The sequence below is a fragment of the Noviherbaspirillum soli genome (assembly GCF_015352955.1).
In the GTDB taxonomy this organism is placed as follows: domain Bacteria; phylum Pseudomonadota; class Gammaproteobacteria; order Burkholderiales; family Burkholderiaceae_D; genus Noviherbaspirillum_A; species Noviherbaspirillum_A soli.
In genome coordinates this window covers 53,713-111,383 of sequence record NZ_JACYOX010000013.1, presented here as the reverse complement: position 1 = coordinate 111,383, position 57,671 = coordinate 53,713, and the positions used below count along the sequence as shown (strand labels likewise).

The following is a 57,671-nucleotide window of genomic DNA, read 5'->3' as shown; positions in this document are numbered from 1 at the left end:
CGTAGCTATCAAGAGAACTTTCGGCGATCTTAGAGTGCGAGCCATCATAGACGTTTAATAAGCGTTCAATACGGGAGTCAGAAACATTCTCCAACAATAGAAGACATTTTTTTAAATATGCATTGCTACTCGTTCCTTCGCGCGCCAATTTAAGCTGAATCATTGACACCAATACCTGAAATCGATCCACAATCGGGTACGGCTCTGACCAAGTTAACGGAGCCGATATATCTCGGATTTGTGTAATATCGTATGGTAATAAAAGATATCGGAAAAATTCCCCCATCTCGCCCATTTTGACAAGATTTTCGATTTCAATCTCAAGGGTGGAGAGAGAGACGTTTTCTTCGCTTCGGTAGCTGAAGTAGTAAGCAACATATGCAACGAACTCGTTTAGTCCTTCGACCGTGATTGTCTGCTCAAGATAATCTTTTTGTGCCTTTAATCCTGACTGAAGCTGTAGCAATTGAAGTCTATTTGCAATTAGCCAAAGCGATACGCCTAATTTTGATTCAATAGAATCGAGTGCAGTTGCTGCCTGTGAGAAGTTCCCATCTGCAAACGCAATTTCGTAATGTAATTTAAGTTTTACAAATTGCTGAAGTTGCGGCAGAAACACCGAAAGTACGGATGCGGTCCATATAAACTCTTTTTCCGTACTTGTTCGCTGTAAGCGATCCTTTAACTGAAACCGAGAGAAATTTTCAGGAAATGCATTGCCTACTAATAAATTTGCATATATTTTTTGTTTGCTAAGATCCGAAACAATCCGAGGGTAAACTCGAGCGTCAGTTTTGTCCCGAGCAATACTAAGGCCTGCTCTAAGGTTGCGGTGGGAGTGGAGGTAGCGCCGAAACATTTCTTCGGCTTGTCCACGGCCACCACCGTTTGTTTTTCTTTTTCCTTGTGATCTCATCAGTGGTTTATGTTATCGCGTTATTCTAAGCTGGAACAATAGCCTCGTGATCTGCAGCAGTGCACGTGTGAATTGTACTAGTCAACATGAGGGAACAATATTTTTTAATTTTTTTGAAATGTTCAGTCGTAATTTATTGGATACTAAAAGATGCAGATATAAATTTCATGCCGTTATCCATATATATAGAGACAACCGGTAGTATAAGCGTTGAAATTAGTACGTGTGTCAGAAGTTCTGCAAATTATATGTTATCTGAGTGACGCGATACATAAGTAACCGTCCGCTATCAGTCTTTATTTGAAGGGCTAGCGCCTTCCCCGATATGGCACACATCCGATCCCGTCGTTGTTCCTGAACTCTTCCGTATATCGCTTGTCGCTCATAACACCTCCTGTAAGCCAAAGTGTAAGGCTTAAAAGTTTTTACAAAATTAAGGGCGATGCAACGAAGGCGCGCAGCCAAAGACAACTAGGCTAATTATATTTTTTGACTTCACAGGTACATTAAAGGCGGCCTCCAGTGCGAGAGGCGCCTCTTACTATGGAGACTTCTAATCTCTATAGACAGCTAAACAAGTGCCACGTTGACGTGTTCAAAGACGACTTCGGGCTGTACTTCCCGGCCTTTTTTCACAAGCCGTACTACGCCAAAGCGCTCAAGTAAGTGCAGAGAACGTGAGACATTCGATGGCTCTTTTCTCACAGTCTCTGCTAGCAAAGTTATTGTTTTCGGGCGATTGCTCCGAATTACTTCTAGTAGTGCACAATTTTCGTCTGAGAACACGCTAAGTAGGGCCGCACGGGAAGGAAACCAAATTGTAGGTTCATCCTCTTCCCGCTTCCTTTCCCCTAACGCAATAGCCAGAGTCCGTTTACGTTGCTCTTCCACCGAGGCGATACCTATTTTCAGAGTGTTTTTCATTTGCATAAGTCCTTCAAAACTCTATCTACTTCTGTATAGAAGTCACTCACCAACTGAAACGGAGTGTTGAACTGATACAGCACTCCTACGTCTTTCGCATGCCGATGCTGGTGGTCGAACGGGAATTTTTTGCCAGCGTTTTTGAACGATGACCCTGGCGGCGGCACGGCATGCGCATTATCGAAGCCAATAAGGCGCGCGCCACTAGGCGCGTGCAGCGTCAAACTGTATTTGATACCGTGTGGGCGGTCTTCAGTAACCTCCACCAGTTGGACGTCGAATTTGACCCAGTAGCCCTGATCATTCTGGACTTCAATTGTGTCGTTCAGACCGAGCAAGTAATCCAATCCGGTGTCTCGAGTGTTTTTTGAGTTCATATTAAAGCATATCATGCCACGATATGTTTTTCTTGGTCAATATGACAAGCTTCTAGTGCCAGTGAGTTGGTAGATCCGTAGATTCCTAGCTGGGTATAACCTTACCTAGCCATACCATGCGGCTCGTAGTGAAAGACGAAGAATAACGGCCCCGGCACGAGCAGGAGGATGCAGATGTGTAAGCAGCACCCTGCCGATCCGTCCCTTCAATGAGGGCTGTTTTTCTGCAGCCTTTCCAGTAATGACCCTAGACAAACTTTTTTTCGAACTCGAGAGCATGCACGTGGCGTATGGCGGCGCGGTTTGCGTCTACTTTGGCGGAGAGGGCTGGGAGCGTACCCTTGCAAGTGCTTTTGTCTAGCACGTGCACTCCCTAGGCGAGAAAGCCAAACCTACGGGAAACCCCCAGTCTAGGACGACCCGCCAAGTAGTCGATAAAGGAAACCATACCGACATAAAAACGTTGTCTCTATCACATCAAATCCGTCTCCGGAAGCGACTGACAAGTTTTCGCAGCGCCCTCCTTTTATTGCTTATGAGAAAGTGCATGCTTTCAGGCTGCCACTAAAAAACGGACTAAGGCACTGATAGGCCGATGCCAGGACAGAAACACGATGATTAATAGCCATCAGGAACGGGGCAAATGAAGATCCGCCCCGCGAGTTGGGATTGCACGGCATGGCACTGCTGCCACGCAGTGCTTGGTTTCGCGCATCCGAGAAACCATCTTGCCGCGCTTTCCATTAACATTCATGTCATGTTTGCCAATCAAGATAGCGGAGACATAGATGAGCCGCCTTGTCGTTGTTGACCCGAATGCCCACCTAAATCTCGTGCCCGATGGCATAGGGCCGGATCTGAGCCATTTCCAGTTCCACTTCCTGGCGCACGGAGATTCGTGGTTCTCCATCGGATCGATCGTCCCGGTTGCCACTACGAACATCCTGGCGGAAATGGATTTCCCGTTTACGGCCTATGCGGTCAACTGTGCAAGGCCGGGCGACACGCTCGCCCACATGGTGGACTGGAGGAAGGATCCGAACTTCAGCACGTTGCTGGCAAGCGTCAAGGCAAGTCCTTGGCACGCCATCCTGATGTCCGCAGGCGGCAATGACGTGGTTGATGCCGCGTCCGTTCCTCCCGTGATGGGCGGGAAGGAAACGCCACGTGACCGACGCCTTTTCCTTCGGCCCGACGAATGGGCTGCCGGGGGTGGAGCATCCCGCTACATCAGCGAGGCAGGATGGCAGCTCTTCGAGGATTACCTGGCGCCGCAGTTCGATGCCCTGATTGCCGCCCGGGATGGGGACGACTCGTCGAGCAAAGGTGTGCCGGTCTTTTTCCATCTGTATGACTTCATCACGCCGCGCCCTTCCCCCTCAGTTGCCGTGCTGTTGTCGACAGGGCCGTGGCTGGCGCCTGCCCTGACTGCTTACGGGATCCCGCCGGAAGACTGGATCGAGACATCCGGGATCCTAATGAACAGGCTGGCGAATATTGTCATTTCCGCCGCAGCCCGTCTGCCAAACGTCCATGTCGTGGACACGCGCGGCTCCCTCATCCCTGCCAGCATCCATGACCCGGGGATGACGCTGCACTGGGCTAACGAGATCCACCCGACAAAGGCAGGCTATACTATCCTAGCCGAGAAATACGCGACGACTGTCTCTGGGGTGCTCCAACCGGAAGCCAACCAAGGCGCGCGTGCCGACCAAGCCGCTAACTCCATGGGGTTTTCTGATGGGCCGTTCCCGCCCCTTTTCATTGAGCCTCCCAAACCTGCCGTGACCGCTGGCAAGCCGGCCACGCCAAAGCAGAGCGGGGCCCAGCCGGCCCCTTGACCGCAGGGGAATTCCCCACCCCAGTGGTCGGAGGGTACGACCGAAAATCCCTTTTCGTGGCCGCCATTCAAGATTCAACAAAAGCACAACGTTGAAGCTTGCTAAGCGGGGGCAGGAAATCTGCTACGGAAAACCCGCCATGGCCACCGTTCGAAAAGGCCGAGGACCTGCCGAATCGGGGCCTTGCTTGAATGTCGGAGACCGGAGCGGAACTGACGTTCGAGTGTGCCCCTGAGAGCAAGGTCGAACGTCTAGAGATGGCTGACCCTCAACTTCAGTTGAACCGGGAATCTGTCTGTTTTTTAGTCTGTGGCAGAGCCATCTACCCTGCCTCTCAATGTGAGCGACTGATAATTAGGGTTATCAGTCGCTCATTTATGGTGTGATGTAGGAGGGCAACACATGTAGAGGTCCGTTTTTATAAAAGCTAGGCAGGTTTTCAAACGGAGTTCAGCGCAGTACTGGCCATCGCACGCGGAAGCCGCCAGAGTTATTGCAACCGCGACAGGATATAAACCAACGGCTTAAGAATCTCGGCTGCAACGCCAAGCCTCTCGTTTAGTAAGGTCAGCTAGCGGGCGGCTACGGGTCATAGCAAGAGCATCTGCGGATGCCGGCTGTCGACCCAGGCCGTGTAAAAACAGAAGGCACAGAGGTAGATGTGTCGGCGGCAAGGCTCAGTCGTAGCCTTCATTGGCTTTGTGGAAATGGAAGCAGCATGTTGATGCAGAGGGCCGATCAGGCCCTGGTTAGTCTCATCATCAACTCTGCTCCCATAATGCTGAGGAGCCGCTTGAAGTTATAGGCAAGTACATGCAGGCTCATTTCCGTGCCGACCCGATCAAGCGTCTTTGTCAGGAAGTGCGTGGCACCCATCCATGCCTTAAGGGTACCGAATGGATGCTCCACCGTTTGCCGTCGCAAGCGCATTTGCTCAGGCGCCTTGCTGAGCCGTTCCTGCATGGCGTCAATGACTGCTTCATGTTCCCAGCGTCTGATGCGGCGCTCCGGGCCGGTCGTACAGTCAGCCTTGAGCAGGCAGCGTCTACACGCCGGTGTCGCATACACATTGATGATCAGACCTTTGTCCACTGTCGCGAAGCGGCGGGTCATTGCATGTCCGGCCGGGCAGCGGTACTCATCCTGGTCCGGCATGTAGACGAAGTCTTGCTTGCCGAACCGGCCGTCCGCCTTGGCGCCTGATGTGAGCGGCTTGGGAACGTAGGTGGCGATGCCAGCCTGGTCGCAAGCGAGGACTTCTTCGCCACTGAAATACCCCCGGTCTGCAACGACAGCCAACTTCTCAATGCCAGTCGCTTCCCGAGCTTGTTCGGACATGTTCGCCAACTGGCTCCTGTCATTGCCGATATTGGTGACTTCATGCGCGACAATGAGGTGATGTGTCGTATCGACTGCAGTCTGCACGTTGTAACCCACCATTCCGGTGCCACGGCCGCTGGTGGCCATAGAGCGGGCATCGGGATCGGTTAGGGATATCTGCCCATCAGGCGCATCCGGAAGGCGCGCCTCAACCTCCTTCAACGCCTGCATCTGTTCTCTGAGGAGGGTGATCTTGTCTTGCAGTCGGACCGTCTTTGCCGGCGCTTCTGCTGGCTCCGTGCGGTCGATGGTGTCCAGCATGCTGAGGTAGCGCTTGATACTTTCTTCGATCTGCTGCAGGCGCGCCTGCACCTTCGCCTTGGTAAAGTTCCGGTCGCGGTTATTGACGGCCTTGAACTTGCTGCCATCAATGGCGATGAGCTGCTGGGTAAACAGGTCGAGATTCCTGCACAGCAGCACGAATTGCCGACAGACGTTGCGTATGCCGACGCCATTGTCCTTACGGAAGTTGGCAATCGTCTTGAAGTCCGGTGTGAGCCGGCCAGTCAGCCACATCAACTTAATGTTGCGCTGGGCCTCGCGTTCCAGGCGGCGGCTAGACTGAATGCGGTTCAGGTAGCCGTAAATGTAGAGCTTCAACAGATCCGCAGGATGGTAGGCAGGACGGCCAGTGTCTGCAGGCGTCACACCGTCAAATCCCAACGTCGCCAAGTCCAGTTCATCGACAAAGACGTCGATCACCCTCACAGGGTTCTCGTCTGTCACATAGTCGTCCAACTGCGCAGGAAGTAAGATGCCTTGTGCCCGATCGCTGCCTTGGATAAAGCGCTTCATTCACCACCTCGACATTGATGTGAGATAGCGGTGTGACAATCCACCGCGCAATTCGTTTACTCAAAGCCCCTCTTTTTACACATAGATGGTCGCCCCTGTTTTGCCAAGCCTTCAATCGGTGATATTGAGCAGGTAAAGATTGCAGCCATAGATCCGGACTTATGATCGAGGCCGTAGCCTCTGTCCCTGATGGAATATGCTGGCAGGTGCCTAATCAGTCTGTCGAGCTTGATGCTCCCTGTGTAAATTAGGTTTGACCTGCCACGGTCTGACCATCTCGCCATCACGTCTTGATTGCCCAGGCAATCGGTGGAGTGCTCCTTCAGAATCGATACTGCTGTCATGCGATGCCGGGGTTGCTCATGATTCGAACGTACGATTGGCGCTTTATTCCTCCAATTGGAAGTTCGCCTGGTAGTCCCGATTGTGTGCCAGAAGCGCCCAGATAATGCGTGCGTTCTTGTTTGCCAACGCGACGGCCGCTACATTTTGATGTCGCCGGCTCATTAAATTAGCCAACCAGCTGCCTGCGTAATTGGCTTTGCGCTCCGCCACTCGCAACACTGCACGGGCCCCGTGAATCAACAGCGTTCGGAGATAGGCGTCTCCTCGCTTACTGATTCCCAAGAGCGTTGGCTTGCCCCCGCTGGAATGCTGCCGTGGCACCAATCCCAGCCAGGCGGCAAGCTGCCGGCCGTTCTTGAAACATCTGGCATCGCCGATGGAAGCTACCATCGCACTTGCTGTGATTGCGCCGATGCCGGGAATCTGTGCCAATTTTTGGCTGGTGGCGCTTTCCCGATGCCAGAGCTGGATCTGCTGTTCCAACTCACCGACCTGGCGATCAAGCTCCTTCAAATGGTCATGCAGGCGCTGGATCAGTTGGCGGAATACAGCTTGTAAATCGTCACTTGCCTTTTCCAGCGCAGCGGACAAGCCTTGGGTAAGGTGAATCATTCCTTGGGGCAGGATGATGCCGTACTCGCCCAGCAGTCCACGAATCTGATTGGCCTGGGCGGTGCGTGCCTTGACGAATCCTTGTCGTGCTCGGTGCACGGACAACACCGCCTGTTGCTCTATATCCTTGACCGGTACGAACCGCATGTTCGGTCTGGCCACCGCTTCGCAGATGGCCTCAGCGTCGGCAGCATCGTTTTTGTTCGTCTTGACGTAAGGCTTCCCGAACTGAGGGGCCATCAGTCGGACTGTATGGCCCATTGCCTGCAATTTCCTCGCCCAGTAATGAGCACTGCTGCACGCCTCCATGCCGATCAGGCACGGCGTTAAATTGGCGAAGAACGGCAATACTTGATCGCGCCTCAATGCCTTCTTAAGGACCGCCTTGCCATGCTGATTGATTGCATGCAACTGGATCACGTTCTTTGCCAGATCAAGCCCGACTGTTGTAATCTGCATTTTGTCGCCCCTCTCGGTTAGTGGATCGTCGCAATTCCACTCTGGCACTTTGATGCCGTTTCGGGAAGGGGCGACCATTCCATTAGTCTGGACCCGAAGCCGTCGGTTCACCGAACTTCCCGAATGGCTGCAGTACAGCGGTAAGCGGTCATCACCAGTGATGGAAGATGTTGAAGCGCTAGAGGTGCCACTATCATTACGACAACGAGCCACGTCCTGTCCTACCGAAGTCTGACAGTCCGCATAATGAGGCCTTTACAATTCTGTTGCTCCTCCCCGTATCCGCGCAAACCATAGATGTCCCACCTGCGTATAATTCCGTCCAGAAATAGATGGAGACATCAGTAATGCTCAACGAAGACGTATCCGGGAACCTTGAAGCCTTAATCGAAGGGCTCAAGCAGATCATTCAAGTTCAGAAAGTTCACATCCGGAACCTGAAACACGAACGCGACTTGCTTGCTGAAGGCTATCGTGCAGCCGTAGAGAAATGCGATCAACTGAAAGGCGGCACAAGTGGTTTGGCGGCGCAGCACCGATTCTTAAAATAAGACAAGAAGCCATGCGCCGCTACATCCTTCTGCAGTACATGCATGGCCAAAAGGCCGACGATCCATTAAGCATGGCGGGCACATTTGACGATCTCCGAAAAGCACAAGCTGCAGCAGGAGAAAGATTGCATGATGTAAACGAGATCATTGACACTAACGACTGGACGGTGGTGTGGCGGTTCCATAAGCATGGTACGCGTCTTTAGTCATTGTGTTTTGCTTTGCAGTGTATCATTCCTGCCAGAAAGCTATAATCCATAAAGCAGATTTTGCAGGCTCGATGTCATACAACCCACTAGCAAGTTTTACGTTAGCCCTTTGGCTTGAAACAGCAACGTACCATTGAAAAACTTGTGAAAAACTGCCACCCGGTTACTATTCTGCTTGTCGACGACGAGCCGGCAAACTTGCTGGTTCTGAAGTCGTTGCTTGCTGACCTTGAGATTACTCTTGTCACGGCTTCTTCGGGCGAAGAAGCACTGAAGCAGGTGCTGCTTACTGACTTCGCTGTCATCCTGCTCGATGTACTGATGCCGACCATGAGTGGTTTTGAGACGGCTCGGATGATTCGTAGCCGCCCTCAGTCAAGCCGAACTCCCATTATTTTCATCACAGCGGCCCCCGACGCGCCCGGCTTCCCCATTGAAGAAGCTTATGCGCTTGGTGCGGTTGATTACCTTTCGAAGCCGGTCAATCCGACTGTGTTACGGGCCAAAGTGGCCGTTTTTATTGATCTTTATCGTAAAACACAGGAACTCGCTAGCATGGAGCGGGAGCGAAATGCAGCAATCCTGAGAGAGAAAAACCGTCGAATCCGATTGATTCTGGAGAATGCCAAAGATTACGCGTTTATCGTAACGGATCCCAACGGGACGATTACGGAATGGGAAGGCGGATCAGATGAACTCACTGGTTGGCCAAGTGAAGAAGCCATCGGTCAGCCTCTTTCTATTATCTTTACGCCGGAAGATCGAAGATCGCAAAAGCCCGAAACAGAACTTGCAATAGCCAGGGAAACTGGCCGTGCTGAAGACAAGCGGTGGCATGTTCGCAAAGATGGCTCACGCTTTTTTGCCGATGGCATGCTTATTCGCTTGGATGACGATGCAGGAGACATCCACGGCTTTACCAAAATCTTTCGTGATACAACTGCGACCCGAAAGGCAGAAGACGCGCTACGAGTCAGCGAGGAACGGGTGCGCCTCGCAACCGATGCTGCCCAACTGGGGATATGGATCTGGGACGCGGAGGCAAACCGAATCATCTGGGAAAATGAACGAATGTACGAAATCTTTGGCCTGCCTGAGGCAGAAGGCTCGTTCAGCGTCGCGCACTTTGTCGACAACATACTTCACCCAGATGACGTGACCATCTATGAGCGTGCCATCGCTAATGCCCGGCAAACAGGCTCCTTTCATTTCGAAGGGCGACTGCGCGCCGCGCAGGGAGAGCCAAGATGGATTGAGGCGACAGGTCGAGTAGAGTTCGCCAAGGATGGCGAGCCCATGCGCGTGATCGGCACCACAGCAGACATTACGCGGCAAAAACATACGGAGGAAGACCTGCGTCGGCTGGCAAGTCGACTATCGGACGCTGATCGGCGTAAGACGGAATTCCTCGCCACACTGGCCCATGAATTGCGCAATCCGCTTGCACCAATACGCACTGGCATTGATCTTCTGCGATTTGGGACAACTGATCCCAATGTTGTATCCCGTGTGCGGGACACCATGGAACGACAGGTGGTTCACCTGGTTCATCTGGTCGATGACTTGCTGGATATCGCTCGCATTACGCAGGGGAAGATAGAACTCAAGAAGGAACTGGTGGAGTTGAAGACGCTCGCCGACACTGCTGTGGAAACGAGTCGCCCTCTGATCGAAGCCGGACATCATGCCTTGTCGGTCGACCTTCCCGATAAGCCCTGCCTCCTTGTAGCGGACCCGACCCGTATTACACAGGTGTTGAGCAACCTTCTGAACAATGCGGCAAAGTACACGCCGCAAGGGGGGCGCATCGCTTTATCAGTGCAGATCGAAGATCAAGAAGCGCTCATCTCGGTCACGGACAACGGCGTGGGAATCGCCGCAGAGTCGCTGCCGTTGTTATTTGAAATATTCACGCAAGTAGGACAAAACATCAGCCGATCCCAAGGTGGACTCGGCATTGGCCTCTCACTGGTACGCTGGCTTGTTGAACTCCATGGCGGATCCGTCACGGCGTCAAGTTTGGGTATTGGCCACGGCAGCCAGTTTCAGGTTCGGTTGCCATTGACTAGCGCTGATATGGTGACCCAAAAAGGCGATGTGCCGAGTACGGACAGTGAACTCAATACCACTATTAAAGTGCTTCGGGTACTCATCGTTGACGACAATATCGACGCAGCGCAGACACTGTCTGCGCTTTTGGAGATCGCCGGGCACAAAACCATGGTGGCCCACGACGGGTATGAAGGTCTTCGAATGACTGAGCAGTTTCACCCGGAGGTCATTTTTCTGGACATTGGCATGCCGGGAATGAATGGCTATGAAGTGGCACGAGTAGTCCGCAAAATGCCTGGCATGGAAGCGGTCACCATTGTTGCATTGACTGGCTGGGGTGCTGAACGAGACCGGGAAATGTCGAAGAAAGCCGGCTTTGATGATCATCTGACCAAACCAGCATCCCGCGCAAGTGTGAATCTTCTTCTTTCAAAGATACATACGCCCCAGTGAAGTTGACGACGCAGGACCATAAGCGTCAATGAATCGAGCTTGGCCACCGGGGAAGACAGCAAGGTGTTGCAGTGATGAAGCGCCGGTCTAGCGTCTTTCAAAGCACTGTCTTCATAGGACGCTGAGGGACATAGGTCTTATAAGGCGCGTTTTAATTTTGCATCTTGGGCTCGCTTGTGCCTCCATCTCATGCCCATAATTGCCTCGGCCGCAATGAGCAGTAGGCAAGCAGGCAAGCAGGCAAGCAGGCAAGCAGGCAAGCAGGCAAGCAGGCAAGCAGGCAAGCAGGCATCATCGCCAGATACGTTGAGGAAAAGCAATCGATATCAGCGTAATAATGATGTAAAGGTAGGGAGAAAGTTCATACCGCCACCTCTCAAGATTCATCTTGGTGCTTCCTGACGATTAATCATGTTGTATTTCCAATAAACAACGTTGAATAAAGGAAAGCAATGTGTGCGACCAAAAGATTGTTTGATTCCGTGACGCAACGCCACTACCAACGATAAATCCTCCTGATATTTCTCTTGAGAATCACAGAGGCCGAATTGCAATCCCCAAAATTTTATCTTTCTCTTCTTGTGCTCGGTGGCATTGCCGTTGCTCATCACACGCCCACATTTGCTGCTGATGTTGATATCAACATCCAGGTTCCTGGGCAATACCTACCAGCACAACCGGTGTACCAACAAGCGCGACCTGTTTATGTCCAGCCGCAACCTGTCTTCGTGCATCCCAAGCCTGTGTACATGCAACGCTTTCAAGAATCCGAAACACATTGCAAAAAGAGCAAGTGCAAATGGAAGAAGGAAAAGAAACACAAACATCATGGCCATCATGACTAAATGGCTGGCTCCAGCATAGACGTGTAAGCGACCGTCAAACTGACAACTTTGGTATCGGCTAGATACTGGCAAAGACATGGTGAGTAGTGCTATCTGACAGAAAACCTTCTCCGGCGTCGGCGTTCGAACTGTTCCGAATATACTTCTGCGTTAGACACGGTGCGTCGATCGGTTCTTGCGAAATATGCTGTAGACCAAGCATTTGCCCATCGATTTGCCCTCATTTTCTCCGCACTTGAGCTAGAGTGCAGGACGCGATCGATTGCGCAGCAGAATCGATAAGCTGCATACGTTGCGCCGCCATGTTTACTACGAGTCTTCATGCCAACCATTATCACCAGCTTGTAACTCCACTGATGGTTGAGTATCTAGGCAGGATCGACGCAATCAACGACTTAGCTTTGAGGCAACATTTTTATTGCATATGTTCAACTATCTGCTAATGGAGTTTTCAGTTCCTGCTCGCGTGTCTTCCCGTTCTTTGGCGAAAAATCAGGTCCAAGGATATACACGCGTCGAACTTTTAGCAGTTGAAGGTTTTCTTTCAGAACAGACAGTTGCTGCACAATTGTTTTACGGTTGATGTTTGCTTCGCCCTGACGAAGTTTATTCAATTCCGTTTGCAGATCATAAATTTGCTTTTCTGTTATTTCAATGTTTGTATTGATACCTTCAATTACCGTTTGTTGATCAAGTCTTTTGATCATTGTGCCTCCGATACTTTGTCTTTATAAATTGGAACGATGCAGGAAACAATAATTCGTGGTTCTTTTTTGCAAACGTGTTTTTCTAAAGAAAATATTAATCTATTGTCCAATCACCAAAACTGTATTGAGTTGTAAATATGGTAACTAATGTAGCTAAATTCTCTTGCGGGGTTACCTTTCAGTTATATTAAAAGCATGGTGCACTAGCTCAGGTGCTATATGAATCGGATCAGATGAACGGACGCCACTGTTCACCGAGTTCAGAGGGCTGTGTTAGCAACGGCCGCCTCCAAGCCCCGGCTCTTCAGCGCTGGGGCTTTTCTCTTTGAGTACATAAACTTCCCTCAAACTGCGCTCCGTTTCTCTGTCATAGAAGAAGGGCTTGGGCGTTCATTCCTACATGTCTGGAGCACTCGACGGCTTCAAAGAACCGTAAACACATCGTTCAGCACCAAAGCAGACACTTGCCAAAAAATCATCGACGTGACTCTGAAGAAGAAAAAAATTAGCAAAATTTTATGCTTTACTGAAATGACCGTGTAACATTCGACGATCAAACTTTGATTACTGCCAAGCGTATCGCCACCATACAACAGACGGTAGTTTCCTATTGGAAAGTGCTATCATGGCCGGCTGTTAGGTGAAGCTTGCCGACGGCAGACTAAACAGTGGTGGTTTTACGAGACATGACAAAATTTAAAGATGCGTCATCATGGGAGAAGCAGCGACTCGCTGCGCTCAAAGCTACAGGTGCCTTGGAATTTTCGGGTGAATCAATCCTAGACACAATCGCTGAAACTGCCGGTTTGGCTTTGAAGGCTCCGATCGCATTAATCGTCTTGATCGATGAACACCAAGCTTGGCTCAAAGCCCATGTAGGCGTCACAGCGACTCACATCGCTCGTGAAGGTGCGATATGTGACTACACGATCCGTGGCTCCGATGTACTCGTGATTGACGATGTCAGCATGGATTCTCGTTTCAAAGACCACCCTATGGCCCTTGGCAAGCCACATATGCGGTTTTACGCAGGAGCACCACTACGTACGAAGGATGGTTTAAATATTGGTACAGTCTGCGTGATTGATACCAAGCCGCGCCATGACTTCACCGAGTCGGATCGTCTACTGCTACACAAATTTGCGGCGTTGGCTATGGCGCGCATTGAAAGTCTACGGTCAATTGGCTTCATTGACCGCGTCACTGGCTTGCTTAATCACCACCGTTTTCTCGAAGATGTGGAAAGTTTGTTGGCAAACCGCACCCCTGATGCTCCGCCCGCGTTTCTTGGGGCTATTGATGTTGTTTCACAAAACCGCTACAACGAGATTGCAAAGGCGGTTGGAGTGCAGCACGCTCAACAACTGGTTCTAAAGGCCAAAGAGCGGCTTCAGGAGATCGACCCTTCCGGCGTCGTTCTTTATCACATCGACCATGCACGTTTTGCTACCATCTGTCCTCGCTTATCGCTGGCCAATAAAGAAAGATTGATCAGACGAATCTTGGAGCTTTTCAGTAATCCCATTGATTGCAATGGCATTCCGATAAACTTAGAACCCAGTATAGGAATTATTGACCTGACGGCAGCTGACAATGCGCCGCAGCTATTTCGTGCGCTAATGGCTACACTCGATCAAGCGCGTGAAAATGGCACGTTATCAGCCGTGTACGACCCCGCAACCGATCAGTCTCAACAAAGGTCCTTCGCGTTGCTGAGTGCGCTTCATACCGCTTTAGAGACTGCAGACCAACTGGATCTGCATTACCAGCCACGAGTAGATACAAAATCAGGCAAAGTATTGAGTGTTGAAGCATTACTCCGTTGGACTCATCCTACGCTTGGTCTAATCTCGCCCACAGAATTCATTTCATTAGCAGAGAAAACTGCGCTAATTGGAAAGATCACTGTGTGGGTGCTTCACAAAGCCTTAAAACAAGTGGTCGAGTGGCGTGCAGCGGGCCATAAATTTAAAGTTGCGATCAATATTTCTGCGCATGATATAGAACGTGGTGGTTTTGTATCTTTTCTCAAAGATCTGTTTGAAACTTACCAAGTGCCACTGGAAAGCGTCGAGCTTGAGTTTACTGAAAATAAATTGATACAAGATGTCGCTACGGTGCGCAGCGAATTATTACGCCTTCGAAAACTCGGATTAGACATTGCCATTGACGATTTCGGCACTGGATATTGCAACAACGCTTACCTCAAATCGATTCCTGCTACAGCGGTAAAGATTGACCAGTCTTTCGTGCGCGAACTCGAAAGCCACAACAAAGACCAAATCATTGTTCGCTCCATGATCGACTTGGCACATAGCCTCGGCCTTACAGTAGTAGCCGAAGGTGTGGAGACCGCAGAGAGCTTCAACCTTCTGAAGAATTGGGGAGTTGATCAGATACAAGGCTACTTCATTGCTCGCCCCATGGACGCCCGTAGGCTTTCAGCATGGCTTGAGCACAATGCGCAGTTAAGTCACAGCTAAGGTGCCGCGCCTGGCGAATAGATAAAGGATTGGCGGTGGCAACAAACCAACATCAAACATTGATTACAATCAATGGCTCAGGTATCCTCGCGCACACATTTTTTCAGATTGATAACATCAACGTCAGTTACTAACCGCAAGTTATTGCCAAATTCGAAATGTACGTTACACAGTGTGCGCATGCTGACTGCAAAAGACACTTTCAGGTCAATGAGTTTAGCGCTCACGAATCCCCTATAAGAGGCATGACAAATATTGTTTGCCCTCACTGTGGAAATAACTACGAGGGGGAAGATGAGTGCGTCTACCTCACTCACCCGTTGTCGCGGGAGGAAGAGAACGGCTTAAATCAGGTCGCTTATTAAACTGTCTTATTGTACTAGCCACTCATCATGCATTTTCATAAGGCTACGTGCATTTATACAAAACTCAACCTGAGAAAGCGCCAATGGCTGCATTTGGAAACTGAGCAGCCTTTCATACTTGGTTCGCCAACGCCCGCTCTTGGCCGGCTGTTGCCGTAGCCGGACCGGAGAAAATCGACGCTTGCAGTCATTCATCTGATTGTGCGAACTGCTGCTATCAAAGCATTAGCAGCCGGATATCCCTGGCTAGCGAATATCTGAATTTGCTAACTCATTCGATAGAATAGGTACTTGTCCGCCAGAATGGACTGTGGGCAACTTGTAGACCGGTTTATCAGTCCGATGGTGTCCTTCGTTGCAGTCCATGCCTACCCACGGCTTGGTCGGCAACCTTGTCGTCAACCAACTCGGATAATAAAGCGATCAACTGCGCCGTATCGATAGGCTTCACAAAATGATGGTCGAATCCTGCAGCATTTGCGACCTCGCGGTCATGTTCCTGCCCATATCCAGTAATGGCTATCAGCAGCGAACCAGCGGTCTCGTGCTGAGCACGCAGGCGTCGTGCCAGTTCATTGCCGTCCATATCCGGCAGGCCAATGTCGAGCAGGCATGCGTCTGGCCTTTCGATGCGCGCACGCTCAAGTGCTCTTTGGGACTCATGCTCGATAGACACCTGATGCCCCACGGCTTGCAGTAGCATGCCTAACATTTGGGCAGCATCCACGTTGTCATCTACGACCATCAAGCGCAGACATGTGTCGGATAACTGGAGCTTGGCGTCGTGTTCGGATACGTAGGATTCCGACGGTCTGCTAACACGAGGCAACATGACGGTAAATTCAGAACCTGTCCCGACTCCCCTACTAACTACAGAGACCTTACCCTGGTGTAGCTCCACCAAGCTTTTCACCAGCGCCAGACCGATTCCCAAACCGCCGGCTGATCTGTCTGGCGTCCGCTCTCCCTGGACGAACAACTCAAATGCCCGCTTGACCAAGTCCGGCTGCATACCAACACCGTTATCAGCGACCATGAATGAAACTTGGCCATCGCATACCTCCATACGCAAAACAATGTGGCCGCCTTCCGGAGTGTACTTTGCCGCGTTATGAAGGAGATTCGTCAGGACTTGTACCAGCCGCTTGTAATCTCCCAGAATATAAGCGGCTTCAGGTGCGGTGTGCACGACAAGCTGATGACGTCGCGCTTCGATCAAAGGACCGACTTGTTCGACCGCATCGGCGATGATGCGCTTCGCATCGACCAACTGCCTGTTTAACTTTACAAGCCCACGCGTTACGCGGGAAACGTCCATAAGGTCATCGACCAAGCTATTCAAATGCGCGACCTGTCTTGTGATGACTCTGCTTGTCTGACTTATCCGTGCTTCATCCAGTTTCGCCACGCGTAACAAATCGGCAGCAGCGCTAATCGGGGCTAATGGATTACGCAGTTCGTGCGCGAGCATTGCAAGAAACTCATTCTTGCGGTGGTCTAGTTGGCGCAATGCCGCTTCGGCACGCTTCGTATTTTCATTTTCCATTCGCAGCGCCGACTCGGCACGGGCACGTTCGATCGCCTCCCACGTGCGCTCTGCTACCATTGTCACGATAGCAATATCTTCGTTGGTCCAGCGTCGCGCCTCGGTATGCGCAAGGTTGAAATTAGCGCGCAGGCAGCCGGACTTGACTAAAGGGACAATAACAATGGACCTTATGGCGAGGGCGGCGTATGCGGGAGCATACATGCTGGTGCGCTCATCAGTTTGTAAATCATAAGCGATGAATGGCAAGCCTTTCCGCAGACTACACAGCAGCGCCGGACTAAAATCCTCGATCCTTCCTGCTTCAGGTAGATCAGGCAAATTTCTGGAAACAGTCCACTTTGCGGGTATGTGGAATGTTCGGGTTGAAGCATCTATTTCAGCGTAATACGCACGGGAAACATTCAAGTGGTTTGCAAGAAGCTCAGTTGCAGCCGCAATCACCTCGTCTGGCTCGCCAAGTTCGCGCGAACGGTCGGCCACCGTCATCTGAAACCTCTGCCGCCGTTCACTGAGCACACGCTCAGTTGTCTCCACCGCTGCAGTGAACATGCCAACAATATTGCCGGAAAGGTCACGGATCGGACTGTATGAAAAGGTAAAGTAACAAAGTTCGGGATAGCCATTGCGCTCTAGGGTAAGCTCCATGTCTTCACCCCTGACCGCTTCCCCTCTGCTCATAACTTGTTCAATCATCGGGCCAATGGTTGTCCAGATTTCAGGCCAAGTCTCACGCGCCGATCTGCCGAAGGCTTGTGGATGCTTCGTCGCACCTAGGATAGGGCGATACCCCTCGTTATAAAACTGGATCAGGTCCGGCCCCCACCAGACGGCAATGGGAAATTGAGAAGAAAAGCAGACATCGAGAATCAAGCGCAAGCTTTCCGGCCAGGATTCTTGCGGCCCAAGCGGTGTAGATGGCCAGTCATGGGAACGAAAACGTTCGGCCATACTGACAGCATCGGCGGAGGAACCGTTGCTACTATGCAATTCTGACGTCATTGGTAAAATCAGGAAAACAGGAGAATAAATTATGCGTGATTACGACTGGGGATGACCGAATGAACTTCGATATAGCTTGTCTCAACCCATACGAGTAACCAGATCGTAGACAGGACAGATATCGCCGCAGCGTCATCTCATCAGTATGAACGTAGAACGGCCGCTCAAAGGCCGATAACGGTCATTCCAGTCTTGTGGTCGAATGCCTTCTATTGTTAAGGGTTGTAGGATGCCTGCCCTCAGGAGAGGACAGGCGAGGTACCAGCAAACGGCGCGGGCAGGCGTCGTACAAGCCTCAAAGGAGGAAACCGCGGAATGGACCGATGCGGTGGGAACAGCAGCGATGGCTATGGGGTTTGTTTGCGTAAAGCAGGGTTGAACGCGGCGAGCTGACAAGCACTTCGTACAGCGATCTCTTGCCGATGCCTGGCGAAGGCGTGGTGGTGCCGGATTCTTGGGGGTCGGCGCAGCAGGAATCGGCCTCATTGCAGCGCAAGGCAAAGCCTTTCGCGATCCGCGATGGCGAACACGGAACCGATGTACCGCTTGGCGTGGAAGCGATGCCTTGGGTCATGCTGGCCCTCGTGATGGCGGTGGCGCGCGGATTGGTTGGCGGCGCAGGAACGTCTCGATGATGTGCATCACTGCACCGCAGCACCGACAAACGAATGGCGGCTGGACCGGTTTGACCGGCGCCGCTGCGTCCTGCGGTGCGCCATCGGCCTCACGCGCTTCACACAGCAGCAACGCACGCGCTCGCGCAAGGTTCCTCCGGCGCCCGGCATTGGCCAGCAACCCATAGTGACGGATGCGGTGAAATCCGCCAGGCAGGACGTGCAGCAGGAACCGGCGCATGAATTCGTGCGCCTCCAGCGTCATGGTCTTGTAGCGCGTCTTCCCCTTGGCCCGGTAATCCTTCCAGCGGAAGGTGATGCCGTGCTCGTCCATGGCCACCAGTCGGGCATTGGAAATCGCGACCCGGTGCGTATAGCGTGACAGATACGCCAGCACCGCCGCCGGCCCGGCGAACGGGCGTTTGGCGTAGACCACCCACTCGCGTTGCCGCAGCGGCGTCAGCCATGCAGCGAAGGCGTTCGCATCGCTCAGGCCGGCGTGTTCACCGAAGAACTGCAACTGGCCGCTGTCATGGGCCCGGGCGAGTTCCTCGAGGAAGCGGCGTCGGAACAGTCGCGAGAGCACGCGCACTGGCAGGAAGAAGCCCGGCTTGCACGCCACCCAGCGCTCGCCGTCGGACGACAGCCCGCCACCGGGGACGATGCCGTGGACATGCGGATGGTGGGTCAGCGCCGAGCCCCAGGTGTGCAAGACCAGGGTCGCACCGATCTGGGCGCCCAGATGCCGGCGATCCGCGGCAATGGTGCGCAGGGTTTCGGCCGCCAGATCGAACAGCAGCCCATAGAGGACGGCCTTGTTGGTATAGGCAATGGCGCTGATCGGGGCCGGCAAGGTGAACACCACGTGGTAATACGGCACTGGCAAGAGATCCGCCTGGCGGTCTTCGAGCCAGCGTTGCGCGGCGCTGGCCTGGCATTTCGGGCAATGCCGGTTGCGGCAAGAGTTGTAGGCGACCTCGACTTGCTCGCAGGCGTCGCAGCGCAGCACATGGCCGCCCAGCGCCGCGGTGCGGCACTGTTCGATGGCCGACATCACCTTTCGCTGGCCCAGGCTCAGGGACGCCGTCTGTCGCCAGGCGGGACCGTGGGTGCGGAAGATGTCGGCGACTTCGAGGGCGGCACGCGCCATGCGCCTGCTCTACGCGGGATGCAAGTGCTCCAGCGGGCTGACCACCTCGCGCAAGAGGTCGGTGGCGACCTGGGCATACAGGGCCGTGGTATCGAGCTTCTTGTGCCCCAGCAGGACCTGGATCACGCGGATATCGACCTTCTGCTCCAGCAGGTGGGTGGCGAAACTGTGGCGCAGGGTATGCATCGAGACGCGCTTGTCGATGCGGGCCGCTTGGGCGGCCGCATGGATGGCCCGATTGAGCTGCCGGGTGCTGAGCGGATCGATCGGATCCAGGCCGGGAAACAGCCAGCCGCCGTCGGGCATCTTGCCCTGTGCGCGGGCGGTGCGCCACCACACGCGCAGGCGCTCGAGCAGCACCGGCGAGAGCATCGCGTACCGGTCCTTGCGGCCCTTGCCCTGTTCGATGCGCAAGGTCATGCGCTGGCTGTCGATATCGGCCACCTTCAGCGCGACCACTTCGCTGGCGCGCAGCCCCGCGCCGTAGGCGACCGAGAGCGCCGTCTGGTGCTTGAGATTCTCGGCGGCGGCGATCAGGCGCGCGACTTCCTCGCGGCTCAATACCACCGGCAGGGTGCGCGGCACCCGCACCGGCTGCATCCTGGCCATCAACTCGGCCTGGTCGGCCGTGATGGCGAAGAAGAACTTCAGTGCTGTGATGGCCGCATTGAGCGAGACAGGCGAGGTGCCACCGTCGACCAGGTGCAATTGATAGCGGCGCAGATCCTCGGCGGTCGCCGTGTCGGGGGAGCGCCCGAGAAAGCCCGCAAACTGCCGCACGGCACGCAGGTAATGATGTTGGGTCTTGGGGGCAAGTTGGCGCATCCGCATGTCGTCGATCATGCGTTGGCGCAATGGACTGATGGGGTGAGTGGGCGCGATCATGGCTGGGCTCCTGTCGGAAAACGAGGCGGATTGCCTCATTCCTCAGGATAGAAAATCGCGCCCTTGTCCTTCTGTGACGAACCACCGGCGCTCAGGCGGAGCCTCCTACCGCGCGAGCGGTTTAGTCCCTTGGCCGATCTGCGGCATAACGAGATCCGATCACTTTGACCGTTTGTGCTGCCAAAGCGGACACCTTCGTCACCACTTCTCCCCGCTCAGAAGAAAGGGCCAACCACATGGTCGGCCCTACATTTCCCGGCATCGCCGAGGCGCCAAGGGCAAATTGCACCAACGCTGATGATTTAATTGCAACTCTGACTCGGAAATTGCAGTAATTGTGACCGCCTCCGGCACGATTACACCGTAGCGACGCCAAGCGCTTATCCTTATGTTGTCGTGTCTTTCATTTTCCTGAACCCGGTCAACGTTCGAGAGTCAGCAGCTCCTTTGCTGACAGATACCTCTTGCTGCACGGATTTTGCGTAATCAACTATTTAGGAATAAGATATGACTATGACAATCCAATTCGATACCTTGCGTTACGTCGAGAAACTGAGGTCCGCAGGCATGCCTGAAGCACATGCCAAGGCGAGTGCTGAGGCTTTATCAACGGTGCTCGAGCAATCGACTTCCACTACCCTTGCTACCAAAGAAGACATTAGTGTTCTTAAAGAAGACCTTGGTAAGGTCAGGACCGAAGTAAGTGCGCTCAGGAACGATTTGGATATTAAGACATCGGAGCTTCGCTCTGAATTTCGATCCGAATTTACTCAAATCCGAGCTGATATGAAATTAATGCACTGGATGCTAGCTACTAGCGTGGTAACTGGCTTATCTCTTTTTGCTAAAAGCTTCTTCTGATCTAAAAATTTCAAACCCCCGAACGTCCACCAGACGTCGGGGGTTTTTCTATGCGCTTGATACGCCAGCGACAAATCCGCCGGGATCTGCAAGGGATATTAACTCGGCCAGCGTCGATCAATTACCGGTTCCGGATGAGTCTTTTCGGGTATTTCGACCGATGCTACAGGACTCGGAAATCCTGCTCGATGTTTTTCCAGTACGTCCGTCGGCGGCTGGCCAACCACCAAGCCATTTTCGACAGCCCAGAATGTTCCCTTTCTTAAGCCAGTTCGAATCATCTGATCGACCATCTCCTTACCGAAGGCTTCTCGCAGGGAATCTATCCAAGCGGTGACGCCGGGCATCTTTTCTCTTAGGTGGCCAGTTTGACCAGCAGAATTTCCCTTGGCTAGCGAAAAGTCTATATGGGGTTTCATGACGACTTCGCTACCGGTATAAGAAGAACAATCCCGGCGCTAGTAGTTCGCCTTTCCACAAACGGTTCTGGAAGTTGCTCTGCCATATCCTTGCCAGGAAATACCTTTTCAATCATTGACTGGAGGATGAAGTATTTTCCATCCATTTCTGCCAATGAATGCAGCGATCCATTTTCCACCGCATGCTGAACCAAAACTAGAAATACTTCATACGAGTTCTTCCTCGGGTGTTCTCTGTGCGGCATTTGAGGCTGCGGAGCGGTTAGGTCGAGTTTCTCGCTATCTGGTGAATATCTAGTCGGCGGGTTGTGTCCAGTGCCAAGTGAAGCAGCAAGCTTCCCATTAGCACGCTTACTTCCCTTTGCCGACATGAATTGCTGCAATAGCTGGGGAGGTTCAGCCATTTGCTGCAGCTGGGCCAAATTACCCATGTTCTTTTCTTCCTGCTTTTGCTTTTTATACTTGGAGGTCGGATCTTTCGGTACATCCTGGATGACCGTGCCGCGATCATGATTTTCCGGAATGCCCAACGGCCCTTCGGTAGTGTTTGCCTCCATGATGGCTGAATCGCCTCCTACTGACACATCAGATATGGCCTCTGGCGCCATAGGATCAGAGAGGTCCGCAGGCTCGGCATATCCATGCGTCGTATCAGTCAGCGTGTCAGCAATTACTAGGTCCAGATCATCGGCGATTAGGTCGCCGTGCTGGTCCGGTGAAATCAAGCTCAGGCCACCCTCACAAAGCCCGATAGATGGAATGGCCGGAAGGATGTCCCGTGCATTCACAGTTGGATCTGCAGCAGGTATTGGGAGTGCTTCTGTGATCGGGGCGGTCGTCTGAAAGCCATTGCGCTTTACTTCATCATCCAGGCATTTCCAGTCAATTCCGGCGAGGCTGTCTGACGCATCTGTAGCTTGCGCGACACTGGTGACCGAGCCCGCAGCGGCTCCTTTGGCTTCCACGGCGGGAGGTTGCACCTGAGCGGCCGCTGGTAAGGTGAGTGGGGAAGTGGTTTCTGCACTCGCCACGCCCGGCAGCCATCCTGCCGTCGGGGTCACGGCGGGATGCGCAACGACCGCGTTAGCAGGTGAAGGCGCATTCGACGGCGATACGGCATTAAGGACCATCGGCGCAACTGCATCACTGATGTTCAATCCCTCTCGTACAGCTTCGATGACCGATTGCCCGAACGCTTGTTCCACCATATCCATCAGTTTTGATGGTTCGGCAATCTCGGCCAGGTGGGCAAAATATGGCCGCTCAACTTTGGCGACAGTTGCCAACGCAGGCAGGCTGACAAGTGCTACCAGTTCGCTGTTTTTTACCGTGGGGCTGATGATGATCGTCTCTCGCCAACTGGCGATGACATTGCTCTCCTCGCTATGATAAAAACGCACGAAGAACAGCGGCTGATACGCCTTGAAGTCCACCCCGTTATGGAGCGTGAAAAGCAGGCCCTTCTCGGTCAGTATAGACAAAATCCGGTTGAGAAGAATAAAACGGCCTCTACCGGCCTCAATCGACACACCCAGCTTCCGGCACATTGCCGCGAGCAGTTGCGCTTCGCGAAGGTAGATCAGGTTTCCATGCTTCTGACCGATCTTGAAAGACCTGTCCGTCTCGCTATCGCCGGTTCCATTGATCCTCCCTTTTTCCGTAACGCAGGACAAGAAGGCATCATAGATTTCTTCGGCTTCGGTTTCGGAAATCGTGTCCTCGTTCGCCGCGGCAGCACTGATGCCGCTTTCCCGCTGGCCGGTCGTCTTGTCGGCCAGGATGAGAAATTCCATCAGCGCCGTCATGCGGTCGTCGATGGAAAGTCCATCCTTGTCGACCGGGAAGTCGCTGGGGTGGTGGTAGTGAGAAATCACGCGCGACAAGGTGCGGGTATCGTTGGGAGGCAGTTCCCAAAACTCACTGATTCGCGCCAGTATGCGGGAACCAAGGCGGTCGTGCTCGACGCCGGCATCGTCCTGCTCCGTACCAGACTCCCTGGTAAGTACCGTGCCATCGGGCTGCAACTTGTACGCCTCAATCTTACCAAGATCATGCGCTAGCGCCAGCACCGGGATGATGGGGTCAAGCGGATCGAACACATAGTTTGCGTCTCGCTTGGCAATGATCAGCTTCGGTGACTTGCCCGGGCGCTTGATATAGACGCCATCATAGGACCAGGTTGGCGCGAGTTCCAGCGCGGTATCGGCTACGGCCATGCAGTGCTGCGCAAGCGTTCTCCCGCCGTGGCCCCCCTTGCGATGACTTGCCGGATGGGTCTTGTGTGCTGACAGCGTTTGCCAGACAGCCATGAACAGGGTGACGTAGGCTGGATTGGTGGTCTTGTTCGCCTCAATCCACTGCTTGACCCGCTCGCTCTCGATGGGTAGGCATTCCTTTGCCTTTGCGCGCTTGGCCGGCGGCGCCAGGATGGGAACGGGGCCGATCGAGGACGTAATGCCATTGAAGGAGCCGCCCTGCAGCCGCATCTGCGCCAGCGACCGTTCAAGAAGAATCAGCCCGGCTGTAATAACAACACCCATCACGCAGCCTACGAGGGTGACAAATGCCCCGTGCACCATGTTCGGAATGTTTTCCCAGAAAAAAACCGGGTCCGTGATCAGGGTGTAGAGGTTCATTGCAATCCATATGGATGCAAAGACAATGAAAGTCGCTTTGACGATGGGATTTCTTTGGTTCATAAAAAGGCTCCTGCAGACTGCTGCACGGTAGTTGGTTGGGATTGCCTGGCAACGGGCTTGCCGTCCTTGTCTTCCATGGTGGTCCGGCATCCGTCGGCATAGCCGGTGCAGCCCCAGAAGTAGGACTTAGCACCTTTAATGCGCCGCATCGGCTTGGCACACGCTGCGCAGGCGACAGTCGTGCCATTGTTCAGGCTCGTGCCGGCACTGGAGGCGACGGCATGGCCGTTTTCATCGTTCATGGTTTTCTTGCACTCGGCATCCCGATTGGTGCACGCCCAGAACCAGCCTTTTTTGCCCTTGATGCGCTTCATGAGGGTCTTGCAGGCGGGGCATGTGACCGAGTTGCCGGAGGCGTCCAGCGAGTTGCGGTGCGCAGTCTCCGCGTCGTCAATGAACACGAAGTCCAGCTTGAACTCGGCGTTCATCTTCAGACTGGCAGCGAACGGGGTCTTCTTCTTGGACAGAAAGCCTTCAAGGGTAGGTGTCTGCCGATCGACAAGCAGCTGCGTGATTTCCTCGTCGCTGAACATGCGGGCAGCGATCTCGCGCCAGAGCGCAAAGCCGCAGTTGGCTTGGCAGACGTAGGTCGGGCCGCCAGAGACCATTTCGGCGCCACATTTCGGACAGCCGCAACCGGGTAGCACTGACAAAGCAGGCGCTTTCTGACGGATCGCCTCGATGATCGTGCGTGTCAGGTCGCCGATCTCGCTCATGAAAGCGTCCCGTGCATAGTTCCCGGTTTCCATCTGGCGCAGCTTCTGCTCCCACTCGCCCGTCAGCCGCGGCGAGGTCAGCGCATCGACCCCGTTCACATCCAGAAACTCGACCAGGTCCATGCCTTTTGTGGTCGGCACCAGCCAGTTGTCATTGCGGTCGACGTAGGGCTCCTTCGGCTCGCCGCGGCCATCGACACGGCTCAGCAGACCTTCGATGGTGGCCGCGCGGGTCGCTGGCGTGCCAAGGCCGCGGTCCTTCATCGCGTCGTGCAAGTCATCATCCTTCACCAGCTTGCCGGCGTTTTCCATGGCGCCCAATAGCGTCGCCTCGGTAAAGCGCACGGGTGGCTTGGTCTTCAGATCCTTGATGACGATTTCCTTGTTGGTCACCGTCTCGCCAGGCGTGTAAACGCACAGGGAAGGCGACTTGCCGTCATCGTCGAGATCGACGCCATACACGGCCAGCCAACCCTGCGCGGTCAGCACCTTGCCAGTCGATTTGAAAGATTCGCCTGAGACCACGGTAATCCTGGTCGTGTGCTGATACTGCGCCGATGGGAAAAAAGTGGCAATGAACCGGCGCACGATCATGTCGTAAATCTTCGATTCGTCCGCGCTCAGGCTTGCAGGCTTCAGGCCGGTGGGCACAATGGCAAAGTGGTCGGAAATCTTGCTGTTGTCATAGATGCGCTTACCGGCATTCATCCAGCTGTTGGCCAGGACTGTGTTTGCATGGGCTTCATAAGCAGTGCCGGCAAATGCCGCCAGGGTCTTGACCACGGTCGGCACATAGTCTTCCGGCAGGGCGGTCGAATCGGTACGCGGATAGGTCGTTGCCTTGTGCTTCTCATAGAGCGCCTGGGCGATATCGAGGGTTTTCTTCGCCGAGAACTTCAGCCGCTTGTTCGCTTCCCGTTGCAGCGAGGTCAGATCAAACAGGCGCGGCGCAGCCTTGGATACAGGCTTGGCGGTGTCTGTGACAGAACTGGGCGCAACACCACGGCACTTTGTGGCGACCTCCTCTGCCCTCGCCTTCACCGTGAAGCGGTTCGACAGGCCATCCTCGCCCTCTTCCTTTGCATTCGGGTTAAACCATTTGACGACATAGGTCCCAGCCTGCACGCCAAAGGTGCCATGCACTTCCCAGTAGTCCTGGGGCACGAAGCCGCGAATCTTCTGTTCCTGATGCACAAGAATGGCCAAAGTCGGTGTCTGGACCCGGCCGGCCGCCATGATCTGACGCCGATGCGTCTGCCGACCGCGCAGGTCCGATATGCCGCGTGAGCCATTAATGCCAACGACCCAGTCCGCTTCGCTGCGGCACCGGGCGGCATCACTGAGGTTGTCATACGCCGCACCCGGCTTCATGGCGCCATACGCATCCCGGATAGCATCGGGCGTCATGGACTGCAGCCACATGCGCTTCATCGGCTTGTTGCAGCGGGCCTTCTCGTAGATCAGACGGAAAATCAGTTCACCTTCCCGCCCGGCGTCACAGGCATTGACCACACTGGATACGTCGGCCCTGCCCATCAACCGTTCAAGTAGGAGAAATTGGGCCTTGCTCGGCTCCAGCACCTTCAGGGCAAATCGTGCCGGGATGATCGGCAGGGATGACAAGTCGCGGCCCGTTGTCGCGGCTTCCGGCGCAAACAGTTCGACCAGGTGGCCAACTGCACAGGAAACGATGGCGGTATCACTCTCCAGCCAGTTTTGCACCTTGCTGAATCCGCCGAGTGCGGCGGCAATATCCTTGGCAACTGACGGCTTCTCCGCCACGATCAGCATCTTGCTCATGTACCGAACACCTCTTCATTCACATAAAAAACAAGCCAAGCCATTCGCATGGTCTTGGCCTGATCGCAGTTGTCCCGCAGTCCCTAATGCCGGGTGCCGGAAGTCGAACGCAGCCTTTCGAAGCGGCCATGTTCGTCGGCACACTGGTTGTCGCAGAAAAGCTTGCCGCTCTCGACATCGGCTTCACAACGGCTGTTGTGGCAGACACCACTCGGCGTCAAACGCCGGACCGCGAGGCTGGCTTGGGCTGCTTTGATGCCACGGTCAACGAAGGCTTCGTTAATAGCATCGGAATCGTCGCAAACATCGGCCATGACATTAACCTTTCGCGTCAGTGCCCTTGAGTAGCTCAGCCATGATTGCTGCCGAATCGATGCCAACTGGCTCAGCGACTTGCGCAGGCGCCTCGCGACGTGGCCCTTTGCGCGTACCCATTGCCAGCATTTCGGCAACCCAGAACGGCGCTATCTTGATCAGGCCGGAATCCGGGGTGACCGGGCCGGGGAAATCCTTCGCTTCGATATAAGGCAGCTTCGACACCGGTGCGATGCCGGACTCCGGATCAGGTGCGCCGAGGGCTTTCACGTCGAGGCGATATTCGCCCTGGACCTTGATCGGCAGGCCGCGCGTGAGCGTGTTGGCCAGCGGCTCCAGATTGCGGCCGTACCAGCGGATTGGGATGCTCTTGTCGGGATCTTCCGTCTGACGCAGCAGGACGACCAGGCGATCGTTCATCGGCTTGCCCTCTGCATTGACGCGGTTGCGCTCCAGCGACTTCGCCTGCACGAAGCCGGCCAACTGGACGGTATTGGTGGCATTCTTGTTGAGCTTCAGAACACGCCAGTCAACGCTGTTCATGCGCTCTTCTTTCGCCGGCACGTCGCCGACGACTTTCGCCACAGCTTCGATGGCAGCCGGCACGCCGGAATCCTTGGCCGCGGCATGCACCTTAACCGACCACTTGCGCATGACATCTTCTGCGAAGCGCTTGTCCATGTGCATGAGGTTGGGCGACTCGAAGCGGATGCTCTTGGCACGCACGATCCGCACGTCGTTCTCGCGGGCACCGATGAAATGGCAGTAGGCCATCACCAGATCCCACTCCTTGATGTCACGCGGCAGCGGCGCCTGACGGGGATCGAACTCGACCGGCAGCATGTGGTTCTCGCTGGCGGTCTGCTGGATGAAGCATTTGCCCTCGCCTGGCAGGCGCAGCACGCCGACGATCCATCCTGAATTAAGCATGCCGTTCGGATAGGAATACGAATCGGCATTGCGCTTGGCGTCCATTGGAAGCACGGTTACTCCTAAATATTAGTCAATGAAACCCCAAACGGGGCCTGTGATGAGACAAGCAGCCCACTGCAAGCGATACCGAAAGCGGAATGTTGTCCTACGTCAACAATTATACAGAACACATCTCTGCAATACCAACAGATATTAAAAGCGATTCGCATTTGATGGCGGCAAAGAGCGGGAATTGTGGCAACAGCGGGGCAGAAGTGGACAAAACAACAACGCCGCAGTTGTAAGAGCCTAGTATCGATCACAACATGCGGTAGAATACTGACTGTATTGACTGCATCGCGATTCCAGCAGTATCGGTGATCGCGATAGGCAGGAATCGGCCATGCCGGCCACCGTATTCGAAATGGAAAAAGACTATGCCGAGAAAAATAACTGCTACAGCGCCCGCGACGACCGCTCAACCGGAAGCCCGGAAGAAGGGCAAGGTTGGCCGGCCCGCACGTGCAGCCCACACGGAATCGCAAATTTCGCTGCTCACGACTGGGAATGATACGAGCCCTGCGGAGGACCAGGAGGAAAGCGGCGAGCGCAAAGTTGAAGGAAAGCGCCTGATCACGCTGATCAAGAGAACGCTGATCGATCGCAATCTGCCAGATCGCTACATCGCCGACCTGATGGGCGTGACGACGATTTACTGGAACTCCATGTGCAATGGCCATCGCAAGATCAAGTCGGTGGGCAAGGACAAGCTTGAACGCGTGGGCGAATTCCTTGGCATCCCGACGGTACAGGTGATGATCCTGGCTGATTACTTCGATCCGACTGACTTTTATGCCAAGCGCTCGCTGGGCGATGAACTGAACATGGTGCTGCAGGCGATGCAGGCCGATCCGAACTGGGTTTCGCTGACACCGTCGAAAGCGGAATGGGAACAACTTCCCGTCGGCACCAAGGTCCTGATCGCCCTGCTGTTCGAGCGGGAGGCCGGCAGGTCTTTCATGAGCAAGCTGCAGATGGAGCATCCTGCCTTGGCAAAGAAACTGGGAATGGAAGACCAAAAGGATCAAGCCGCGTAATCAAGATCCGCACCCCATAAAAAAACGCCACCGGTCGAAAGACGGTGGCGTTTGTGCTTCTGGTTAGAACTCGAAAGCGAAATGCTGATCGAGCGGCTGGCTTACGGGCGCGGGCACTGACGGGATACTCTCCGCCGGCGCTGGCGTTACGGGCTCCAGTTCGGCAAGTGATTGCTGTGCTGGTGTTTCAACTTCCATTTCCACATCGAGCGGATCAAAACGCATCGACTGCTCCGCCAGGATATTCTCCGGTCGCGAACAGAACTCCAGCAGCGCACTGATCTGCATGAACTCCAGCCCTTCGATGGCGCCAGTCTGGGGCATTTGCTTCAGCACCCGGTCACATGCTTCGCGCAAATGCTCGAACTTTGGTGACAGGATTCCCATTGAATCCGCCTTCTGGCGGATCCGGCGAACCAGGCCCAGCACGCGCGAAGTGGTTTTGCCGCCGGCGGCCCCTTTCCACGACTTTTTAACGTCTTCCGCGATTTCCAGCGCTGCCTGACCCGGCAACCCAGTAACCTCGGTATGCAGCGCGTCATCCTCTCCAAAGAACTGGGAAGACTGGATCTGCGTGGCAGACATGGCAAAGCGAAGCAGCTTGTCCAGGTCCAATGCCTTCGGTGCATGGTTGCGAATTAGATCGGCGCGGGTGAGTCCCGGTTTGATCTCGACAGCGTTTTGCGGATTGGCCGCCCATTCCTCGACGATGTTGGGCAGCTCCTGCAGAAACGCTGCCTTTTGCGTCTGAAACGTATCGCGCAGTGTCCTCAATTCATCCGACACCGCTTGGGCGCTGTCCAGAGGAACGAAGTAGCCACGCACACGGTTGTCGACCCGCCGGGCGGCGCCAACACGCAGGATGATGCGCTTGGCATCCGTGCGCGCCTTGGATACCCACGAGAACGTGCCGGGTGGGAGCATCTTGCCGACTTCACGGATGAAGTCGTCCGCTTCCAGGGTACGTTCGCCGGTAGAACCGCCGATGATGATGTCGACCAAAACCATGTTGCTCAGTACTTGTGTGATATCCATAATTTCCCCATTCAAGAGTTGGAACTTCAAAGGAAGGCGCTTGCGTTGGCCCTGATACAGGGAGATGCGCAACAGGGAAAAACAAAACCCCGGTCGCTGGGAAGCGGACCGGGGTCGGGTGGGTGCTGCATCAAATCACAATTTCCTCAACATCGAGCTCGATGGCGATCAGGCCTTCAATGGACGGTGCACCAAGGTCGGATTCGTCGATCAGGTCGTCTGTGCGCAGCGAGAGCAGCAGACGCGAATCGTCGAAGGAAGCTGTGCTTGGGGTGACTGCAAACATGGAAATCTCCTCAAGTGGTGACCCGCAATGGAGCCGAATGGATGGAATGAAAATTGAGATATGCGGCGCGGGGGACCCCATTCAGCCAAACCGTGGTATCAGGTAATGGGCCACAAGCAGTTGTAAGGAAGAGAAGGGAGGTTCAGGCAGGTAGGCAAGCAGGAAGCCGCTTGGCCATTCCGCTAAGTAGCGGGAAATGGTGTCGAAAATATTTACAAAAGAGAAACGCGGCCGAAGCAAGTTTATTGCAAGTAACTGTTTTATAAGAAACATTTACCTATGGCACCATAATTGCTATGGATACACTATCCAAATCCAACATCGGGCCAGCCATGAAAATCCAGAATCTCAAGAAATTTGCCGCCGCCACCGCTGTCGCCGCTCTCTGTGCAATGGCTTCCGGCGCAGCAAGCGCCAGCGTGATCTATGAATTCTCGAATACCCAGACCGCCATCTACAACGGCGCCACGATTGCCAACACGAGCGGCCTGTTTGCAACCGCGACATTCACCGATCTGGCCAATGGCAGTGTTCAGCTTGTATTGAACGTGCTGGACAACCTGGCGTCGGGCAAATATGTCGATAACTGGACCTTCAACGTTGCTGTGAATAACGGCAACAACCCACCGGTCATTTCTGTGGCATACAGTTCGGGCATGCAGGGAACAATCTCGTCGCAGACGTTTACCCAGAATACAAACAACGTCGCCAATGGCACCAATGGCGGCAACTTCGATTTCGGAATCAGCTTTGCGGGTCAGTCGCCTAAGGAACTCGACGCCGGCAGTTCGTCGACCTATATTCTGTCTGGTCCAAATAACTTCACCGCGAGCAAATTCCTCACTGCCGACAACGCTGGCATCTTTGCAGCAGTCCATGTGGCTGGCGGGAATACGAATGCATACGTCAAGGCGCTGAATACCGATGGCGCTTCTTCCGCCAGCGTACCTGAACCTACTTCAATTGCCCTGCTGGGACTCGGTCTGTTGGGCGTGGCCGCATCCCGCCGCAAATCTGCTTCCAAAGTCGCATAAGGCTTCCGGCATAGCGAGCTTTGAAAAGAAAAAGCCTTGATACCGGGGAGGTATCAAGGCTGGTGAGAGTTAAAAATCAAGAACGAAGCCGGGATCGGCCGCATTGCTGCCCTGTGCAGAGACCTTTTCAAAGAACTTCAGATCCTGCTTTTGCTGGCGTGGTGCCGGCGGTGGTGGAGCAGACGGCGCAGGCGATGTTACCCCCTTTGCCTTCTGTCCCAATGTTCGCAATCCTTCCGCGATGGCTGACTGCTCCATGTTGGACGGATCGTGCTGGTATGCCTTACCCGACCTGCCTTGTGACCATGCTTCGGCTAACTTGTAGGCTGCCTCCCTGCTGGAAAAGTCCCCCAACATAGAAATAGCCATCACGTTCCTTTTGCCGGGCAGTGTCCCGCCCATAGCCAGCAGCTTTCTGGTCGACCGTCCATTTTCTGTTGAGCGAACCCCAGAAAATGGTATCGGTCCCGCCCGAGGATTCAAATCCCCAGGCCTTCGGCACTGCACCCGCGCCTTTCGCAGCGTTGGCGTTGACGTACAGCTGCACCATTAGGCATCCGTAACGATGGTTTCCCACAGGTCCTGCACCGCTTTACGTTCAGCTGCGGAACCGAAGTCCAGCAGCGTCATGTTCAGCGACTCGGTGAAGGCTGTCTTGCTGTCCATGCCAGTGACATTGAACAGCTTGTAGCTCATACCCCAGTTCAGCAGGTTACGGGTGGTGATCGTGAATTCCAGCGGTTCACCATTCGCGCCTGCATCCTCATTAATGCCGAGGAACAGGGAGCGCACCTTGCCAGCCAGTCTGGACATCGCGGTTGCAGCGACGTCCGGCAGGCCGACCTGATTCATCAGCAGTTCCTTTTCCTCCTCTTCCGACAGATAGCTCGCGTTGATCACGAAATATCGGTCGGTTGAGGCAATGTTCTGCCGCTTGGTGCCTTTGTACAGCGAAGCACTCCCGCCATTGCCGCCGGCGGAGCCTCGTCCGTTGGTGTTGGCCGTTGCAGCAACAAGCGCACCTGGTGCGATTTTGACGCGCTCCCCCGTCTCCGGGACAACGATGTCATCACCGTCCAGAACACAGTTGAGGCTCATTGCTACCGTGGGCAGCAGCTGATCCGACTCGTCAAGCACCAGAATGGCGTTGGGAGTGCGAGCCCAGCGCAGCACGGGTCCGTCGACAAACGTCATCTCGGGGCCAACGCCGGTATTGCGCTTGATGCTGATGGCCAGCTTTTCGATAGCCTTGGCGATGCCCTGAATACCCTTTTCCAGTATTCCTGCGTCTTCCACCAGCTCGTCCTTGACGATCGGGCGGCAAAGCTTCCAGGAGCCGAACAGTTGTGCCTGATCGGTGTCCTCGCTGCACTGCGTGCGAAACAGAGGACGGCCGGTTCGGGCGGCGAACTGTTTGACCAACTCGGTCTTGCCGCATCCTGTTGGTCCGAAGATCATTAGGTTGCGTTTCATCTTCGCCTTAAAAAAGCCATCTGGCAGAGATGCCGCAGCGGCCCAGACCATCATTCGGCGCAAGTTCTCGATCGTGAATTTGAAGCCGTCGATGACGGCCGGGGTATCCACGGTAGAGCCGAACACCTTGACCTGGGTTTTTGCAAAAGCCGGATCGTCCAGACCAAAAACGTCCTTGACTGCCTTTTTTTCGACTGCTTGGATTGCTGCTTGCATGTGTTTTCCACATCGGTTGTCCCGATGCAGTTCCATAGTGAGTGAGTTAAAGACGGGAAAAGCCGCGAAAGCGCAGGTGGCCACGAATACCTTTGCGCTAAGTAATGGCTCACATGGAAATACAAGACGAGGCAGCAGGGAAATGCCGTGAGGATGAAGCGGCTACTCGGGGGAAAAGGGCTTTCCGGATTAAGGTGTGGAATGCAGAAAGCAATGCCAGTGCGATACCGTATCGCACCGAGTCTGGCGCCCGTTTTACTCGCATCCAGCATTCTCAAATTATCTGGAACTCAGATATTTCTCTATTATCTGGTATTCGGATATCTTGAATTTATCCTATATTCAGCTAAAATGGTTTTATCTGATTTACGGATATTTTAAAATGTCTATCGTACCCACGTCCCAACTTCTCCTTACCGCGCCACAACTTGGTCAGTTGCTTGTATCGACCCGCAAGCGGCACAAGCTCACTCAAGCCGCGGTAGCAAGCCGCGTCGGATTAAGCCAAAATCGCATCTCCCACTTGGAGAAACACCCCGACGAAATCAGCATCAGACAGCTGCTCAGCTGGTGCTCGGCACTTGAGCTGGATCTGCGACTGGGCGAGAGAGATACTTCTGCAGCAAGCAGCTCGGCGGAGTGGTAATCATGGGGCGCCGCTCACACAGCCAAACCCTCCATCTCTGGGCGAATGGTGATTACGTCGGACGCTGGACCGTCAAAGCCAGTGGAGACTCGGAGTTGGTATACGACGACGCTTGGCGTGGCTCATCACTTGGACGCCCAGTTTCGCTGTCGTTACCGTTCAATATTCATAACGAGCCGCTTAAAGGAGTCAATGTCTCGAACTACTTCGCGGGCTTGCTGCCAGACAGCGATATTATTCTCAAACGTGTCGCAGCCCGGTTTAAGACAGGTTCTCTTGAACCTTTCGACCTTCTGGCAGCCATTGGTCGGGATTGCGTCGGCGCCTTGCAGCTCTTACCAGAAGGCGTTGCCCCCGAAAGATTTGCACAGGTTGAAGGCATAGCCCTTGATGAGGAGGCCATCGAGCGGCACCTGCTTGAAGTGGTGAACTTAGAGCGGCACGGCGCCCCGTCAGACCCTGACGACGACTTTCGGATTTCGCTGGCCGGCGCGCAAGAGAAGGATGCCTTCCTATGGTGGAATGGTAAATGGATGAAGCCGCGTGGAGCTACGCCGACAACGCACATCTTCAAGCTCCCAATCGGGATGGTCGGCGGAAAAAGGGCGGACTTCACCACGTCGGTCGATAACGAGTGGCTATGCCTACGGCTATTCAAAGAGTACGGACTACCCACGGCAAATGCGGAGATTGCAACGTTCGGCTCGCAAAGAGTGCTCGTCGTCGAACGTTTCGACCGCGTGCTATCGAGAAACCGTAACCATCTGTTCCGGCTTATCCAGGAGGACTTTTGTCAAGCAACTGGGACTTCGCCACTAATGAAATACGAAAGTGAGGGCGGACCTGGCTTGAAGGAGATGTTCACCCTGTTGCAGCAATCGCAGCAGACTGCCGCTGACATGCACACGCTAATGGCCTCGCAACTGCTCTTCTGGATGCTGCGCGCTCCTGATGGGCACGCCAAAAACTTCAGTATTCAACTACTTGCTGGTGCGGGTCGTTTCAAGCTCACGCCCATCTATGATGTGATGTCAGGTTACCCCGTTATTGGCCCAGGGCCGAACCAGTGGGCAGAACGTAAGCTCAAGATGGCGATGGCGCTACTGGGAAACAGCCGACACTATCTGGCGCATAGCATCCAGCGTCGACACTTCAATAGCACTGCGAAGGAGGTCGGATACGGTGAGAACGCTGAGCCGCTACTGCTCGATTTCATTGCTCGCACGCCTGCGGTCGTGGAAAAGGTCTGCGGCGAGCTGCCTCCTGGATTCTCGGAAAAGGTCGCTGACAAGATTTTGGGCGGCCTTCTCGCTGCAGCGCGCGAGCTGGAAACCATGCCCGTAGTCTGACCCAAGTTGGTCGGACGAAAGGGCTCAGGGAACAGGCTGTGTTCCCAGCAAAACGCATGCTGCGAGAAGCGGCATGTGCGCCCACACCTGAAGGTCTTTTCGACGGGCTCGACGGAAATAGCTTGCCCCAGCGAGGAGCCATTCCACACGTTAATCCGGATAGCCGCAAAAAGAAACCCCTCGTCCGAAAACGAGGGGTGGAGTGCTATTTAAGAAAATGCCGCTTGAAGCGAACCGAAGACTGCTTCGGCAAGTTCGTGCGGATTGTTAGCCACGCCGAATGCTGCCGACAGGGTCCGGTAGTAGCGTTCGTACTGTTTGTCGATCAAAACAAAACGCACTTCGACACCGAATCGCTTAGCTTCTAGGATAGCGGCTTCGAGAACGTTGAGTTCGCCCGGATCACCATCTGTTATGACACAGAGAATTTTCCGACTTTCCTTGCAGTTTATTAGGCGTTTAATCGCCCAGACTACGGCCAAATGAGTATTGGTATAGTTTTCGGCTGCGGCGGCAAATAGACTCAGGGTTTTGGCCCAATTTCCTCCGATTGGCTGCCACTCGCGTACCGAAGTGCTGTAGCTAGCTAAGCCAAACGGGATGCTGGCGTTATCGCAGACTTCGCCGGCGGCGACTGCTACCCGCCCTGCGGCTTCCCGGCGCGTGATGTTGCCGAACGGTTCTCCCATGCTTGCGGATTCGTCGTTCAGAAAATACAGGCATGTGTCGAGCTCCTCGCTGCGTTTCTTTTTCTGAAAAACCCGCAAGTCACCCGTCGCTACCCGCGCCACCTTGTTAGGCCTCAGCCGTCCTTCGGTGGAACTGGATCGCTCCACCATTGAATGCGCCTCGAGTAGCTCTTCCATCTTCAGCGCCAGAGTGGCCGCTGTCGAACGTGCCGCGCTTCGCAACTGGGCCCGATGTTCCGGAGGCCTGACGTTGTCTGGCGCAGCGATTTCCCGCATTTCATTGGTGTGAGTGCCGCCAGAAGCCTGTTGCATCGCTTCGTTGCCCTCGCACAGGACATCTTCCAATCCCTTGCCATAGTTGCCGGCATCAGCATCGGTCGAATCCAGTACGTCGGCGATTGCCTGTTGCAAGTCGTCGTAAGACGGCTCGTAGGCTGCAGAGCCTGAACCCTGATCGCCACCATTTTGGCCAGTGGCACCAGAGGTGTCGTCGGCGCTCATGTTGCCGGTACTGCCGTCCCCGGCGTCCTGATCACTTGAACTGCCCTGATCACCTGAGTTGCTGGCATTGTCTTGGTCACCCGGGCCGTTTTGTGCGTCTCCATCACTGTGGTCATCTTGGCCATTCTGCTCGTCCGGGTCTCCCTGGTCGCCAGTCTGGTCCTGATTGCCTTGGTCTTGATCTCCCTGGTTGCCCGGTTGATCTTGATCGGAGTCGTTGGCCTGATCGTCGCCGTCGCCTTGTCCCGTCCCTTCTTGCGGCGGTGGAGGCGGCGGTTCTTTTGCAGCCAGTTCCAGTAGTTCCACAATGCGTTGTGAAGCATTTGCTGCGCCTTGTGTATCCGCTGCATGAGCCGCTTTGAGGGCTTCAGCTTTGACCTGAGCCGTCAGCTTTGTACCGAAAGTCTGAATAGCCAGCTTCCGGTACGCGACTGAAAAGTCCTCCAGGCATTTCTGGCCCAGCAACTCCGAACGCATCTCCGTAACCAGCCAGCCAAAAAGGATTTCAGCAGGGTGTAAGGTTGAAACATCAGCGTCAGGCCCCTTGAAGATACCGCGTTGCGTCAGGATCTCGATGCCCTCCCGGATCACCTTCTTGGAGCCGCCGTACGACTTCGAGGCTAGCAGCTCCCCGCGTGCGTCTTCCAGTGGGTTTGTCAGGCGCCCGGCAAGGCCGGGAGGCAGCTTGACGCCAAAGTCGGTGTTATTGCCATGGCAGAGAATTTCGTGCGCCACCAGAGCGCGCAGAAGAATTGCATCCTCTTCGGTCCCGGTTGCTGCCATGTTACTGAGCTTCATGACAAGCCCTTTTTCGTTCTGCGGATCGGGGCCAATTGAAGCGGTTGGCATGTTGCTCCATTCAATGCGAATGGGTCTGCCTGCACGCTTTACTTCGTCAAGAAGCAGGTAGGTGTACAGGTACAAATGTCGCATGGATGCTGCTTGAGTCATTTCCATCTCCTTAGTGAACAAAGGTGGCCATCGTGAGAAGTCACGTACGCCGGATAAGGGGAGATGTCAGACAGGGAATTAGAAGACGCTGAGAATCTTCATGCACCCAGCAAGGGTCGAAAAGGACAGGGAGAAGACCGAAGTACGATGTAGCGAGACGAAAAGGAGGTGCCAGAGTGCGGCAAACAGTAAAACGGTCTGGATCGAAAATCATCCAAGACCTAATACGCCCTGCAGACTGTCTTAATTAGGGGCGATACGCCACGCGCCTAATTACGATCAATGTTTTTGGAGCAAGGCTACGAAATGCTCACATAGCCTATAAATCGGTGTACCGTTGGGGCGGACTATATCTACATATCCTGATTCTGCGAGTAATGAGACGTAATTTTTCAGTGCGGGGTGCTGCGACTCGTAGTACTGAAATCTTGGTTGTCCGTGATTGAAAGCAACACTGGAGCTAGGCAAGATCACGAATTCTCGAATTGCCATCTCAGGTTGTGCCTTCAAATCCGAAAGAATTTCAGAAAAAAACTCTGGCATCAATTGGTTTAAATTCTCAAACCGGCTTCGACTCTTAGCTTGGCTCTCGCTGTTGCGGCGCTGATCAGTGAAGCGATCAGCCATATAGGTACCTGCGGCGCCGATGCTGGCACCTCCCAAAAAGGTCATCAGATGCGTAACATCGAGAAGGGAAGCAAGATCGAATGCCATATTTAGCCGAAGGTTTCAATGAGATTGCTATTTTACTAAAACGAATCCCGTGGAAGTTGACGGGTAGGAAAATTTCCATCGATCGTGCCTGCGAGCGTTAAGGTATGGCCAGTTATCGATCGGTCATCCTGATAGAAATTCAAAGGAGCATTTCCTTGTTGGACCATCGTTCCATTCCCGAATAGCTTCGTCTCGCCATACCATTTCTCTCCTGATGCAATGTTTGCTTTATAAGAGCCTAATGGAACTTTAACGGATGCTGTTTCACCCGAGCGTACAAACACAGTAAGAACGGGCTGCCCAGTGTTGGCGTCAACCAGTTTAACCAAATGACTTGTTCGCTTAATACCTGGCGCTGTGGCGACAACGGAAAAAGAAGCTATGGCGGGAGCGCTATGACCACGCTGATAGAGCGTCAGATCGCCTGTCACGGGCAACGAAAGCTCTTTCGCAAATACTGGCAAGAATCCAGGCCAGACTATGGATGCTTTGTCTGGAGAAATCTTGTGAATAACCAGGGTAGATACTGCAATGGTGATTGCAAAAAAAGCGATGCTTTTTCCGAGGCTTGGGACTTTCTTGCCTTTTAGGGCCTGACGTGCGTTGTTATTCTTCGAGTGCCTTGTCTGCATGCGGTGACGTTCATGCATGTAGTCTCTGTCTTGAATTCCCATTTATGCCCTCCATCCCTCACATAGCAAATAAACTTGTTTGTAAATTAAAAAACTAAGTAGCCGCTGGCTTTCTGCCATTCCAAATAAAAGAAAAGGATTTAACGAAACAAAAGATAATTGCTGAGGCTGCTAGGAAGGAAAGCAGAGGGATCAATACTGAAGAAACGTATAATATTTTATGGGTGGACGCAGTTTCTGCATTTATGATTTCGAGAGAGTCGCGTAATCTTTGATATTTTGCTTGAGTTGTCTTTTCAAGAAACTTGAAGTCTTCGCTTATTCCAGATATGCAGTTCAGTCCCCATGACCTTTCTTGGTTAGCAAAAGGGGAAAGAGTACAGAATCCGGGAGAGGAGTAGTTTGCTCCTTGAGACCGGCCAACATGTAAAGTTTTCTTAAGCCCTGCGCCGACTGTTCCAGCTTGCCTTAACGCCCCGTCTTTGTATTCCATTTGAATGGCTCCAAGGGTAATCACCGGCGCATTGAAGCCATCGGTTAGATAGGTATTAGGCCACATCCATACTCCTCCTAATTCGCTCCGCAGCTGATAGTTGTCTTTTCGCGTACTAGTCGTATAGCAAGAGAACTCTCCTTTTGTCTCGGTGCATTGCGTCAAAGAATTGAGTTCAAAAAATACTTGTTTTTCTGCTGCCATAAAACCAGCAATCAATAGAGGAAGTATTAGTACGAGCAGAAGCCTTGTGTATCGATTACTTTTCATCGATCGATCCCATCCTTTATGTTCTTAATACTAAATCTGTAATCGATTTAAATTATGCGTGTCCTGCGGGGAAAACATATAGCGCTTTGGCGACCGGGAATTCCTTCACTAGCGGGTGCGCAGTGCTGATCGCTCCATCGAGAAACGGGAAAATGTCGACTTTCGCTTCCAGCGTTTTCGCGTCCACGTAGACGTTGGCGGCGTACATGTCGAACTGCCACATGAACAGGTGCCAGTATTCGTCGTTCGGTGGCGCAAAGATGTTCAGGCCGTTGCTGCGCAGCGCCGCATCGAGCGAAAACAGCATCGACTGGATGGGGATGCGCGGCGGCTCACCACTGTCCATCGAGGCGGGGTGGATGAAGTTGGGGATATTGAAGTCCGGCAGAAAATCGTGGTCCATAGTCTTTAGTAGGTTAATTAGTATTTATCGGCGATCAGCCAGTATTCTTCAGTTCAAACTCATGCGGCCAGCGCCGGCGCCGGCTGCGCTTCTTTGATCAGTGCCTTGTTACCCGCCTCGATGTCGTGGCGGCTCAGCTCAATCCCCCAGAACAGAATCCGGGTCGAACCTGTTTGCTCGCCGCTATCGCCGTCGACGTTCCCGAATCCCCGCAGATCAGCGTCACGTTCGGCCAGAGTGAATCCGTCCTGGCATTCCACCATCAGCTGCAGGCGCTCTTGCGCTGTTTCTTCCACATCCTCCGGGGTGTACATGAAAAAGTAGCCTTTCCCTCCCTTGCGGGCCAGTCGGCCGCGGAGCTGATGCATCTGGGACGTACCGAACCGTTCAGGATGAACGACAACCACCGCGCGGAGCGACGGCAGTGTTATGCCAACCTCGATGACCGTGGAACTGATGAGGACGTCGAGCGAACCTGCCTTCATCTGTTCGATCACCGCGGTTTTCTCGTCACTGGACAGTTTCCCGTGCAGCATGCCTACGCGACCGGTCATCTTGGCGCGGAAACGGTCGAATGCGGCTTCGACTGACGCACGCGCTCCGTCACCCTTGTCTTCTGCGAGCGGGTACACAACGGCGACCTGGCCGCCCTTGCTTACCACCGTATTGACGAACTCAAACAGCCTTGCCCGGTCAGCCTCGTGCACCACTCTGGAAACGATGTCCTTCTTTACCGGGCATTCGCGGAGAACCGACAGGGCCATGCCGCCGAACTGGACAAGCGCAATCGTCCTTGGAATCGCTGTCGCGGTCGCTTCCAGGAAGTTGGTATGGTCAGACAAGAGCGCTTGTTTCTGGCCCACGCTCATTTTTTGCTGCTCATCGATGATGACCAGGTCAAAAACCAGTCCATGCTTGGCTGCTTGCGCCAGCACTGCCGTGGTGCCGACAATGATCCCCTCGCCTATTTTGGAACCGGATACCACTTCGCTCACCGGCACATCGGGGAAAAAGCCGCGCATCTCATTGGCGATCTGCGGCACGAGCAATTGATTGGGCGCGATGATGGCTACCTTGGCGCCAGCAGAAAATGCAGCGACGGCAGGGATCATGAACATCATGGATTTGCCCGTGCCCACATCGCCGGAGAGAAGCCGGCACATCGGGAACGGGGAGCGCAGGTCAGAAATGATCTCGCCGATCGCCGTGTGCTGGTCCGACGTCAAGGGAAACGGTACACGGCCGATCAGGTCCGTAACGGCTTGCCGGTTGATCGGGATGAGTGAGCCAGAAACTGGAAAACGCGCCTGATTGCGTTCGGCCCGGTTAAGGATCGCCTTGATCGACAAGCGTTTTGCAAGCACCAGCGCCCGCTCGGCCAGGACAAGCGATGTCGGCTGGTGCAGGTGGCGCAGCAGGTCGACCGGGTCGCTCAGGCCGGTAAACGCCCGGAAATCCGACTCGCGCATGCCCAGCTGCTCGAGGAGCAGGCAGGCTGCCATATCCATCTGCGGCAGTGCCCTTGCGACCGCATCAGAAACAGAGGATGCCTTGACCTGCCCCGGCTTGCCGACATAGACCGGGCAGATGCGTCCTTGCTGGTCGCCCGGAATCAACTCAGGCGAGTTGATCTGGCGACGGCCCTTCCAGGTCACGACCTCGGCGTCGATATGCAAGGAATCGCCCGGCATCAAGTTCCGCCAGTCCTTCACCGTGCCAAATACCGTAATGGTGATGCCTTCGCCGCGGCCATCAACAGCCCGCATGTTGAGGCGGTGGGTCTGGTCCCAGTCACTGGTTCCCTGCCCGTTCTTGTCAAACATTTCCTGCTCGGTGAATGTCAGCACCAGGTAATGCTTTTGCTGCTGGTCCGGAATCGGCAGGATATAGAGCGGATCAAGAAAGTCCCGGTATTCCTTGGGCGCACAGAGGAGACACTCGGGAACCGAAGTGAAACCTAAGCGAGTGAGCCGGCCGAGACTGTCAGACATGATGAATGGAAAACGTTGCGGTATTGCATTATATTGGATAACAGGATAATATAATACTAGAATGAAATAAAAACACCCCGATTGGCCATGGCCGGATCGGGGTGGGTGCAGCTTCAGGCGGGAGCCAAATGCTGCATGGTTTCGGGAAGAAATTCCGCGAGCGTGCGGGGCTTTCTTCTGCGGGGATGAATCAGCTCATCCCATTTCATCGCTTTAGCGGCCTTCCAAAGGGCGATGTCTTCTTCAAACGTATGGACTTCTGACACGAGCTCCCAGCAGACGCGGCGATGTGAGCCGAAATCCCAATACACCGGGATCACGTTATCCAGGCGGCCTTCTGCCTTGGCTTTCAAGGCAACGCCCATGACGTCGCCGGCATGAGGATTATCGGCCGGGAATTGCGGGGTATTGGCCCATGCGCGGGGATCGGTGAAGTCGATGACCTGGCCACCGATCGGTTTGCCCCAGTTGTCCGGATGGCTCATGCGATTGGGCCAGCGCTTGGCCCCGACCCAAGTTCCTACTCTGTAAATTTTGCATCTCCTGAAATGGTGGATGCCGGGCTTTTGCGTAAGCCTGGCGATCAGGAAATGCGGAACATGAAGCGACAAACGACGATTGGATTGTGCAATCCAATGTGAGGACGAAAAAAAACGGCCCCGGTGATGAATCGGGGCCGCTCTTAGTTTGCAGAGGCCGTCTTGGCGTCTTCCGCGTTAGTAATTGCAGGCTGCACTTCCGCTTTTACTTCGGCCGGTTTCGCCTCGGGTGCAACTTCAACCGCCTTTTGAACTTGATGAGGGGCGCGTTTCGCTATGACTGCCGGAGCTTCTTCTTTGGTAATCCTTGAGCCCCGAATCCATGTTTCTTTCGGAGTGGCGAAGATGAAGATGCGATCCCCAACTGCGTCGAAGCCACTCGACTTCATTTGGTTCTTAGTACGGGCAATAACCTTCTTTTCGCCCGAATCAAGCTCGATAGTGATCTGGTAGCCATCGATTACTTTGGTACTTTTATGGACAACCGCATCAGCAACCACGCCTACCACGGCTCCTACCAGAGCGCCTGTAATGCTTCCCCCGCTTAGGGCAGCCCCGGCTGTGGCCATCTGATGGTCGTTCAGTTGAGTGTACTCGACCTGGGCCATATCTATCGGCTCAAGAGAAGTCACAGTGCCGTATGAAAGCGTTGAGTCCGCAGGGACAGCTATAGCAGGAAAATCACAAAAAACGCAGTTCAACGCATGCGCAGACATTGAGAAGCCAGCAAAAGCAGCCACTACCAAAATTTTCTTCGCTAATTTCATTTTTAATCCTTGATGTGAGCCGGAAAACCATTTTTCCTTGCCCCTGGTAATGCTGCACAGAAATATATAATACCTCACGTATTTTTTTTAGGAAATGCCAAGGTTGTGAAAAACTAACGGACACTGATGCTCAAACTAAAAAATCCCTGCAGCACATGGCAGCAGGGATCGGGTAAATTAAATAAACAGATCAGCAAACAAATCTGGGGTCTGTGTGGCTTTCGTTTTCAAAACTGGCGACGGTGCGGTTTTAGCCGGGACCGGCGCCGACTGAACCACCATAGGGATACTTGACGTCATCGAGTCGGTGCTGGGCAAGACGGCGTCCTTACTGGCGGCCCCTTTCATAGACAAGCTCGAAAAAGCCGCGCATTCACACTGCCAATCTGGATTGTGGAAAACAGCTTCCATACTGCGGCCTGCCTTCTGCCGCTTCATGCACCACACAAAGCCGGTCATGTTCTCAACGGTGCTTGGCGTGCTGTGCTCGCAAGAACCACACGTCTTTATCAATGCTGCGTTCATCAAAATCCTCCATAGTTGAGGCACTCACTTTGGCCTTATGGACGGAAATGAGTCTCACGGAATTGGAAGATAAAGCCATGCAATATAGCCAACTGCGCCGAGGTAGATCGGCCAGGACCGCAATGAAATGCGCCAGTCCGTGGAAGATGGCCAGCAGCTGATCAGTACCGAGGCGAGCACAATCCAGATCGGTGGATCAATCCAAAGGAATGTCCATCCATCCAGTATCCGCCAGTAAGCCACCGCAGCGGCCAGAGGCAAACCGAACAAGGGAGCAATGGCGAGCGGGAGTGCGTTGTACCAAGTGATATTGGAAAAACAGACCGAGCCCAGCTCCATGGTTCCCTGCTGCCCCCGTCTCGGGATCACAGACATGCCAACCGGCCTTGCACCGAGGATGGCGCCGGCGATCAGATGCAGCGTCTCATGCACGAAGACGCCGAAAAACATGAACGCGGCACACAGGCGAACGCTGCGGCATTTTATGCGCACAAAAAGGGCCAGCAGCAACGGTGGAATCAGATAATACAAAATTGGCAACTGCTTCCACCACATTTCTTAGCGCCTGTATCGTTTTGGTTGCTTGCGTCGTTTGTAAGGATGAAAGACAGGCACGCCCATTGGTGTGCGGGCATCCATGAGCACATGGGTCAACCCACTCAAGGTGAAACCTGCTGCGATACACCATATAAACGTCCCGTCCGCCACTGCGTGCCACATGGTCCAGATGGTAGCCGCAATCCACGCCATCATCCAGTGCGTGATGGTCCTGTGCGGGATAAGGGAATAACGCGTACCCCACCACGCCCATCCCGAGATCTCCATCCAGTCAGGTGAACTCGATCCCCAGACGCAGCCGCAGGCCAGTAGCAGCAGCTGCCAGGGCGTAAAGACGTCCCGCGCCAGATAAACGGATGCGGCTGCAACCAGCACGCCCACGGCAAAGTGCGCTCCTTTTGAACTCAATTTCTTGCTTTCTATCTATTTTTGCATACAAACGCATAACAGGTAGATATACTAGCGCCGTATCCAAAAACCATCAAGGTTATTCAATGAGCAGAAGAAGAAAGTCACGCTATGCCGTCATGGCTGCAACAGCAATCATGGCTCTTGTTCCATTTGCGCCGGCGCGAGCGGCCGACAGCAAGGCCATTGTCCTTGCCGCACTCGGGGATGGCGTCTTTACGGGCACGATGACAGGCGGTATCGCAGACAAGTTCAAGACCATTACGCGATCGGCCAGCCCGGTCCAGGCAAAGGTCGTGCTGCTCAAGCGGTTCAAGGACGTTGGTTGCGGCCGCCTGAAATTCACCCTTGGCCAGGACAACGTTCCTGGGCCGGATGGCTCTTCCCGGCCCTTTGAAACCACTTTCGAGATGAATGTCTGTGCCGACGGCTCATATCCATCAGATGGCGTTGACCTTGCGCAGTTTCCCGTCCCGCCTCAGCCTTCAGCAAAGGATTTGAAATGAAGTACTTTCACCTTGCAGCTGGATTTGTTGCTGCCTGCTTCTTTGCGAATGTCCAGGCGGCAGGTCCGGGCTTCGATCCCGCGCAGCTGACATCGAAGCATGATGCGGGAATTGATTTCGCAAAAAGCCAGTTGGGAAAATCCGCGGCAAATGTGAACCTGAACAATGCCAAAAGCACGCCCTTCTACAATCCCAGTCCCAAGCAAGCGGCAGGATTTGCTTCGACCGATATTTTCGGGATTGGCTCGTCGCGCATTACCGAGTGCAAGACGGAGGCAAAGGGCACCGACAAGGTAGCCAATCAGGAATGCGAAGCGGTTAATTTCTTGGCCAAAAACCCTGATAACCGTAAACGCTTCCAGTTGCCATCGAACGACCCTGCGATCCTGGCCGGACGGGATGCTATCAACAAGGCGAAGAAGGATACGCTTTCCGAAAACGGTTGCGTGATGCGGACGACAACGACACCAAGCCAAAGCCGAATCGAATCATGCAATGAATACAACCCGATTGAGGCGAGCAACTGCATCATGGGCCGCGAGATTGTGGTGGACGACTACTCGAACTACCAGTGCGACCAGACGTTGAATGCCTACGAATACCCGAAGTGCAACAAATCACCTTACTTCAACACCGTGATGACGCCAAGCTGCGCGGTGGGGTCCGAGGTCAGTGTCTCCAGTTGGAGTGCCTCCATGAACAAGGACCCATGCCGCGGTGGTGATAACTTAGTCGTCAAATACGTTTGTGATGCCACTGATACGCCTACCTTGCGTGTCCTCATTTCTGAGAATCAGAACGCCGATGGCGCGAATTATAACGGGCTACAGCCTTCCAACTATTACCAGACCGTCGCATTCAATAACTGTAAGGCGACTATCCGTGGCAATACAAGCTGCACGAATGGTACATGCTCGGGAAACTATTACGCTGATATTTTTTATGGCCCGCCTCCAGTAACGTACTACTGCCCGGATGGGAGCCAACCGATCACCGACTGGGAAACGGGACAGCAGGTTTGTTATGTAAACGGTTTTGGTTATCTACCGGCTGATGCCTATGAAGGAGATTCACGCGGATCCTATTCCGGCACACTCTCGCTTCAGGCAAATTTTCAGACTTATTCCAAAACTGTTCAGTACGCCGGCACGACTAATACCTGCCAGGCATTGGAGGCAAGGACATGGTAACAAGACACTTTGCACTCCTTGTCATACTTGTTGTCAGCACGCTGTTCTCATTTGCCCACGCCGGCGACTGCAGGAAGGTGGGCGAGATCTGCGTCGATACAACGCCAGGCAAGTACATCGACGGCGTATATGTCACCCTTGCCCAGGCTGGGGGATGCTGGAATTATGAAAACACCTACGAATGCATCAAGTCGAACAGTGTCGATTACTGCTCGGGGATTCGGAATACGGCAGGCTGTTATCAGACCTCCGCTCAGGTAAAAAACTACGCTTTCAACGGGGCGGTCCTCGACCAGACCCTGACATACCGCTGCAATGACGTCAATCAGCCGACGCCGCCCAATACGGTACGGCTGGACAATACCTATACAGTGGTAAAAGACCAGTTCAATCATACCCAGTGCTCACCATTGGAGACGAACAACCACTGCCAGCTTGCCGCGCATACGTGTACCCAAGGCCCGGCCACGCGAATTATCAACGGCATGCCGGTGTATCGGGACTGCTGGGAATACAAGGACGATTATTCGTGCCTTTTACCGAGCAAGACGAACGATTGCCAGCCGCTGAAAGACAGAGGTTGCACGCCAGTCGATTCTACCTGCCTGACGCAGGACCCTAATGGATTTGGATGCACCATGAAGCAGATTTCCTACAGCTGCGTGATCCGGCAAGGCGAAACCAGGACTGAGGAAGATTGCAGCGTGCGCCAAGTTTGTCAGAATGGTACGTGCTGGGACAGCTCTTCACCCAACGATACGGATTTCGCCCAAGCTGTCGCGATGCAGGAAGCAATGCGGGAAGCAGGGAAATATGATCCCGATGCGACCGATCTGTTTCGCGGAATTTCGCAGGGCTGTACCAAAGGCTATATCGGTCTAAAAAACTGTTGCAAGACTGAAACCGCGGCTGGTCAGGACAACAACAGTGTCATGACACAAATGCTGATGGACGCTGGAAAGTCAGGTGCTGGCCAGGTCGCGAATCTGGGAAGCAAGTATGCGTATGACTTCCTTTACAGTGACACCGGTTGGCTTGGCTCTGGGAGCTCATGTGTGTCGACACTGTTTGAGCCAACCAACTTTACGGCCTCTTTCGGGGCCTATGGCTTCAGCGTTGGGGGTGCGACAGCACCGACATTTTTGGGCACAGCTGCAACGCCTATTGCGGGGGGCGTTGGAGGAATGCCAACGCTCTACTTCAACCCGTATGCGCTTGCCTTTGCCATAGCCATGCAGATCGTCATGGAAATGATCGAATGCACCCCCGAGGAACAGAAGCTCGGTATGGCGAGGGGGGCCAACCTGTGCACCTACGTAGGGTCTTACTGCTCTACGAAAGTCCTGGGTGGCTGCGTAGAAACCAAGCAGAATTACTGCTGTTTCAACAGCAAACTGTCCCGAATTATCAATGAGCAGGGCCGCCCTCAGCTTGGTCGCACCTGGGGCACTGCAAAAAATCCTGATTGCCGCGGATTCACCGCCGACGAGTTTGGCCAGATGGATTGGTCGAAAATAGATATGGGAGAGTTTGTCACCGACATCATGTCATCCGTCCAGATTCCCAATGCAGATGAGATCGGCAAGCGGATGACAGACAATATGAGCTCAAGGATTAGCAATAATCCGACCGTCAACAATCCGACATTACCTACAGTGAAATAAGCAGCAAAAAGAAAACCGGGCCTCGCCCGGTTTTTTTTCGCCTCTTAACACTACTCTGCCATGTTACTCACGTTGAATCAGACGTATTGTGGCGCTGCATTGAGGACACCGAAGGCAAATGACAGGGCGTAGCGCGGCGAGAATGGCGCGGCGTACTGCCGGCAGTGATGGCTGAGGTGGCGGACCCGGTGCATTGGCTACTGGTTTTTTCCGCCGCTTGTAAATTACTGGCCAAGCGCCGATGCTGCAGATAGGTAAATGCCATCATCGTCAGTAACGCATGATGGTGAAGCCCCAGCCAGGATCTGCCCTCATAATGGTCCAGGCCAAGTTCGTCCTTGAGCTGCTGATGCGCCTGCTCGCATGCCCAGCGGGCCTTGATCGCGCGTACCAGCGTTCTGCGCGGCGTGTTAGGCGGGTGGTTGGTGAAGTAATATTTGCGCTCGCCGCTGGAGCGTGCTTCGCACACCAGCCATGCGGCCTGGCCAGGAAGATGCTGCCAATGCGAAGCTAGTACACCATCTGCAACGCATACGCGCACAGCAGCAAAGCGCGCGCTAAGCATGCCTTTGGTGCCGCAGCGCCACGAACAGCGCCGCAGTGCTTTGGGACCCAACGTATCAATCATCTGTACGACCGACATGCTCGGCACCGAAGGCTTTGCATACTTGGCGGGGCGCCCCACCGGCGGATTGGCTGGCATATCAAGCGTCACATCCACTGGATAGACCTTCTGTGTCGGCTGCACACCCACTGCCCAGCGTAGCCCTCGCTGCGTCAGTCCGGCGCGAAACTCTGCCGAACTGCCATAGCCGGCGTCGGCCAGCACGATGCCAAAGCGCACATCGTCGGCCAGCGCGGCATCAATCTGCGCCAGCGCGATGTCGCCCTTGGGTTCGAACGTAACGGATTCAGGCACCTTGGCTGCTGCGCGACGCGCTTCGTCCTGTGCCCAATCTTCGGGCAAGTACAGCCGCAGGGCGATCGGCACTGGCACTTCCTTGCGCGCCAGAGTAAGAGAGACCAATACTTGGCAGTTGGCCTGCTTGCCCAACACGCCGCAGTGCTGGCGCTTGACACCGACCGAATGCTTGCCCTGCTTGGGCAGCGCCGTGTCATCCACGATCAGTACGGCGTCCTTGCCGCCTACTAGGGCGTCAGCCGTCTTGCGCAGCACCTGTTCCAGCGGCGTAGTGGACCAAGTCGACGTGGATACGAAGTGGTGGAGCTGCTGTGTCTGCCCAGGACACACGCGCTCGGCCATCGGCTCGACACTCTTGCGTGTCCCCGCACCGAGGAGTCCTTGCAAATAGAGTGGCGCCCAGCAGCGCTGCTCGGAACGCTTAAAGGCTGCCAGAAATGGTTGTAGCCATTCTTGGAAATCTGCAAGCCAGTCAGTTCCGGCTGGAATTACGGAATTCATGGATATTCCTCCATAAAGCCATAACCAGAAATCCTACTCCTTTACTTGGCAGAGTAGTGTTAATCACCTTCTAGCCGAACACTTCGTAGATTGTGCTCTTGTAGTCGACCTTCTGGCTGTCTCCATGCGCCGCAAGCCAGTTGTTGGCAAATGCTGTCGCCTCCCTGCTCTCAGCAGCTTCCAGGTTGAAGGCAGCAACGGCGCCCGCACCGGCCTTGTTCTTGTTCTTGCCCGTGTAGATCATCCACCAGGCCGCAGCCATGACGGGATTTTTATCCGCGCCAAGTCCCTGTTCATAGATTTTGGACAGGAGCGCCGGCGAATTGGGCTCGGAAGCCTGTGCAGCCTTCATCAGCCACGCATAAGACTCCTTGTAGCTCTTCTTTTCATACAACATTCGACCGATCAGATAGAAGCCGATGACATTTCCCCGGTTGGATGCTTCATTGGCCCACTTCCATGCTTCATCCCGGTCACCCTTGGCAAGCGCATGCAGCGCCAGCCTTACCTGGGCCTGCTGAACGCCGGCGCCGGTCGCCGCCTCCTTGAAAAACCCATAGGCGCGTTCTTCATTTTTCGTAACGCCGCGGCCGAAAAAGTACAGGACGCCGACGTTGTACTTGGCCAACGGATAGGTCTTCGCAGAAGCGACGAAATAATTGAACGCTGCAGCACTGTCTTTCTTGACGCCCTTGCCGTTATCGAGCATCCAACCGGCGAAGTTTTGGGCAGTCGCATTGCCTTGCTGCGCCAGAGAGAAAATCTCCCCCACGGCCGCCTTGCTGCCGGCGCGGTAGGCGCTCCAGGCGCGCAGGACTTCCGTGCTTTCCTTGGCGCTGCCCAGCACCGCCATCATCTTGTCGGCCATACCGGCAGTTTCCTGCGCCACTGAAAAGGGACTTGCGAGCAGGCCAAGCGCCAGCATGGCGCGTCGTCGTTTGCTAAAAAAATACATATTGGATACCGGTTGGATATAAATACCTGTGTTGTTTCTGTATAATAACACGGATGAATACCCGAACTGTATCTGCTTTTGCCTTGATGGCAGCCTTCTCCCTCAGTGCCCATGCCTTCTGCTTCGATGAGGCGGCGAGCCGGTACAAGGTCGACAAGTCATTGTTGATGGCCATTGCAAAGACCGAATCTTCCTTTCGAGCCAATGCGGTGAATGTCAACAGCAACGGCAGCGAGGATATCGGCCTCATGCAGATCAACGACAGCTGGTTGCCCACGCTTCGAAAGTGGGGAATCGACCGCTCGCGGCTTTTCGATCCCTGCACGAACGTCAATGTTGGGGCATGGGTACTCGCCAATAACTTTGTTCGGCATGGCCGCACATGGAAAGCCGTCGGAGCTTATAACGCACGCTCGACGGACAAACAGGAGGTATACGCCATGAAGGTCTGGAAAAACCTCAACTTAGGAAATTAACCGTGAAAACAATCATTGGGGGCGCGGCTTCCGCGCTTGCTATCGGATTTGCCCTGTACGTCGTGGCCTCGCCCGACTCCTGCACGCGCGTTGACCGTGGCGCAGCGCCGGTACGCATCGCCATGGATGGCATTCGCTGGGCTGGCCACAACTGGCTCAGTACCGACGCACGGCTTGAAATGCTGAAATACAGCATCCATGCTGACACCGGCACGCAGCGCTTCCTCTCACAACAGTTCTACGGTCAGCCAAACGTCTGCAAGGCTGAAAACACATGATCAAGGAACCGGATTTATTTATCGCCATCGGTCATGTTGACCGTGAAGCGACGCGTCAACTCAACGACCTATTCCATGATGCGGCGAGGCTGCGGGTGTCGGACGTTCATCTTCTCTACCAAGAGGGCAAGTGTCAGATTTGTTTCCGCGCCGGCGGCGTGTTGGAGGAAATCGTCGTGGTCGACGCGCAGACTGCCAAACAGTTCGACGAAAAGATCCGAGCCCGATCGCAGATGTCACAGGCAGACCGGCACCACTCGCTCGATGGCCGGATGCGCTTGCGCTATGTGGACCGCAGTATCGATGTGCGTGTGTCTGTAATCCCCGTGGTCGGTGGCCAGAAGATCGTATGCCGGCTGCTGGATCAGGCAAACGCAGCTATGGACATGCAATCGATTCGCATGACGTCGATGACGCGTTACTACCTTGAAGAGCTGATCGAGGAGCCACAAGGGCTGCTTCTGGTCTGCGGACCCACTGGCTCGGGGAAAACCACCACCCTTTATGGGCTGCTGGGTGCCCTGAATGACGGCAAGCGCAACCTGATGACGATTGAAAATCCGGTGGAATACGTGATCCCGGGAATCGGCCAGGTCAACATCGACCAGCATGTCTCGTTCCCGGACGCACTACGCGCCATTTTGCGGCAAGACCCTGATGTCATCCTGGTGGGTGAAATTCGCGACGCGGAGACGGCCAAGATTGCTGTGAGCGCTGCCAATACGGGCCACCTGGTGCTCTCTACTCTGCACGCCAATAACTCGGCGCTGGCGATCACCCGGCTCATCGAACTGGGAGTAGATCCGCAAACGCTGGCTGCAGCGTTGCGCGGCGTTTTAGCGCAGCGTCTGGTGCCAACAGTGGACCCGGACGCCGGCTTTGACTGGCAGGAGCCATCCGAATTCGACGCGGCCTGGATGGCACTTCATGGTATCGATGCGCAAGGCCTGTATTTCCCGCGCCTGGATAAGGGTCAGCAGTTTACCGGCAAGACGCCGGTCATCGAGATGGTCAAGGCTGACAAGGCAGTCAGGGCGGCGATAGTTTCTGGCATGGGCGAGCAGCCTATCTTCAATGCGGCCGCACGCCAGATGCAGTTCGAGACGCTGGCCCAAGCGGGTGTGCGTCTGGCCAATGAAGGCGTGACCTCGATGGACCAGGTTCGGAAAATCGTTGGTCAGGATGCCATCCTGCCAGAGGTCAGGCGTCTGGGCGAGGTGCTGGTGGCCAATCGCTGGGCGGAACTGACGCAAATCACTGCTGCGCTGGAAACTCAGGTCACACGGTACAAACAGGGCCGTCTGACCCGGCTGGGCGAAATCCTGATCGAAGAAAGCATTTGCACTCTCGAGCAGGTCATCGATGCGATCGGCGTCACAGAGGGTGCGGTCGAATCTGCCTTCATGTTCGTCCTCAGAGGAAGGCTGACGGAAAAGGAGCTGAAATCCACCGTTCAGGAATGGAAAGTTCAAACCAAGCGCGAGTCGCTGTTCGACATGTTAGTCAACAAAGGTTATTTTACTAAGGAAGAATTGTATGAATCGTCGTTCGTTTCTTGCGCAGGCCGGTGCACTACTTGCGGTGCCGGCCCTTGCCAGCGCGCAGAAGATCGCCCCGCCCCAGCCCCAAATGCCCTTTCGAGAAGTCGGATTCCGGTTAGCGGACTCGCGTAAGGTACTCTGTTTCTTTGCCTTCACCTGTCCGGTGTGCGCGGCTTACCACGCCTCTGTTGCGCAATGGGGAGAAACGTTGCCTCCGGGGTGGAAACTGGAGTTCGTGCCGGTTACTCTGCCGCAGCGGGATACCGTCATTGCAGCGCGGGCATATTTCGCCGCGCTGAAGGCCGATCCAGCAAAAATCTATGACTTCGTCGGTTCGGCCTATACCCAGATTCAGCAGGAGGGGATGAAGCAGGATGATCCACGCACCTGGGCGACGGCAGCGCGGATGGCGCGCATCCGCCAGTTCGAGGAAAGCTGGGAAAAGATTTCTACTAGTGCGGTGAAGAAGTCTTACGAGGATCTGATCGCCTACCAGGTATCAGCCACGCCCAGCCTTGCCATCGGTGGGCGCTACGTCATCACGCCCGATGACACCAATGGAGATCGCGACCTTTTTTTCCGGCTCGCCGCGGCAATGGTCTCTAAAAGTATGTGAACCAAAGCCATGGCTGGGGCATTCATTGCTCCCAGCCATGTCTGGCTGTTACTTCGTCTCGCCCTCCACGCTCCCTTCCTTTTCCGTCTCAATCGTTTTCACCGGTCCGTAAAAACAGGATTGCGCATTTCGTTGCCTACCGCTCGCCGCAATCTCAGATGCAGCCTATAAGTTTGCTCGACGGTCCAATGAAATTGGCAAGTATATAAAAAAGCGAACCAGTTGCTACACTGGTCCGCTTTGTTGCCGACATAACTAGGCTCTATCGCTTGCTTTTCGGAAGCCGAGCTGGTCGTCCCGGTGGGTTGGCGGCTGGCTGTGCCGCACCAGGAGAAGGGGCAGGTCCGGATGCGGCTGTTGGTTGGGAATTTGGGGGATTCGCGCCTTTTATAGGTTTTCCTTCGACGTCCAATCCAGCATCACGGTTCATGCGGCCACTAAGCGCTGAGCCAGCCGCGGCAGCGCCCGAAGCTGCAAAGGCGATGCCCTGGAAGTTTCCGAGACGATTTTCCAGAGCCTTTGCACCATCGCTTACATCGGTCACAGCAGGGGCGTCTGGCCTATGCAGGCTGTCCCGCATCATGTCCGCTTGGCCTGTCGATTTCAGTGCAGCATCGCCGCGATTGGCGCCGCTGGCTGGATTATTCGCCTCTGCAACGAACTCTTTGACGGGGGGGCGACCCCCAGCGGTTGTCTCACCAAGGTGTCCTACCGCTCCCGCAACCTCTCCGACTTTGGGGACCATAGTGGTCGGAACAGCGTCAGCTGTGCGTGCCGCCACCGGTGCAACTTGCTTGTCTACTTTTGCCTCATCCACCTTCTTCGGTTGTGCCAAATGGGCATTGTGATCCGAACGAGGCGCGTCTGTTGCGCCCATGACGTAATTGGGGTCCCTGATCTGTAGTGCGAAGGCCTCTACAACGGCGTTATGGTCGTCCCGGTTTTTGAATTTTTTATCGCCCATGTAAGTTTGAGCTTTGCTCATTGCTTGCGCCCAGCCCTGCGCATCCTGCTGCTGGTGCTGGAAGGCCTTTTCAGCATTGGCCTGTCGACTTCCAGGGTTCGCATTAAGCTCTTGTAAGACTGCCTCTGGCCCCATGTCCTTCGAGATCGTTTGACCGGTTGCGGTCGAGACACTTGCTATATAGGACTGTTCACTTGCAATCGATTTTTGCAGGGCTTTTCCAAAGATCTGAGTTGCCGTATCTAAGTCGCTGTGCGAGCGCGTATCCGACTTCAAATTCGACCTGGTCGTGGATTCCTGGTGCATAGCGCCTTTCTTTTCGGTCATGCCCCACTCTTTGACCACCTTGACTGCTTCGGTCTGGTTCTCGGAGGATGCAGATTTGAAAGAATCAGTGTGTTTCAGGGCGATCTGTGCGGCAGCACTCGCTTTCGAGTCGGTATTGTCAGAAAAGAGTTGAGCCAGTTCGCGCCCATCAATATTTTTAAGTTTTCCCGCGACGTTCTTTGACCCGCCCACGACGGAAGAAATTGCACGACCAGTGCCCTTTGCAAACGCAGCGCCAACGGTTGTACGCATAGCGGCCATCGCGAGTCCGCCGGCGCCGCCTTCGGGCGCGGTAAGTACGCCAGCCGCTACTGAAGCGGCTGTATAGGCGCCGGCGGCCACAGTTCCCCAAGCTTCCTCCCGCGCGGCAGCATCATCGCCAAACAGTTTGCCCGCAAAAGAGGGATTTTTTGCAGTCTGCGAGGCGATGCTGTCCTGAACTGCCTGCTGGGCTTGGGCGGGGTTGAGTTTGCCTCCGCCGCCGATTTTGTTCATCAGCCCTCCAGCAATGGCAGCACTGATGCTTGAGTTGAGCGCAAGCGTCGCGGTTTTGTCTTGGGCAACGTTTTGGGCTTCTTCTTTCGAAATCTGGATACCCTTGCCGCGCTCAGTTGACAAGCCGATCTTATTTCCTATTTCGTAGCCTTGATATTGCGAATCGACTTTGCTGTTGCCAATACTCAAGACGCCGGCTCGTATGCTGGCATCTGCATCAGCCAGTTGACGCTGCATTGCTTGTGAGTTGGCTTCTATATCTGAAGCACGGAGTGACTCCGCGCTTGCAATGCCTGACTGGTTTGCCACATTGAACCGCATCGCGCCTTTCACGGCGTTCTCGCCGGTCACGGAGCCGTGCTGGCGGTCGACGGCGGATGCCATGCTGGCCATCACCGGGGCTGCACTTGCTACTGGCGGCGTGATCTGGCTCGGTTCGGTGTGGCCTTGGCCATTCCATTTCCCAGCGAGGCTGCTCAAGGAATAAATCGAACCGGACAGAAGTGCAAGGGAGACCATCGGGGTCGCCGCGAGAAGATCCGAAGCGAGCGCCAGGCGGGTGCCGAGAACGTCGAATTGCGCATTCAGGCTTGCAGGGGTAAGTACGCCTGTCCCATTTTGAATGGCAATGAGCTTGTCGGAGACATTGGACTGGATATACATCTGGATGACGGCCGCAAAGGGCAGCCAGGAACTGGTCCATACGCCAAAACCAAGATATTTTATATACAGCGGCAATGCGCCCGCACCTTTGAACAAGCTATAGAGGATGACGATCGGTGCGAATCCAAAAAACATCAGCTGGAGGAAGACGATCGCCGGGGTCATCATCTTGGTAAAGAATGTCCCGTTCGACGCGGACTCGGCCTTCCATTTCTCGAATGCCTGGTTCAGGGTCAAGGTGCACGTACTGAAGTCCTGCTGGCTGGCTGTGCTGTCCATGCAACGGAACGTATCGTTGACCGTGTCATACAGCAGCGCATTGAGCGCATAGGCGCGGGTGTCCTGCTGGCTGGAACCCACCATGCCGCCGACCTGCCCGATGTTTGTAATCGCGGACTCAACGTCGGCCAGCTTGAATTGGCCTTTGGGGTCATTCGGATTTTTCTCGTTCGCGTTCTTGTTGACCAGATTTTCAAACTTCTTGCTATTGTAGAAAGCCGTGGCGGCCGTCAGGATCTTCTGTCCGGCGTCCGGACATGCCATTGCCGTCCCATTTGGAATGTTTGAAACGTCGTAGTAATTTGTCAGGCCGGATGGACGGGCTTTCTCAACGATGTATGCCAACATGTCGGGGGCTTGCCCATAGCCGCCGGTCACATCGCCTTTCAAAAACGTGGTCGACCCCGGCACACAGTCGATAATGAATTGCTGAACGCTCGCAGCAAGATATGGCTCCGTGCTGGTGATGCCCCGCCTCAACGACAACAGTAACTTCAGCGGCATGACATAGCCGGATGTCGAGACAGACATGTAGCTGCCGTTTACGTTCTGGTAGGCCGTATTCGAATAGTCGAAAATCTTGTAGGCGCCGGTTGTGAAGAGACTGGCCGGCGCGGTAATGATGAGCGGCACGTTATCGACTTTTGCCGTCTGGCCCGAGTAGATGTCTTCAATGACGACGCTCGTGGGTATGGACATGAATGCCACCATGCCCGCGAACATGATCGGGGTTGTGATGGGATGCTGACCCATCTTGCTGTCGCCTGCCATCTTGCCCAAGGCACCGGCCAGACAGGCAAGCAATGCAACAAGCCCGGCGGCCAGTTGCGTGGAAAGGATGAAGCCCTTCTGGCCAAATATCATCGCCACACTGTTCAAAACCGAGTAAAACGACGAAGCGTCACCCAGGACGTAGACGGGAAAAGTAAGCACTGCGTTTCCTTAATTAGCGCTGGTTTGGACGAAAACAGCAGAGTTCTTGGATATGATCTGCTTGACCATGGCGGCAGCATCGAGCACGCGCTTGTTATTGGATTCTGCCGATAATCGAACAGCCGCCAGTTCGCGAGCCCGCTCCTCCAGTGCGCGTGGCACGAAGTCCGGTTGAGTGACCTTGACGCCATCCCACGCTTTTTTGGCGGCGGTTACAGCGGCCGTGCCATACTTTTCAGCGAGTTCATCGGCGATAACGGGCGCGAGGTTGCGCGCAATTTGCTCGACTGCGCCGCCGTGCGCCTGCACGTCCTTGATCAATCCGAGAAGCGGTGGGCGCACAGAGTTGATAAACACCTGTTGCGAGGCGGTAAAGCCGCACTTGCTCGTGGAGCAGTCCGTCAGTTTGCCGACGATCGACGTGGCCTGGACAGTTCCGCCGTCCTTGTCACCGAACAGCATCTGGTTGGTGTAACCGAGGGTGCCCGGGAAGTTGAAATCCTTTTCCTTCACGATCAGACACTTGTTGCGTTCCTTGCTATCGTCGCAGT

53 protein-coding genes (2 of these 53 only partly in view) are annotated in these 57,671 nt (G+C 54.4%); 18 read left to right on the top strand and 35 right to left on the bottom strand.

Annotated elements, in window-relative coordinates:
- From IGW04_RS12255 to IGW04_RS12245, 3 genes are all read right to left on the bottom strand, one after another.
- On the bottom strand, positions 1–916 hold the 5' portion of the coding sequence (locus IGW04_RS12255) for a hypothetical protein (protein ID WP_194713357.1). 2,513 nt of this gene lie to the left of the window's left edge; the window shows 916 of its 3,429 coding nt (coding positions 1–916); the start codon lies at positions 914–916; its stop codon lies beyond the left edge, outside the window.
- Between the two features lie 570 nt (positions 917–1,486).
- Positions 1,487–1,840, bottom strand: a complete 354-nt coding sequence (locus tag IGW04_RS12250) for an HVO_A0114 family putative DNA-binding protein (RefSeq protein WP_194713356.1) — start codon at positions 1,838–1,840, stop codon at positions 1,487–1,489.
- The gene (locus IGW04_RS12245) at positions 1,837–2,217 is read right to left on the bottom strand and encodes a toxin-antitoxin system TumE family protein (RefSeq protein ID WP_194713355.1); all 381 of its coding nucleotides are present in this window, start codon (positions 2,215–2,217) and stop codon (positions 1,837–1,839) included. The genes IGW04_RS12250 and IGW04_RS12245 overlap by 4 nt, the downstream gene beginning before the upstream one ends.
- A gap of 788 nt (positions 2,218–3,005) precedes the next feature.
- Here IGW04_RS12245 and IGW04_RS12240 point away from each other — a divergent pair.
- The gene (locus IGW04_RS12240) at positions 3,006–4,058 is read left to right on the top strand and encodes a hypothetical protein (RefSeq protein ID WP_194713354.1); all 1,053 of its coding nucleotides are present in this window, start codon (positions 3,006–3,008) and stop codon (positions 4,056–4,058) included.
- Positions 4,059–4,796: 738 nt separating this feature from the next.
- On the opposite strand, the gene IGW04_RS12235 is transcribed toward IGW04_RS12240, so the two are convergent.
- On the bottom strand, positions 4,797–6,233 hold the full coding sequence (locus tag IGW04_RS12235; protein WP_194713353.1) for an IS1182 family transposase: 1,437 nt from the start codon (positions 6,231–6,233) through the stop codon (positions 4,797–4,799).
- A gap of 387 nt (positions 6,234–6,620) precedes the next feature.
- Complete coding sequence (locus tag IGW04_RS12230; protein ID WP_194713352.1) at positions 6,621–7,649, bottom strand: IS110 family RNA-guided transposase; 1,029 nt, start codon at positions 7,647–7,649, stop codon at positions 6,621–6,623.
- Between the two features lie 347 nt (positions 7,650–7,996).
- Between IGW04_RS12230 and IGW04_RS12225 the strand changes: the two genes are divergently transcribed.
- The 4 genes from IGW04_RS12225 (at position 7,997) to IGW04_RS12210 (ending at position 11,759) form a co-directional block, all read left to right on the top strand.
- A complete protein-coding gene (locus IGW04_RS12225) occupies positions 7,997–8,200 on the top strand; it encodes a hypothetical protein (RefSeq protein WP_194713351.1) in 204 nt (67 codons plus the stop codon).
- Positions 8,201–8,211: 11 nt separating this feature from the next.
- A complete protein-coding gene (locus IGW04_RS12220; protein WP_194713350.1) occupies positions 8,212–8,406 on the top strand; it encodes a hypothetical protein in 195 nt (64 codons plus the stop codon).
- 117 nt (positions 8,407–8,523) lie between these two features.
- Positions 8,524–10,914 (top strand): hybrid sensor histidine kinase/response regulator, encoded by a 2,391-nt coding sequence (locus tag IGW04_RS12215; protein ID WP_194713349.1) that lies wholly within the window; start codon positions 8,524–8,526, stop codon positions 10,912–10,914.
- Positions 10,915–11,441: 527 nt separating this feature from the next.
- Positions 11,442–11,759: a hypothetical protein gene (locus IGW04_RS12210; RefSeq protein WP_194713348.1), complete on the top strand. Its 318-nt coding sequence runs from the start codon at positions 11,442–11,444 to the stop codon at positions 11,757–11,759.
- A gap of 428 nt (positions 11,760–12,187) precedes the next feature.
- On the opposite strand, the gene IGW04_RS12205 is transcribed toward IGW04_RS12210, so the two are convergent.
- Positions 12,188–12,466 (bottom strand): hypothetical protein, encoded by a 279-nt coding sequence (locus IGW04_RS12205; protein ID WP_194713347.1) that lies wholly within the window; start codon positions 12,464–12,466, stop codon positions 12,188–12,190.
- A 686-nt stretch (positions 12,467–13,152) separates the two neighbouring features.
- Here IGW04_RS12205 and IGW04_RS12200 point away from each other — a divergent pair.
- Entirely contained in the window at positions 13,153–14,949 is a 1,797-nt protein-coding gene (locus IGW04_RS12200; protein ID WP_194713346.1) for a putative bifunctional diguanylate cyclase/phosphodiesterase, read from the top strand.
- Between the two features lie 699 nt (positions 14,950–15,648).
- Here IGW04_RS12200 and IGW04_RS12195 read toward each other — a convergent pair.
- The 4 genes from IGW04_RS12195 to IGW04_RS12180 form a co-directional block, all read right to left on the bottom strand.
- Positions 15,649–17,862 carry a hybrid sensor histidine kinase/response regulator gene (locus IGW04_RS12195; protein WP_194713345.1) on the bottom strand — a complete coding sequence of 738 codons (2,214 nt, stop codon included), beginning with the start codon at positions 17,860–17,862 and terminating at the stop codon, positions 15,649–15,651.
- 295 nt (positions 17,863–18,157) lie between these two features.
- On the bottom strand, positions 18,158–18,436 hold the full coding sequence (locus tag IGW04_RS12190) for a hypothetical protein (protein ID WP_194713344.1): 279 nt from the start codon (positions 18,434–18,436) through the stop codon (positions 18,158–18,160).
- Positions 18,433–19,626: an IS91 family transposase gene (locus IGW04_RS12185; RefSeq protein ID WP_194713343.1), complete on the bottom strand. Its 1,194-nt coding sequence runs from the start codon at positions 19,624–19,626 to the stop codon at positions 18,433–18,435. Before IGW04_RS12185 ends, IGW04_RS12190 begins: the two co-directional genes overlap by 4 nt.
- 9 nt (positions 19,627–19,635) lie before the next feature.
- Entirely contained in the window at positions 19,636–20,511 is an 876-nt protein-coding gene (locus tag IGW04_RS12180; protein ID WP_194713342.1) for a tyrosine-type recombinase/integrase, read from the bottom strand.
- A 507-nt stretch (positions 20,512–21,018) separates the two neighbouring features.
- Here IGW04_RS12180 and IGW04_RS12175 point away from each other — a divergent pair.
- Positions 21,019–21,372, top strand: a complete 354-nt coding sequence (locus IGW04_RS12175; RefSeq protein WP_194713341.1) for a coiled-coil domain-containing protein — start codon at positions 21,019–21,021, stop codon at positions 21,370–21,372.
- 98 nt (positions 21,373–21,470) lie between these two features.
- Here the strand turns inward: IGW04_RS12175 and IGW04_RS12170 are convergent, their stop codons facing one another.
- From IGW04_RS12170 to IGW04_RS12150, 5 genes are all read right to left on the bottom strand, one after another.
- The gene (locus IGW04_RS12170; RefSeq protein ID WP_194713340.1) at positions 21,471–21,791 is read right to left on the bottom strand and encodes a hypothetical protein; all 321 of its coding nucleotides are present in this window, start codon (positions 21,789–21,791) and stop codon (positions 21,471–21,473) included.
- The gene (locus IGW04_RS12165) at positions 21,788–24,490 is read right to left on the bottom strand and encodes an HD domain-containing protein (RefSeq protein WP_194713339.1); all 2,703 of its coding nucleotides are present in this window, start codon (positions 24,488–24,490) and stop codon (positions 21,788–21,790) included. The genes IGW04_RS12170 and IGW04_RS12165 overlap by 4 nt, the downstream gene beginning before the upstream one ends.
- Entirely contained in the window at positions 24,487–27,006 is a 2,520-nt protein-coding gene (locus IGW04_RS12160; protein ID WP_194713338.1) for a DNA topoisomerase, read from the bottom strand. Before IGW04_RS12160 ends, IGW04_RS12165 begins: the two co-directional genes overlap by 4 nt.
- 83 nt (positions 27,007–27,089) lie before the next feature.
- The gene (locus tag IGW04_RS12155) at positions 27,090–27,320 is read right to left on the bottom strand and encodes a hypothetical protein (RefSeq protein ID WP_194713337.1); all 231 of its coding nucleotides are present in this window, start codon (positions 27,318–27,320) and stop codon (positions 27,090–27,092) included.
- A gap of 4 nt (positions 27,321–27,324) precedes the next feature.
- Complete coding sequence (locus tag IGW04_RS12150) at positions 27,325–28,296, bottom strand: hypothetical protein (protein ID WP_194713336.1); 972 nt, start codon at positions 28,294–28,296, stop codon at positions 27,325–27,327.
- A gap of 374 nt (positions 28,297–28,670) precedes the next feature.
- On the opposite strand from IGW04_RS12150, the gene IGW04_RS12145 reads away from it, so the two are divergent.
- Positions 28,671–29,330: an XRE family transcriptional regulator gene (locus IGW04_RS12145; RefSeq protein ID WP_194713335.1), complete on the top strand. Its 660-nt coding sequence runs from the start codon at positions 28,671–28,673 to the stop codon at positions 29,328–29,330.
- Positions 29,331–29,393: 63 nt separating this feature from the next.
- On the opposite strand, the gene IGW04_RS12140 is transcribed toward IGW04_RS12145, so the two are convergent.
- Together IGW04_RS12140 and IGW04_RS12135 are read right to left on the bottom strand one after the other, a co-directional pair.
- Positions 29,394–30,365 carry a DUF3150 domain-containing protein gene (locus tag IGW04_RS12140; RefSeq protein WP_194713334.1) on the bottom strand — a complete coding sequence of 324 codons (972 nt, stop codon included), beginning with the start codon at positions 30,363–30,365 and terminating at the stop codon, positions 29,394–29,396.
- A 130-nt stretch (positions 30,366–30,495) separates the two neighbouring features.
- Complete coding sequence (locus IGW04_RS12135; RefSeq protein WP_194713333.1) at positions 30,496–30,651, bottom strand: hypothetical protein; 156 nt, start codon at positions 30,649–30,651, stop codon at positions 30,496–30,498.
- Between the two features lie 332 nt (positions 30,652–30,983).
- Here IGW04_RS12135 and IGW04_RS12130 point away from each other — a divergent pair, with 332 nt between their 5' ends.
- Entirely contained in the window at positions 30,984–31,685 is a 702-nt protein-coding gene (locus IGW04_RS12130) for a PEP-CTERM sorting domain-containing protein (protein WP_194713332.1), read from the top strand.
- Between the two features lie 69 nt (positions 31,686–31,754).
- On the opposite strand, the gene IGW04_RS25760 is transcribed toward IGW04_RS12130, so the two are convergent.
- The 3 genes from IGW04_RS25760 to IGW04_RS12120 are packed head-to-tail and all read right to left on the bottom strand — an operon-like array spanning position 31,755 to position 33,374.
- Positions 31,755–31,943 (bottom strand): hypothetical protein, encoded by a 189-nt coding sequence (locus IGW04_RS25760; RefSeq protein ID WP_228527053.1) that lies wholly within the window; start codon positions 31,941–31,943, stop codon positions 31,755–31,757.
- Positions 31,944–31,968: 25 nt separating this feature from the next.
- Complete coding sequence (locus tag IGW04_RS25755) at positions 31,969–32,235, bottom strand: hypothetical protein (RefSeq protein WP_228527052.1); 267 nt, start codon at positions 32,233–32,235, stop codon at positions 31,969–31,971.
- Positions 32,235–33,374: an AAA family ATPase gene (locus IGW04_RS12120; protein WP_228527051.1), complete on the bottom strand. Its 1,140-nt coding sequence runs from the start codon at positions 33,372–33,374 to the stop codon at positions 32,235–32,237. The genes IGW04_RS25755 and IGW04_RS12120 overlap by 1 nt, the downstream gene beginning before the upstream one ends.
- Before the next feature lie 382 nt (positions 33,375–33,756).
- Between IGW04_RS12120 and IGW04_RS12115 the strand changes: the two genes are divergently transcribed.
- Positions 33,757–34,020 (top strand): helix-turn-helix domain-containing protein, encoded by a 264-nt coding sequence (locus IGW04_RS12115; protein WP_194713380.1) that lies wholly within the window; start codon positions 33,757–33,759, stop codon positions 34,018–34,020.
- 2 nt (positions 34,021–34,022) lie between these two features.
- On the top strand, positions 34,023–35,369 hold the full coding sequence (locus IGW04_RS12110) for a type II toxin-antitoxin system HipA family toxin (RefSeq protein ID WP_194713330.1): 1,347 nt from the start codon (positions 34,023–34,025) through the stop codon (positions 35,367–35,369).
- A 209-nt stretch (positions 35,370–35,578) separates the two neighbouring features.
- Here the strand turns inward: IGW04_RS12110 and IGW04_RS12105 are convergent, their stop codons facing one another.
- From IGW04_RS12105 to IGW04_RS12055, 11 genes are all read right to left on the bottom strand, one after another.
- The gene (locus IGW04_RS12105; protein WP_228527050.1) at positions 35,579–37,510 is read right to left on the bottom strand and encodes a VWA domain-containing protein; all 1,932 of its coding nucleotides are present in this window, start codon (positions 37,508–37,510) and stop codon (positions 35,579–35,581) included.
- A gap of 279 nt (positions 37,511–37,789) precedes the next feature.
- A complete protein-coding gene (locus IGW04_RS12100) occupies positions 37,790–38,224 on the bottom strand; it encodes a hypothetical protein (protein WP_194713328.1) in 435 nt (144 codons plus the stop codon).
- Between the two features lie 35 nt (positions 38,225–38,259).
- Positions 38,260–38,898 carry a hypothetical protein gene (locus IGW04_RS12095; RefSeq protein ID WP_194713327.1) on the bottom strand — a complete coding sequence of 213 codons (639 nt, stop codon included), beginning with the start codon at positions 38,896–38,898 and terminating at the stop codon, positions 38,260–38,262.
- 52 nt (positions 38,899–38,950) lie between these two features.
- Complete coding sequence (locus IGW04_RS12090; protein ID WP_194713326.1) at positions 38,951–39,619, bottom strand: hypothetical protein; 669 nt, start codon at positions 39,617–39,619, stop codon at positions 38,951–38,953.
- A gap of 52 nt (positions 39,620–39,671) precedes the next feature.
- Complete coding sequence (locus tag IGW04_RS12085) at positions 39,672–40,022, bottom strand: hypothetical protein (RefSeq protein ID WP_194713325.1); 351 nt, start codon at positions 40,020–40,022, stop codon at positions 39,672–39,674.
- Positions 40,023–40,081: 59 nt separating this feature from the next.
- Entirely contained in the window at positions 40,082–42,013 is a 1,932-nt protein-coding gene (locus IGW04_RS12080) for a helicase-related protein (RefSeq protein WP_194713324.1), read from the bottom strand.
- A gap of 113 nt (positions 42,014–42,126) precedes the next feature.
- Positions 42,127–42,498 (bottom strand): hypothetical protein, encoded by a 372-nt coding sequence (locus tag IGW04_RS12075; protein WP_228527049.1) that lies wholly within the window; start codon positions 42,496–42,498, stop codon positions 42,127–42,129.
- A 197-nt stretch (positions 42,499–42,695) separates the two neighbouring features.
- On the bottom strand, positions 42,696–43,319 hold the full coding sequence (locus tag IGW04_RS12070) for a hypothetical protein (protein ID WP_194713323.1): 624 nt from the start codon (positions 43,317–43,319) through the stop codon (positions 42,696–42,698).
- Positions 43,320–43,496: 177 nt separating this feature from the next.
- Positions 43,497–43,844, bottom strand: coding sequence for a hypothetical protein (locus tag IGW04_RS12065; RefSeq protein ID WP_194713322.1), 348 nt, complete (start codon positions 43,842–43,844; stop codon positions 43,497–43,499).
- Between the two features lie 54 nt (positions 43,845–43,898).
- The gene (locus tag IGW04_RS12060; protein WP_228527048.1) at positions 43,899–44,399 is read right to left on the bottom strand and encodes a hypothetical protein; all 501 of its coding nucleotides are present in this window, start codon (positions 44,397–44,399) and stop codon (positions 43,899–43,901) included.
- Positions 44,400–44,402: 3 nt separating this feature from the next.
- Positions 44,403–44,783 carry a metal-dependent hydrolase gene (locus IGW04_RS12055; RefSeq protein WP_323744850.1) on the bottom strand — a complete coding sequence of 127 codons (381 nt, stop codon included), beginning with the start codon at positions 44,781–44,783 and terminating at the stop codon, positions 44,403–44,405.
- Positions 44,784–44,896: 113 nt separating this feature from the next.
- Between IGW04_RS12055 and IGW04_RS12050 the strand changes: the two genes are divergently transcribed.
- The 3 genes from IGW04_RS12050 to IGW04_RS12040 are packed head-to-tail and all read left to right on the top strand — an operon-like array spanning position 44,897 to position 48,170.
- Positions 44,897–45,316 (top strand): hypothetical protein, encoded by a 420-nt coding sequence (locus IGW04_RS12050; RefSeq protein WP_194713321.1) that lies wholly within the window; start codon positions 44,897–44,899, stop codon positions 45,314–45,316.
- Positions 45,313–46,506, top strand: a complete 1,194-nt coding sequence (locus IGW04_RS12045) for a hypothetical protein (RefSeq protein ID WP_194713320.1) — start codon at positions 45,313–45,315, stop codon at positions 46,504–46,506. The genes IGW04_RS12050 and IGW04_RS12045 overlap by 4 nt, the downstream gene beginning before the upstream one ends.
- A complete protein-coding gene (locus IGW04_RS12040; RefSeq protein ID WP_194713319.1) occupies positions 46,500–48,170 on the top strand; it encodes a conjugal transfer protein TraN in 1,671 nt (556 codons plus the stop codon). The genes IGW04_RS12045 and IGW04_RS12040 overlap by 7 nt, the downstream gene beginning before the upstream one ends.
- 67 nt (positions 48,171–48,237) lie before the next feature.
- On the opposite strand, the gene IGW04_RS12035 is transcribed toward IGW04_RS12040, so the two are convergent.
- Positions 48,238–49,593 (bottom strand): IS701 family transposase, encoded by a 1,356-nt coding sequence (locus IGW04_RS12035; protein WP_194713318.1) that lies wholly within the window; start codon positions 49,591–49,593, stop codon positions 48,238–48,240.
- A 70-nt stretch (positions 49,594–49,663) separates the two neighbouring features.
- The gene (locus IGW04_RS12030; RefSeq protein WP_194713317.1) at positions 49,664–50,518 is read right to left on the bottom strand and encodes a tetratricopeptide repeat protein; all 855 of its coding nucleotides are present in this window, start codon (positions 50,516–50,518) and stop codon (positions 49,664–49,666) included.
- Positions 50,519–50,601: 83 nt separating this feature from the next.
- On the opposite strand from IGW04_RS12030, the gene IGW04_RS12025 reads away from it, so the two are divergent.
- The 4 genes from IGW04_RS12025 to IGW04_RS12015 are packed head-to-tail and all read left to right on the top strand — an operon-like array spanning position 50,602 to position 53,459.
- A complete protein-coding gene (locus IGW04_RS12025; protein WP_194713316.1) occupies positions 50,602–51,024 on the top strand; it encodes a lytic transglycosylase domain-containing protein in 423 nt (140 codons plus the stop codon).
- A 2-nt stretch (positions 51,025–51,026) separates the two neighbouring features.
- Positions 51,027–51,302: a hypothetical protein gene (locus IGW04_RS12020; protein WP_194713315.1), complete on the top strand. Its 276-nt coding sequence runs from the start codon at positions 51,027–51,029 to the stop codon at positions 51,300–51,302.
- A complete protein-coding gene (locus IGW04_RS25750) occupies positions 51,299–52,975 on the top strand; it encodes a GspE/PulE family protein (RefSeq protein ID WP_228527046.1) in 1,677 nt (558 codons plus the stop codon). The genes IGW04_RS12020 and IGW04_RS25750 overlap by 4 nt, the downstream gene beginning before the upstream one ends.
- Entirely contained in the window at positions 52,932–53,459 is a 528-nt protein-coding gene (locus tag IGW04_RS12015) for a thioredoxin domain-containing protein (protein ID WP_228527045.1), read from the top strand. The genes IGW04_RS25750 and IGW04_RS12015 overlap by 44 nt, the downstream gene beginning before the upstream one ends.
- Before the next feature lie 262 nt (positions 53,460–53,721).
- On the opposite strand, the gene IGW04_RS12010 is transcribed toward IGW04_RS12015, so the two are convergent.
- Both IGW04_RS12010 and IGW04_RS12005 read right to left on the bottom strand, forming a co-directional pair.
- Entirely contained in the window at positions 53,722–57,120 is a 3,399-nt protein-coding gene (locus tag IGW04_RS12010) for a conjugal transfer protein TraG N-terminal domain-containing protein (RefSeq protein ID WP_194713313.1), read from the bottom strand.
- 9 nt (positions 57,121–57,129) lie between these two features.
- Positions 57,130–57,671 carry the final stretch of a conjugal transfer protein TraH gene (locus IGW04_RS12005; protein ID WP_323744849.1) on the bottom strand. 901 nt of this gene lie beyond the right edge of the window, so 542 of the gene's 1,443 nt are visible here — the last part of the coding sequence; its start codon lies beyond the right edge, outside the window; its stop codon occupies positions 57,130–57,132.

Excerpts from the sequence above, each read along its gene's own strand:
- IGW04_RS12250 (WP_194713356.1), bottom strand. The coding sequence starts at position 1,840 with ATGAAAAACACTCTGAAAATAGGTATCGCCTCGGTGGAAGAGCAACGT.
- IGW04_RS12245 (WP_194713355.1), bottom strand. The coding sequence starts at position 2,217 with ATGAACTCAAAAAACACTCGAGACACCGGATTGGATTACTTGCTCGGT.
- IGW04_RS12240 (WP_194713354.1), top strand. The coding sequence starts at position 3,006 with ATGAGCCGCCTTGTCGTTGTTGACCCGAATGCCCACCTAAATCTCGTG.
- IGW04_RS12235 (WP_194713353.1), bottom strand. The coding sequence starts at position 6,233 with ATGAAGCGCTTTATCCAAGGCAGCGATCGGGCACAAGGCATCTTACTT.
- IGW04_RS12230 (WP_194713352.1), bottom strand. The coding sequence starts at position 7,649 with ATGCAGATTACAACAGTCGGGCTTGATCTGGCAAAGAACGTGATCCAG.
- IGW04_RS12225 (WP_194713351.1), top strand. The coding sequence starts at position 7,997 with ATGCTCAACGAAGACGTATCCGGGAACCTTGAAGCCTTAATCGAAGGG.
- IGW04_RS12220 (WP_194713350.1), top strand. The coding sequence starts at position 8,212 with ATGCGCCGCTACATCCTTCTGCAGTACATGCATGGCCAAAAGGCCGAC.
- IGW04_RS12205 (WP_194713347.1), bottom strand. The coding sequence starts at position 12,466 with ATGATCAAAAGACTTGATCAACAAACGGTAATTGAAGGTATCAATACA.
- IGW04_RS12200 (WP_194713346.1), top strand. The coding sequence starts at position 13,153 with ATGACAAAATTTAAAGATGCGTCATCATGGGAGAAGCAGCGACTCGCT.
- IGW04_RS12195 (WP_194713345.1), bottom strand. The coding sequence starts at position 17,862 with ATGACGTCAGAATTGCATAGTAGCAACGGTTCCTCCGCCGATGCTGTC.
- IGW04_RS12190 (WP_194713344.1), bottom strand. The coding sequence starts at position 18,436 with ATGACCCAAGGCATCGCTTCCACGCCAAGCGGTACATCGGTTCCGTGT.
- IGW04_RS12185 (WP_194713343.1), bottom strand. The coding sequence starts at position 19,626 with ATGGCGCGTGCCGCCCTCGAAGTCGCCGACATCTTCCGCACCCACGGT.
- IGW04_RS12180 (WP_194713342.1), bottom strand. The coding sequence starts at position 20,511 with ATGATCGCGCCCACTCACCCCATCAGTCCATTGCGCCAACGCATGATC.
- IGW04_RS12175 (WP_194713341.1), top strand. The coding sequence starts at position 21,019 with ATGACTATGACAATCCAATTCGATACCTTGCGTTACGTCGAGAAACTG.
- IGW04_RS12170 (WP_194713340.1), bottom strand. The coding sequence starts at position 21,791 with ATGAAACCCCATATAGACTTTTCGCTAGCCAAGGGAAATTCTGCTGGT.
- IGW04_RS12165 (WP_194713339.1), bottom strand. The coding sequence starts at position 24,490 with ATGAACCAAAGAAATCCCATCGTCAAAGCGACTTTCATTGTCTTTGCA.
- IGW04_RS12160 (WP_194713338.1), bottom strand. The coding sequence starts at position 27,006 with ATGAGCAAGATGCTGATCGTGGCGGAGAAGCCGTCAGTTGCCAAGGAT.
- IGW04_RS12155 (WP_194713337.1), bottom strand. The coding sequence starts at position 27,320 with ATGGCCGATGTTTGCGACGATTCCGATGCTATTAACGAAGCCTTCGTT.
- IGW04_RS12150 (WP_194713336.1), bottom strand. The coding sequence starts at position 28,296 with ATGGACGCCAAGCGCAATGCCGATTCGTATTCCTATCCGAACGGCATG.
- IGW04_RS12145 (WP_194713335.1), top strand. The coding sequence starts at position 28,671 with ATGCCGAGAAAAATAACTGCTACAGCGCCCGCGACGACCGCTCAACCG.
- IGW04_RS12140 (WP_194713334.1), bottom strand. The coding sequence starts at position 30,365 with ATGGATATCACACAAGTACTGAGCAACATGGTTTTGGTCGACATCATC.
- IGW04_RS12135 (WP_194713333.1), bottom strand. The coding sequence starts at position 30,651 with ATGTTTGCAGTCACCCCAAGCACAGCTTCCTTCGACGATTCGCGTCTG.
- IGW04_RS12130 (WP_194713332.1), top strand. The coding sequence starts at position 30,984 with ATGAAAATCCAGAATCTCAAGAAATTTGCCGCCGCCACCGCTGTCGCC.
- IGW04_RS25760 (WP_228527053.1), bottom strand. The coding sequence starts at position 31,943 with ATGGAGCAGTCAGCCATCGCGGAAGGATTGCGAACATTGGGACAGAAG.
- IGW04_RS25755 (WP_228527052.1), bottom strand. The coding sequence starts at position 32,235 with ATGGTGCAGCTGTACGTCAACGCCAACGCTGCGAAAGGCGCGGGTGCA.
- IGW04_RS12120 (WP_228527051.1), bottom strand. The coding sequence starts at position 33,374 with ATGCAAGCAGCAATCCAAGCAGTCGAAAAAAAGGCAGTCAAGGACGTT.
- IGW04_RS12115 (WP_194713380.1), top strand. The coding sequence starts at position 33,757 with ATGTCTATCGTACCCACGTCCCAACTTCTCCTTACCGCGCCACAACTT.
- IGW04_RS12110 (WP_194713330.1), top strand. The coding sequence starts at position 34,023 with ATGGGGCGCCGCTCACACAGCCAAACCCTCCATCTCTGGGCGAATGGT.
- IGW04_RS12105 (WP_228527050.1), bottom strand. The coding sequence starts at position 37,510 with ATGACTCAAGCAGCATCCATGCGACATTTGTACCTGTACACCTACCTG.
- IGW04_RS12100 (WP_194713328.1), bottom strand. The coding sequence starts at position 38,224 with ATGGCATTCGATCTTGCTTCCCTTCTCGATGTTACGCATCTGATGACC.
- IGW04_RS12095 (WP_194713327.1), bottom strand. The coding sequence starts at position 38,898 with ATGGGAATTCAAGACAGAGACTACATGCATGAACGTCACCGCATGCAG.
- IGW04_RS12090 (WP_194713326.1), bottom strand. The coding sequence starts at position 39,619 with ATGAAAAGTAATCGATACACAAGGCTTCTGCTCGTACTAATACTTCCT.
- IGW04_RS12085 (WP_194713325.1), bottom strand. The coding sequence starts at position 40,022 with ATGGACCACGATTTTCTGCCGGACTTCAATATCCCCAACTTCATCCAC.
- IGW04_RS12080 (WP_194713324.1), bottom strand. The coding sequence starts at position 42,013 with ATGTCTGACAGTCTCGGCCGGCTCACTCGCTTAGGTTTCACTTCGGTT.
- IGW04_RS12075 (WP_228527049.1), bottom strand. The coding sequence starts at position 42,498 with ATGAGCCATCCGGACAACTGGGGCAAACCGATCGGTGGCCAGGTCATC.
- IGW04_RS12070 (WP_194713323.1), bottom strand. The coding sequence starts at position 43,319 with ATGAAATTAGCGAAGAAAATTTTGGTAGTGGCTGCTTTTGCTGGCTTC.
- IGW04_RS12065 (WP_194713322.1), bottom strand. The coding sequence starts at position 43,844 with ATGAACGCAGCATTGATAAAGACGTGTGGTTCTTGCGAGCACAGCACG.
- IGW04_RS12060 (WP_228527048.1), bottom strand. The coding sequence starts at position 44,399 with ATGTGGTGGAAGCAGTTGCCAATTTTGTATTATCTGATTCCACCGTTG.
- IGW04_RS12050 (WP_194713321.1), top strand. The coding sequence starts at position 44,897 with ATGAGCAGAAGAAGAAAGTCACGCTATGCCGTCATGGCTGCAACAGCA.
- IGW04_RS12045 (WP_194713320.1), top strand. The coding sequence starts at position 45,313 with ATGAAGTACTTTCACCTTGCAGCTGGATTTGTTGCTGCCTGCTTCTTT.
- IGW04_RS12040 (WP_194713319.1), top strand. The coding sequence starts at position 46,500 with ATGGTAACAAGACACTTTGCACTCCTTGTCATACTTGTTGTCAGCACG.
- IGW04_RS12035 (WP_194713318.1), bottom strand. The coding sequence starts at position 49,593 with ATGAATTCCGTAATTCCAGCCGGAACTGACTGGCTTGCAGATTTCCAA.
- IGW04_RS12030 (WP_194713317.1), bottom strand. The coding sequence starts at position 50,518 with ATGCTGGCGCTTGGCCTGCTCGCAAGTCCCTTTTCAGTGGCGCAGGAA.
- IGW04_RS12025 (WP_194713316.1), top strand. The coding sequence starts at position 50,602 with ATGAATACCCGAACTGTATCTGCTTTTGCCTTGATGGCAGCCTTCTCC.
- IGW04_RS25750 (WP_228527046.1), top strand. The coding sequence starts at position 51,299 with ATGATCAAGGAACCGGATTTATTTATCGCCATCGGTCATGTTGACCGT.
- IGW04_RS12015 (WP_228527045.1), top strand. The coding sequence starts at position 52,932 with ATGCCCTTTCGAGAAGTCGGATTCCGGTTAGCGGACTCGCGTAAGGTA.